Consider the following 57671-nt stretch of genomic DNA (forward strand, 5'->3'; position numbering starts at 1 on the left):
CTTCTCGCCATTGATCCGGATCATGCCGCAATGCATCCACGCGTTGGCGTAGGTCTTGCCGGTGGCCGCTTCGCTCTGGGCGATTTCGTTTTCGTGGTGCGGGAACTCGAGATCGCTGCCGCCGCCATGAATGTCGAAGGTCTCACCGAGGCAGCAGGTGGACATCACCGAGCACTCGATGTGCCAGCCCGGACGCCCTGCGCCCCACGGCGATTCCCAGCTCGGCTCGCCCGGTTTGACGCCTTTCCACAGCACGAAGTCCAGCGGATCTTCCTTCGCTTCGTCGACCTCGATCCGCGCACCGATGCGCAGGTCTTCGATCTTCTTGCGCGAGAGCTTGCCGTAGCCCATGAACTTGCCGACGCGGTAGTACACGTCGCCATTGCCCGGGGCGTAGGCGTAACCCTTGTCGATCAGGGTCTGGATCATCGCGTGCATGCCAGGGATGTGATCCGTGGCGCGCGGCTCCATGTCCGGCTTCTTGATGTTCAGGCGCGCTTCGTCTTCGTGCATCGCGGCGATCATGCGCTCGGTCAACGCTTCGAACGACTCGCCGTTCTCGTTGGCCCGGTTGATGATCTTGTCGTCGATGTCGGTGATGTTGCGCACGTAGGTCAGGTCATAACCGCTGAACCGCAACCAGCGGGTCACCAGGTCGAACGCGACCATGCTGCGGCCATGGCCCAGGTGGCAGTAGTCGTACACGGTCATCCCGCAGACATACATGCGCACCTTGTTGCCATCCAGCGGCTTGAAGACTTCTTTGCTCTTGGTGAGCGTGTTGTAGATCGTAAGCACGGTGTTTCCTTAAGACTTGATCACTGGCCCCACGAATCGCGCAGGGTCACGGTACGGTTGAATACCGGCTGACCTGGTTTCGAGTCCTTGATATCCGCGACGAAGTAGCCTTCGCGCTCGAACTGGAAACGGTCTTCCGGCTGTGCATTGCCCAGCGAAGGCTCGGCACGACAACCGGTCAGCACTTGCAGTGAGTCAGGGTTGATGTTGTCCAGGAAACTCGCGCTGTCTTCGGCCTTCTCCGGGTTCGGAGAACGGAACAGGCGATCGTACAGACGCACTTCGCACTCGATGCTGGCAGCGGCCGGCACCCAGTGGATCACGCCCTTGACCTTGCGGCCTTCAGGGTTCTTGCCCAGGGTGTCCGGATCGTACGAGCAACGCAGCTCGACGATGTTGCCGTCGGCGTCCTTGATCGCTTCGTCGGCACGGATCACGTAGCTGCCGCGCAGACGCACTTCGCCGTTCGGCTCCAGGCGCTTGTAGCCCTTTGGCGGCTCTTCCATGAAGTCATCGCGGTCGATGTAGATTTCACGGGCGAACGGCAGCTTGCGCACGCCGAGTTCTTCTTTCTGCGGATGACGCGGCAGTTCGAGGTTCTCGACCTGATCTTCCGGGTAGTTGGTGATCACGACTTTCAACGGACGCAGCACGCACATGGCGCGCGGGGCGTTCGCGTCCAGGTCCTGACGGATGCTGAACTCGAGCATGCCGAAGTCGACCACGCCGTCGGAACGGTTGGTGCCGATCATCTCGCAGAAATTGCGGATCGAGGCCGGGGTGTAGCCACGACGGCGGAAGCCCGACAGCGTGGACATGCGCGGATCGTCCCAGCCGTTGACGTGTTTCTCGTCAACCAGTTGCTTGAGCTTGCGCTTGCTGGTGATGGTGTAGTTGAGGTTCAGACGGCTGAACTCGTACTGACGCGGGTGCGCCGGCACTGGCAGTGCGTCGAGAAACCACTCGTACAGCGGACGATGGCTTTCGAACTCCAGGGTGCAGATCGAGTGGGTGATGCCTTCGATGGCGTCCGACTGACCGTGGGTGAAGTCGTAGTTCGGGTAGATGCACCACTTGTCACCGGTCTGGTGGTGATGGGCGTGGCGGATGCGGTACATGATCGGGTCGCGCAGGTTCATGTTTGGCGAGGCCATGTCGATCTTGGCACGCAGTACGCGGGCACCATCCGGGAACTCGCCGGCGCGCATGCGGGCGAACCAGTCCAGGTTCTCTTCCACCGAACGGTCGCGGAACGGGCTGTTCTTGCCAGGCTCGGTCAGGCTGCCGCGGTATTCCTTGGCTTGCTCGGGCGTCAGGTCGTCGACGTAGGCCTTGCCGGCCTTGATCAGCTCGACGGCCCAGTCGTGCAACTGGTCGAAGTATTGCGAGGCGTAGCGCACTTCGCCGGACCATTCGAAGCCCAGCCATTTGACGTCGCTTTCGATCGCGTCGATGTATTCCTGGTCTTCCTTGGCCGGGTTGGTGTCGTCGAAACGCAGGTGAGTGACGCCGCCGAACTCCTGGGCCAGGCCGAAGTTCACACAGATCGACTTGGCGTGGCCGATGTGCAGGTAGCCGTTGGGCTCAGGCGGGAAACGGGTGACGATCTGCGTGTGCTTGCCCGAGTCCAGGTCTGCCTGGATGATCGGCCGCAGGAAATTGACCGGCACGGCAGGGCCGGACTTGGCATTCGAGGTAGGGTCGACAGTGGGCTTGCTCATAGGATCCTTGACTTACATGTGCGCGGCCGCAGAGGGGGCCAGACAAAACAAAGCCGCTATCATAGCCGATGCTGTCAAGGGGCTGACAGAGCAGGCCCTATAAAGGAGTGCATTTAATCGCAGGGATTTGGAAAAACAGCCTCGAAATTCGCGCCTGTCACGCTAAACTGCGCACCTTGGCCCTCACGGGCTGAACCGGTAAAGGGCGCAAATGTCCCAATACCCACGAATTCCTTATAAAGAGTAGCGATCATGACTCAAGTAAAACTGACCACCAACTTCGGTGACATCCTCATCGAACTGAACGCTGAAAAAGCCCCGATCACCGTGGCCAACTTCATCGAGTACGTGAAAAAGGGTCACTACGAAAACGTCGTGTTCCACCGCGTCATCAAAGGTTTCATGATCCAGGGCGGCGGTTTCGAGCCAGGCATGAAAGAAAAGAAAGACAAGAGCCCGAGCATCCAGAACGAAGCCGACAACGGCCTGAAGAACGAGAAGTACACCCTGGCCATGGCTCGCACCATGGATCCGCATTCGGCCTCGGCACAGTTCTTCATCAACGCCACCGACAACAGCTTCCTCAACCACACCTCCAAGACCGCTCAGGGCTGGGGTTATGCCGTGTTCGGTAAAGTGGTTGCGGGCACCGACGTTGTCGACAAGATCGAAGGCGTTTCCACCACGTCCAAGGCAGGCCACCAGGACGTACCAGCAGACGACGTGATCATCGAGAAAGCCGAGATCATCGAAGCGTGATATTGCTGATTTCAGACTTGCATCTGGAAGAGGAGCGCCCGGACATTACCCGGGCGTTTCTGGATTTGCTCGCCGGACGCGCCCGCTCGGCGAGTGCGCTGTACATTCTGGGCGACTTCTTCGAAGCGTGGATTGGCGACGACGCCATGACCCCCTTCCAGCGTTCCATCTGCCAGGCCCTGCGCGAACTCAGCGACAGCGGCACGGCCATTTTTCTGATGCACGGCAATCGCGACTTCATGCTCGGCAAGGCCTTCTGCAAGCAGGCCGGCTGCACGCTGTTGAAGGACCCGAGTGTCGTGCAGTTTTACGGCGAACCGGTGCTGCTGATGCACGGCGACAGCCTGTGCACCCGCGACGAAGCCTATATGAAGCTGCGCCGCTACCTGCGCAACCCGCTGAGCCTGTTCATCCTGCGCCACCTGCCCTTGCGCACCCGACACAAGCTGGCGCGCAAGTTGCGCAGCGAAAGCCGGGCACAGACGCGGATGAAGGCCAATGACATCGTCGATGTCACGCCGGAGGAAATTCCGCGGATCATGCAGGAATACGGGGTGAAAACCCTGGTTCACGGGCACACCCATCGCCCGGCGATCCACAAGTTGCAGATCGGCGATCAGGCGGCGAAGCGGATTGTGCTGGGGGATTGGGATCGTCAGGGTTGGGCGTTACAGGTGGATGAGAACGGGTTTGCGTTGGCGCCGTTTGATTTTGCGCCACCGTTGGCATTGCCGCACGGCTGAAGATCGCTACCCCCTCACCCCAGCCCTCTCCCCCAAGGGGGCGAGGGGGAAAGGGAGCCGATATTCGTAGTTTTCAGAATCTGAGCTCGACTCTGTTTCGCAAGTCTGCACTTCAAGGCCTGAGTTCAACTCGGACTTTCAGGTCGGTGTAACCCGAATATCCACCTCGGTCAGTCCCCTCTCCCTCCGGGAGAGGGTTAGGGTGAGGGAAAGCTCTTGATCTTAGTGCCCGGAAGCCGCCGGCCCTGCCTTGGCTGCGAATGGCGGCTTGGCCAGCCACACAATCAGAATCAACCCCATGAACCCCCAGCCCAGCAGCGTGAAGTAATCCACTGTGGAGAGCATGTACGCCTGACTGGTGAGGATCTGATCCATCTGCGCATAGGCCGATTGGCTCGCACCACCCAGCGAATGCAAAGTCTCGCGAGTCGCCGGCTCATAAGTGCTGATGCTTTCGCTCATATACGCATGATGCTGATCCGCCCGGCGAATCCAGATCCAGGTGGTCAACGACGCCGCAAAGCTGCCGCCCAGTGTCCGCAGGAACGTCGCCAGACCAGCGCCATCGGCAATCTGGCTCGGCGGCAGGTCCGACATCAGAATGCTCAAGGTCGGCATGAAGAACAGCGCCACACCAATCCCCATGAACAACTGCACCAGGGCGATGTGCTGGAAGTCCACCTCGTTGGTGAATTCAGCACGCATGAAGCAGCTCAGGCCGATCGCCAGGAACGCCAGCCCGGCGAGCAGACGCAGGTCGAACTTGTGCGCGTACTTGCCGACAAACGGCGACAGCAGCACCGGCAGAATGCCGATCGGTGCCACCGCCAGCCCGGCCCAGGTCGCGGTGTAACCCATCTGGGTCTGTAACCACTGCGGCAGGATCAGGTTGATGCCGAAGAATCCGGCATAACCCAATACCAGCACCAGCGTACCGATGCGGAAGTTGCGATAGGCAAACAGCCGCAGGTTGACCACCGGATGCTGGTCGGTCATTTCCCAGATCACGAACACCGCCAGCGCGATCACCGAAATGGCCGCGCCGATGATGATGAAGTTCGACTCGAACCAGTCCAGGTCATTGCCCTTGTCTAGGATCACCTGCAGCGCGCCCACACCGATGATCAGCGTGATCAGCCCGACGTAATCCATCGGCTGATGGCTGGTGACCACCGGGCGTTTGGCCAGCTGCTGGCGCACCACCATCACCGCGAAGATCCCGATCGGCACGTTGATGAAGAAGATCCACGGCCAGCTATAACTGTCGGTGATCCAGCCGCCGAGGATCGGCCCGGCAATCGGCGCCACCACCGTGACCATCGCCAGCAACGCCAGGGCCATGCCTCGCCTCGCCGGCGGATACACCGCAATCAGCAGTGTCTGGGTCATCGGGTACAACGGCCCGGCCACCAGGCCTTGCAACACGCGAAAGCCGATCAGTTCCGGCATCGACGTGGAAATACCGCAGAGGAACGAAGCCAGCACAAACAGGATGGTCGCCCACAGAAACAGCTTCACCTCGCCGAAGCGACGGCTCAGCCAGCCGGTGAGCGGCAGCGCGATGGCGTTGCTCACGGCGAACGAGGTGATGACCCAGGTGCCCTGCTCCGAACTCACGCCGAGGTTGCCGGAAATGGTCGGCAACGCCACGTTGGCGATCGTGGTGTCGAGCACCTGCATGAAAGTCGCCAGCGACAGGCCGATGGTGCTGAGCAACAGGCTGGGCGGCGTGAAAGAGGCGTTATTGCTCATCGCGAATCCTTTGGAACCTGATTGACGCTGCGTCCGTTAATGACGCAGCCGCCCTTGTGGGAGCGAGCCTGCTCGCGAAGACGGCGGTTCAGCCAACAAAACTGTTGAATTGAAAATCGCCATCGCGAGCAAGCTCGCTCCCACAGAGGAAGGGAATCAGCGTTGCGCGGTCTTGCTGACCGCCGCGCTGTTGTCGTGGATCAACTGGGTGATCATCGCGTCGGCTTCGGCCAGTTGGCGGTCGTAGACGTTGGTGCTGAACGAGGCCTTTTGCGGCGGCTGCTGGGCCAGTACCGGACCGCTCTGGTCGTGCAGGTTGACCTCGACATTGGTCGACAGACCGACGCGCAACGGGTGTTTGGCCAGCTCTTCGGCGTTGACGTGAATCCGTACCGGCACACGCTGCACGATCTTGATCCAGTTACCGGTAGCGTTCTGCGCCGGCAACAGGGCGAACGCGCTGCCGGTGCCTGCGCCGAGGCTGTCGATGGTGCCGCTGAACTTCACGTCGCTGCCGTAGATGTCCGACTCGATCTCCACCGGTTGGCCGATGCGCATGTCACGCAGCTGGGTTTCCTTGAAGTTGGCGTCGATCCACAGCTGATCCAGCGGAATCACCGCCATCAGCGCGGTGCCCGGCTGCACACGCTGGCCGAGTTGCACGGTGCGCTTGGCGACGTAACCGGTAACCGGCGCGATCAAGGTGCTGCGAGCGTTGGTCAGATAGGCCTGACGCAGTTGCGCGGCGGCGGCCATCACGTCGGGATGCGACGACACCACGGTGTCATCGACCAGCGCGCTGGTGGTTTTCAGTTGCTGTTTGGCGTTGGCCAGGGCGTTCTGTGCCGAGGTCAGGTCATCGCGGGCGTGGGACAGTTCTTCCTGGGAAATCGCCCCGCCGGCCGCGAGGTTTTTCCGCCGGTTGAAGTTGTCCTGGGCTTTCTGCACTTCGGCCTGTTGCGCGTTGACCTGGGCCTTCATGCCGTCGACGTTGCTGTACAGGCCGCGGACCTGACGCACAGTGCGGGCCAGATTGGCCTTGGCACTTTGCAGGCCGACTTCGGCGTCGTTCGGGTCGAAGTTGATCAGCACCTGGCCTTCATGCACCAGATCGCCATCGTCGGCACCGATGCTGACCACGGTGCCGGTCACCAGCGGGGTGATTTCCACCACGTTGCCGTTGACGTAGGCGTCGTCGGTGCTTTCGCTCCAGCGCCCGATGAATTCGTGATACGCCCAGACACCGGCACCGGCGAGGGCAACCACTACGGCCAGCACCAGCAGCATCACTTTGCGTTTGCGCGGATTGCCAGTGTCCTGGGCGTTGTCTTGAGCTTGTGTGTTTTCGGCAGTGGCCATGACAAGTACCTTGAATTAGTTGTGCGGCGTGGCTGGGGTGGCGTTGGCTGCGGTCAGGGTTGCCCCTGGAAGCCGCCGCCCAGCGCTTGCATCAGTTGAATCGACAGGTCGATCTGCTCGGCATTCAGGTTGGCCAGCTGACGCTGGGCCTGCAGCAATTGCTGCTCGATGCTGAGCACGTCCAGGTAGTTGCCGATGCCGGAACCGTAACGCTGGACGACGGTGTTGTAAGAGTCCTGGGCAATCTCGGTCGCGTGCTGCTGGGCGCCGATCTGCCGGCCGATGTCGCGCAACTGGTTGATCGTGTCGCTGACATCGCCCAGGGCTTTCACCAGGCTTTTGTTGTACTGCGCCACGGCGAGGTCGTAATCGGCGTCGCGGGCATCTAGGTTGGCGCGCAGGCGTCCGCCATCGAAGATCGGCACCGAAATCGTCGGGGCAATGTTAAAGAAGCGACTGGCGGAACCGAACATCGCGTCCCCCAACAAGGATTCGGCACCGGCCGAAGCCGACAGGTTCAAGTTGGGATAGAAGCGGGTCTTGGCCGAATCGATGTCCTTGCTCGCCGCCTCGACACGCCAGCGCGCGGCGACCAGATCAGGGCGACGGCCCAGCAGTTCGGCCGGCAGCACCGAGGGCAGTGCGACAGCGCTGGCTTGCAGGACTTTCGGTCGAGCGATTTCGTTGCCGCGATCCGGGCCTTTGCCGAGCAATACGGCCAGGGCGATTTTTGCGCTGTTCAGGCGTTTTTCAGCGTCGATCAGGCTGGCTTCGGAGCTGGCTTCCAGACTTTGGGTCTGCTGGAACTGATACTGGCTGTCGATCCCGGAACTCAGGCGGCGCTGGCTCAGGTCGAGCATCTGTTTGGTGCGTTTGAGGTCTTCGTTGGCCAGGTCATAAACGATGTGCGCCTGACCGAGATCGCTGTAGGCCCGGGCCACGTCGGCGGCGAGGGTCAGTTGCGCGGCCTGACGGTCGACTTCGGCGGCGCGGGCCTGACCGAGTGCGGCTTCCCAGGCGTCACGCTGACCGCCCCACAGGTCGAAGTTGTAATTGAAGCCGGCGCTGATGTTGCGCACGGTGGAGTAAGCCCCACCCTGCCCCAACGGATCCTGATCCCGGGCCAGACGCGAACGGCTGATGCCGGCGCTGGCGTCGAGGGTCGGATAACGCTCGGCATCGGCGGCGTACGCGGCGGCGCTGGCCTGATGGGCGCGGGCGTCGGCGATCTGCATGTCCGGGCTGTCTTTCAGGGCTTCGCGGATCAGACCGTCGAGCTGCGGATCGCCGAGGCTGGTCCACCAGTCGCTCTTCGGCCAAGCGGCCTGGGACAGGGTGACGCCGTTGAGCGATTGCCCGGTCTGCAGGGTTTTCGCATCGAGGCTGGTACCCTGGGTATCGAGGCCACTGTAGTTGGCGCAACCGGCGAGGATCATCGCCGACAGCACCAGTGTCAGGCTGCTGCGCAAGGTTTTACCGCTCATTGTGTTCACCTAACCGCTGGATGGTGATCGGGTCACCGGCTGCCAGCAAAATTTTCTTGAGGATGTATTCCAGGGTTTTCAACTCGTCCGGGGTCACGGCGCCGGCCAGTTCATTCATGGCGTCGGCGCCGATGTGCGGCAGGCGATCGGCCAGTTGCTGGCCCTGCTCGGTGAGTTTGAGTTGCACCTGACGGCGATCGCCTTCGCTGCGTTGGCGAACCAGGAAACCTTTCTGCTCCAGACGGTCGAGCATGCGGGTCATCGAACCGCTGTCCAGCGACAGGTGCCGGCACAGCTCGGCCGGGGTGTCGACGCCGAACTGGGCCATGATGATCAACACCTTGAACTGCGCGGCGGTGATGCCGTGGGGTTCCATGTGGGTGTCGATGATCTTGTCCTTGAGCAAGGCGGCACGGCCGAGCAACAGGCCGAGATGGCAATGCTTGAATTCGTCTGGGGTGAAATGCTTCATGTGCTCACCTAATAACTGCCTAGGCAGTGAATGTATGTCGAGATGTTACTGCCTAGGCAGCGAATGTCAACGTAATAGTTAGGTTGCTTTGTAATTAGTTGACCAGTGGACTGGGTTTTTCTGTCGTCCGTGCAGACGCCATCGCGAGCGGGCTCGCTCCCACAGGGGATCTCACGCACACACGGATCAATGTGGGAGCGAGCTTGCTCGCGAAGGCAGCGACTCGGTGTAGAGCCGTTCAGGATTTGTCGGAGGGGTGATTCATCGGTGGTGGCTGAAGGGGATGGACTTCACGCCCACGCAACGCAGTTGCCACATAACCGCAGGCACGCCTGGCTCCCGCGTAAATGCCGTGCCAGCCCGGCGGTGCCGGCTCGATGGCGGCATGCAACGCCCGCGCATAATCAAGCACCAGGCCCGGCGTCCAGGCCATGGCCTCGGCGCGTTTGCGCACCTGAGCCGCGACCCAGAATTCGGGGCTGATGATGACCCGGGCGAAATCCAGCATGCTCGAATGCCCCCGGTTCATCGCACCTTCCAGTGCCGCTTCCAGGCTGTGCGCAACGGCACTCGAACAGTTGCGGCTGGTGAGGTTGTAGGTGGTGGTCTGTCGATAGGCCGCCCAGAACGCCTGAAGCCGCGCGGCGTCGTAGTGCGCGAAGCTGACCTGAACCGACGACGGGCACCAGTCGGCGACCTCGCTCGCATAGTCCGGCAGAAACCGACCCTCCACGTCGTTGTTCGGCGTAGCTCGCAGCAACCGCACGAAATCCCGCGCCGAGCGATCGATATCGTCCAGCGGGTAATGGCTGATGTAAATGTCCGGCCCACATTCCAGTGCCGCGTGGCCGGCAGAGATGACGCCGTTGATATCGACCGCCGCGATATAACGATTGAGGAAGCGGTTGCGCACCAGGGTGTCTTCAACCGTACCGCTGGGTGTCCAGACATGGATCACCATTGCGCTGTTGCATGCAGGGGCATGGACCGGGGAAGGCGTCACCGGCGACGGTCTGTTCTTGAACCGCCATGCCTGCTGCAACAAGGCACAGCCCGAAAGAAAGATGCTCATGCCGATGCAGAACGGCACCGTCCCCTTATAGAGGCTCGGATACGGTTCGAGGATGAACACGCCAAAGCCGATCTCGAACAGCGCCACCAGCAGTGACATTCGCCAACCGACAAAGCGCACCACCACCGCAGCCGCCAGTCGAAAACCGCCATCGAGCAGAAAAGCCGCACCGAACAGCACCGCGAGAATCACACCGGCAGCATGCTGTCGGTCGACGATCAGCATCCCCAGCAGCAGAAACGCCAGACCGCGAGCCTTGCGCAAAACCGCCGCTGTGCCGGTTTTCGGGGCCGGCACCAGCAGAATGATCAGGGCTTCGAGCAACAACAGATAGCCGAACACATGCAGCGGAAAATACAGAACGCCGTCCAGCGCATCGATGAAGATGGCCACTCCGGCCGCGCCCCAGACAACGCCGGTCAATGCCAGGGCTGACCAGCGCCGGCGTACAAAATCGTGACCGAGCAAGACCATACTCAAACGAACCATTGGCGCCCCCGGGGCGTTTCGGGCAGCCGCAAACGGCGCCCTTCAAGCTGCGGTCACTCTAATACATCCAGAAAAAAGCCGGATCGTGGTGACACGATCCGGCCAGGGGGAACGCGGGCTAGAAATCCCGCTTGTAGAAGATGTCCAGCGAACTGGCCACGCCGCTGGCGGCTTCGAGGTAGACCTTCTTGCTCAGCTTGTAGCGCAAGGCGATGGTGTTGGCCGGCTCGAACACGCCGACGCCGTAACGCAGGCTGAGTTTTTCCGAGATGTTGCCGCTGGCCACCACGCTGGTGGTGTTGCCGCTGCCCTGGGTGTCGAGCTGGAAATCCTGAATGCCCAAATCACTGGCCAGACTGCTGGTGACCCCGGAACTGCCCATCAGGCCCAGACCGAGCGCCGCCTGTGCGAGCATGTTGTTGTCCTCGCCGGTAGTGCTCAGCGGACGCCCCAGTACCAGATAGGACAGCGCCTGCTCCTGGCTCATGGCAGGTTCCGAGAAGATCTGCGTGGTCGGCTGCTCGGCGCTGCCGCTCAGTCGAATACCGGCGATTACGTCGTCGGTCTGGCGAATCGCTTCGATGTCCAGATACGGCTGGTCGATCGGCCCGGCAAACAGCAGACGCGCGCGACGCACCGTCAGGCGCTGACCATAAGCGCGGTAGCGTCCGTCGTTGAGCCACAGCTCGCCACGGGTGTCCATGTTGTCGCCGATGTGCACCTGGCCTTGCAGGTTGGCGGTCAGGCCGAACCCGGCGAAGCTCAACTTGTCCTGGCCGACCACCACGTCGATGTCCATTTTCATCGCCAGCGGCGGCTTGCCCTCTTCGGTCTGCGCGCCGACGATGATCGTGTCATCGGAGACTTTCACCGTTGATGGCGGCAGTTCGCGCACGGTGATTTCGCCTTTCGGTACCAGCACTTTGCCAGCAATCGCCAGCTCATCGCCGGCCATGGAAATCTTCAGGTCCGGCGCTACTTCCAGTTTCGCGTAGGGCTCGACCGTAACCGGCAATTGCGTGCCCTTGAGCGCCAGATCCACCACCAGCGCCTGACCCCAGGCGATGTTGCCGTTCAGACTGCCCTGCCCGCTCTTGCCGCTTTTCCAGCCGCCGTTCAATTGCACGGCTTCACCGGCGATCACCGCTTGCAGTTGCAACGCTTGCAGCTCGATCGGCAACTCCGGCCCGGACACTTCGCCGTCGCTAAGCTGCACGGTGCCGTTGACCAGCGGCGCGAGCAGCCCGCCGGAAATCGTGCCGCTGCCGTTCAGCCGCCCGGTGAGTTTCTCGACCATCGGCACAAACGGCCGCGCCACCGACAGATCCAGTCCGCTGAGGCGGAATGTACCGCTGAGCGGTTTGTTCTTCGGCAGCGGGTTGAGCTGCGCCTGCACCATCAGCTCACCGAGCTTGCCGCCGACGAAGTTGAGATCAGTGTCGATGCGTTTCGGCGTGAGTTTGCTGGTGAGCTTGAGGGTCTGGTACGGGAAGTCGACCCACTGATCCTTTTCCTTCATGCGCAAGGTGCCGCCGCTGGCGTCAACGCTGATCTGGCCGTTCGGGCCGCTGGCCGGCAGGTCCAGTTGCAGGTCGGCGTTGAGCTTGCCCTGCCAGGCGAAATCCTTCGGCAACCACTGCGCCAGGCTTTCGATCGGGAACTGCTTGAGGTGATAACGCAGCTTCGGCTCCGGCATAAGGCGTTGATCTTCACCGCACAGGCTGGCATTGCCGGACATCCAGCAATGGGCGCCAAAGTTGATCTTGCCGTCGGCCAGACGTTCGAGTTTGGCCGGGTTTTGCAGCTTCCAGTCTTGGCCGCCGGCCTGAATGTCGCCGCTGGCCAGACGCCCGCGCCAGTTGCCTTTGTCCAGATTGCCGTCCAGACCCAACGCCAGTTTCAGCTTCGGCCCGAACAGGTCGAGGTTGAGTTTCTGGTTTTTGATATCGCCCTGGGCGCTGGCGGTCAGGGTGCCCAGCGACGTGTCGCCGGCCTGGATGCCGCTGCCCTTGAGGTCGATTTTCGCCCGTTGCGCGCTGTCGAGGGTGGCGTCGAGGTTGAGGCTTTGCAGGCGATTGTCCTGGAACGCCAGTTGCGAACCCTGCAGGCCGAGCTTGCCCTGTGGCGCCTTGAGCGTGCCAGCGACATCGACCCGACCGTTGATCTGCCCGCGCAGTTGCGGCCAGAGCTGGGCCAGACGCGCCAGTTTGATGTCGATCTGCCCGGTGAGCTTTTGTTGCAGGCTGCCTTTGCCGTTGATGCTGTTGTCGCCGAGGCGGATTTGCAGAGCATTCAGATTCCACTGCTCGCCCGCGCCGTCGGCCTTGGCTTGCAGGATCGCCGGTTGCCCGCGTAGCTTGCCTTTCAGATCGAGATCGGCATTCAGGCTCAGGCGCTCGTTCTTCATTTCGCCTTTGCTTTTCAACGGGCCGGCCAGGGTGCCCGGCAACTCCGCAACCCAGTACGCCGGGTTGAGCGCCGACAACTCCAGCGCGGTATCCCAGGCAATGCCATCGGCGAACTGCACGTCCACATGGCCTTCGGCCTTGCCCTGCCCGGCTTCGAGTTTCAGTTGTGGCAGGAAAATCTGCTTGAGATTGCCGCTGAACGGACTGCTCAGGGTGAACGCTCCCGCCGGCCCATCTGCAGCGGCGGCAAAGTTACCGAGGTACTGACCGTCGGTGTAGGAGACTTCGCCGGTGAAGGTACGCAACGTGACCTGCGGCTCGTCGATCTCCGGATAGAGCCGGTGCCAGGGAAAATCCAGCCAGTTGATATTGGCTTGGGCGCTGAGGCCTTTGCTCCAGTCGACGTTGCCGGTGAGCTTCAGGCTTTGCTTATCGTTGGCTGTCAGGTCGAGGCCGGCAATCTGCGCGCCTTTGGCGTCGACCTTGCCTTTGAGCAGCAACGCCACCGGGCCTTTTTCAGCAGGCAGTGTCGCATTGCCGAGCAATTGGTAACCGTTCTTCAGGTCGCCTTCGCCGGTCAGTACCAGTTGATTGAATTGCAGGGTGTCCGGCAGATCGGCGCTCGGCTTGAACGCCTCCGAGGTGATCCGCACCTTGGCCGGCAGATTCTCCACCAGCGGTTGCAGTTCGCCGCTCAACTGGCCGTTGAGGTAGCCACGGCTGTCGGCGTGCAGGTTGAGAGTTTTCAGCAGGTCGCCGTCGACTTTCAGCGCCAGCGTCCACGGCTCGGGAGCCGGCGACGGCAAGGTCAGATCACCGGTGATGTTCAGCGGCCAGTTGCCGGTCGGTTGCAGCAGGCCGGACAGATTCAGGCTCAACTCGTCGCGTTGCAGTTTCACGCTGTCGATCTGCATTCCCTTGGCGGTCCAGTGCGCCGCCAGTAGCAGGCCTTTCAACTCTTCACTGCCGTTGAACAGCAGGCTGCCGACCTGCACGTCGCCCAGCTCGATGGCCACGGGCAATTGCAGATCAGGAAGCTTGATCGGGCCGCTTTCAGTGACTTCTTCGCTCGGCGGAAATTGCAGGCTGACGGTATCGGCCTTGAGCTGCTGGATGCACAACGTCATGCGCGTCAGGCACAGCGGCGACCATTCGAAGATCGGTTTGCTCAGTTCGACGCGGCTGGTGTCCTGCTGCCAGAGCAGATGATCGGCGCTCCACTGCCCGCCGAGGCGACCCTGGAAATTGTCGACGCTCAAACCCGGCACCAGACCCAGCACCCAACGGCTGCCGGCCTGCGTTCCGAGCACAGCGGTAATGCTCAATACAATCAGCAGCACCAGCGACAACAGCGCCAGCGCGGATATTTTCAAACCACGCTTCACAGCTCAGGCCCCATGGAAAAGTGCAGCCGGATGCCGCCATCGTCGTCCAGCGCATGGGCCAGGTCGAGGCGGATCGGCCCCACCGGCGAAACCCAGCGCACACCGATACCGACCCCGGTCTTGAGGTTCGGCAGTTCGAGTTTGTTGAAGGAGTTGCCCTGATCGACGAAAGTCGCCACGCGCCACTTCTCGGCGATCGAGTATTGATATTCGACGCTGCCGGCCACCATGTAGCGCCCGCCGATGCGGTCGCCCTCGGAGTTTTCCGGCGACAGGCTCTGATAGTCGTAACCACGCACGCTCTGATCGCCACCGGCGAAGAAGCGCAGTGAAGGCGGCACCGACTTGTAGCCGTTGGTGGCGCTGCCGCCGACCTGTATCCGGCCGAGCAAGCGGTGCTTGTCGAACACGGTGGTCAGGCCTTTGACCAGCGCCGTGCCGTAAACCAGGTTGTTGTCCGAGCCTAGGCCTTCTTTCGCAACCTTGCTTTCGAAGGTCAGGCGATAGCCATTGTGCGGATCGATGCGGTTGTCGCTCTTGAGGTAGGAATAGCTGACACCGGGCATCAGCAAGGTGCTCAGGCCGGAGTCGTCGCCGAGCTGGTATTCCTCGCGCTGCCATTTCAGCGAGATCACCCGCTGCCAACCGCTCGGCAATTTGCTGTGCCACTCCGGGCCGAAGGTCAGCAGCTTGCTCAAGGTGTCGGAGCCGTCGATGTCTTCATATTGATAACCGCCGGCCCAGCGCAGTTTGTCGGTCAACGGCGGGTCCAGCGGGATGTCGTAGAACAGGCCGACGTTTTGCCGTGGCGCCGACAGTTCGGCCTCCCAGCCATAACTGTCGCCCTGCGGGTTGACCCAATGGCGGGTCCAGTTGGCCTTGATTCGCGGGCCGACGTCAGTGGAATAACCAAGACCCAGGCCCATGGTGCGCGGCTTGCGGGTGTCGAGTTTGACGTCCACCGGGATCACGTCGTTTTTGGCGGCGGTCGGCGCGGCGTCGACCCGCACGCCTTCGAAATAGCCGCTCGATTGCAGGTCGCGGTTGAGTTCGGCGATCAGCTCGGAGTCATACGGCTCGCCGGCCTTGAACGGCACCATGCGTTGCAGCAGGTCTTCGTCGAACGGGGTGTCGCCTTCGAAGCTGACCTTGCCCAGCGCGTAACGCGGGCCGCTTTCGTAGATCAATTCCACGTCGGCGACTCCGGCGCGGGGATCGACCATCAATTTCTGGCTGGTGAAACGGCCACTGAAGAAGCCATAGCGCGACGCCTGGTTCTGGATCAAACGCTTGGCGTCTTCGTAACGCCCATGGTTGAGCACCGCGCCGGGCTTGAGCACGTCACTTTTCGGGACTCGAAAGGATTTGAGAGAGGCCGCCGGGCCGTCAACACGCACGGTCACGTTGCGCAGGCGAATCGGCTCGCCGGGATCGATGTTCAGCACCAGACGCGGTTTTTCACCGCCCTTGACGTCGCTTTCGATCTGCGGCTGGTAATAACCCAAGGCCTGGGCGGCCTTGCGCGCCTGCTCTTCGGCGCCGCGACTGAAGCGCTGCAAGGCTTCTTCGTCACGATCGCCGAGGCTGCCGATATAGCCTTCTATATTGGCTTTCAGTTCATCGTTGGACGGTTTGATCCGCACATCCAATTCACTTTGCGCCAGCGCCGCGCAGCTGGTTAACAGCATGAGCACGCCACTGGTAAATCTTCCTGGAAACTTCATAGGCGCGGATGCTATCACGGGCTTGGGAGCGTGATAGAACAGGAAATTCCCCCAAAAGTTCGACGGTCATCCCGTTGCTGTTTGTAACACCTGTGGGTTGGCGTGGAAAAACACGTGCTCGCGCACCGGGCCGACGGCCACTTCACCGATTTCCTCGTAACCCTGACGCTTGTAGAACTCCAGGTAACGCGGGTTGCCGGTGTCGAGGATCACGCCTTGGGAGCTTTCGTCCACCGCGCACCAGTTGTGCACCGCTTGTAGCAGCTGTTCGCCGAAGTGTTTGCCTTGAAATTGCGGATGCACGCCGAGCAGCGGCAGCATGTGCACCGAGTCGGTCGGCACGCAGGCCTCAACGGCGGCGTGATATTCCAGATAGCGACGTGTGCAACGAAAACCGGTGCTCAGCACCATGCGCAAACGCCAGGCCCAACTCTCGGTAACACCCAGGCGCCGTTGCGGCGGTGCAATCAGGGCGATACCGATCAGGCGATCGTTGACTAACAGGCCGATGGCGGGCAGATCCTGCAAAAAATGCTGTTTGACCAGCTCCCGTACCGTGGCGCGCACCCGTTGTTCGTAACCCGGACGCTCGGCTTCGAACAGGTAAGCGAAGGTCGGCTCGTGGCGGTAAGCCTGATAAAGAAGGGATCGCGCTTCCCGGGAATAGCCGCGGTCGAGCATGTGGATGTCGGCGATGGCGGTTTGGGTTTCAGGCATGACGGTGATTCTCCCTGGACGGGACTCAACAGGCCCCGTTCTTGTTATACGAGCCTTGGGCTGAAGGGATCGTTCCCACACCCGAAAGACATTAGCAGCGCATATGGACTACCGCCACGCTGGCCCAGATCCTACATGTCAGCTAGCATCGCCCTTTTGCCAGGACTGCCGACCATGAAGATCGTTTCCTTCAACATCAACGGACTGCGGGCCCGTCCGCATCAGCTGGCGGCGCTGATCGAAAAGCATCAGCCGGACGTCATCGGCCTGCAGGAAACCAAGGTCCACGACGACCAGTTCCCGCTGGAAGAAGTGCGGGCCCTGGGTTATCACGTGTATTTCCACGGCCAGAAAGGCCATTACGGTGTCGCCCTGCTCTCGCGCCAGGAACCGATTGCCGTACACAAAGGTTTTGCCACCGATGAAGAAGACGCGCAGCGGCGCTTTATCTGGGGCACATTCGCCGACGCCAACGGCGTGCCGGTGACGATCATGAACGGTTATTTCCCACAGGGCGAAAGTCGCGACCACCCGACCAAATTCCCGGCCAAGCAGCGTTTCTACAGCGACCTGCAAGCCCTGCTGGAAAGCCAGTTCCACAATGAACAACCGCTGGTGGTGATGGGCGACGTCAACATCTCCCCGGAAGACAGCGACATCGGCATCGGCCCGGACAACATGAAGCGCTGGCTGAAAACCGGTAAGTGCAGCTTCCTGCCGGAAGAGCGCGAGTGGATGGCCCGCCTGAAAAACTGGGGCCTGACCGACAGTTTCCGTCACCTGAACCCGGACGTGACCGACACGTTCAGCTGGTTCGACTACCGCAGCCGCGGGTTTGAAGACGAGCCGAAACGTGGCCTGCGCATCGATGTGATTCTGGCGTCCCACGGTTTGCTGCCACGGGTGAAAGCCGCCGGCGTCGACTATGAACTGCGCGGGATGGAAAAGCCTTCGGACCATGCGCCGATCTGGCTGGAATTGAGCTGACCCGCTTGAAGCAGAAGATCACAGCCAGAGGTTGTGATCTTCTGCCCTGTCATCTTTCAGCAACCTCACTGACTTAATCTCCCCGGCAATCCCCTTGGCTGCAATCGGTGCTGGCATGACCCTGCGTGTTCTGTTCGTCTTTCTCCTGAGCGCCTGGCTGCAGGTTGGGTTTGCGGCGTTGCCCATTCCCGAGAACGGCCCGGTATTGCGCATCCAGGGTTCCAACACCATCGGCGCGGCGCTCGGCCCAGCGCTGGTGGAAGGCCTGCTTCAAGATCAGGGACTGTTGAAAGTCCACAGCGAAACCCCGGACACCGCCAATGAACAGCGGGTCGTCGGCCTGACGGCCCAAGGCCAAAGAGTCGTGGTGGAGATCGCCGCCCACGGTTCGAGCACCGGTTTCACTGCACTCAAGAACGCCAGCGCCGATCTGGCCGCCTCCTCGCGCCCGATCAAGGACAGCGAACTGCTGAACCTGCAAGCCCGGGGCGATCTGAAAAGCCCCGACGCCGAGCAGGTCATCGCCATCGATGGCCTGGCGATCATCCTTCATCCCGACAATCCGCTGAATCAATTGAACACCGAACAACTGGCGCGGATCTTCAGTGGCGAGGCGAAAACGTGGGAAGACGTCGGCGGCAAGGGTGGGACGATTCATTTATATGCGCGGGATGATCAGTCCGGCACCTACGACACCTTCAAGGAACTTGTCCTCAGCCGTCGTGGGAAATCCCTGAGCAATGCCGCGAAACGGTTTGAATCCAGCGAGCAGTTGTCCGACGCCGTGAGTGGCGATCCGCAGGCCATCGGTTTCATCGGCCTGCCCTATGTGCGACAGGCCAAGGCCGTGGCGATTGTTGACGGGCAATCTCAGGCGATGCTGCCACTGGCCAGTTTGATCGCTACCGAAGACTATCCGCTGTCTCGGCGCTTGTTTTTCTATTTGCCGCCCGACAATCAGAATCCATGGGCGCAAGCTCTGGTGGACTTTGCGCAGAGTCGTCAGGGCCAGGCGATTGTCGCGGCCAACGGTTTTATCGCCCAGACCGTGCAGGCCATCGCCGTCACGCCGAATGCGCTGATGCCCGAGGGTTATCAATCCCTCAGCCGCCACGCCCAGCGTCTGACCGTGAACTTCCGTTTCGAAGAAGGCAGCGCCAGCCTCGACAACAAGGCCCGCCAGGATCTGGCCCGGGTTTTCGACTATATAAAGCACCACGACAAGACCGACCGCGCGGTAACACTGGTGGGATTCGGCGACGCCAAGGACGACCCGGCGCGAGCGGATTTGCTGTCGAAGCTGCGGGCGATGGCGGTACGCAGGGAGCTGGTGAAAAACGGCGTGGTATTGCGCGAGGTGCGCGGGTTTGGCGCGCTGATGCCGGTGGCGACCAACAGCGGGGATGAAGGCAGGATCAAGAATCGGCGGGTTGAGGTTTGGGTTTACTGAGCGTCGAACCACTGATCGTTCCCATAGCGAGGCGTCAGGCCGGTGATCGTTCCCACGCTCTGCGTGGGAATGCATGCCGTGACGCTCCGCGTCACAGTGGACGCAGAGCGTCCATGGCTGCGTTACCACGCAGAGCGTGGGAACGATCAGGGCTGACGCGGAATGTCTGTAATCAGCGCTCGCTACGCAGCATTTCCTTCGGCACATACTTGCCGATCTCGAACTTGCCGATCGCCGCGCGGTGCACTTCGTCCGGGCCGTCGGCCAGGCGCAGGGTACGTTGCATGGCGTACATGTAGGCCAGCGGGAAATCGTTCGACACCCCTGCCCCGCCATGAATCTGGATCGCCCGGTCAATCACCCGCAACGCGACGTTCGGCGCCACGACTTTGATCTGTGCGATTTCGCTCTTGGCGACTTTGTTACCCACGGTGTCCATCATGTACGCCGCTTTCAGGGTCAGCAGGCGTGCCATGTCGATTTCCATCCGCGAGTCGGCGATCTTGTCGACGTTACCGCCCAGACGCGCCAGCGGTTTGCCGAATGCAGTACGGCTCACCGAACGTTTGCACATCAGTTCCAGTGCACGCTCGGCCATGCCGATCGAACGCATGCAGTGGTGAATCCGGCCTGGGCCAAGGCGACCTTGAGCAATTTCGAAGCCGCGTCCTTCACCGAGCAGGACGTTTTCGTACGGCACCCGCACGTTGTCGAACAGCACTTCGGCGTGACCGTGGGGTGCATCGTCGTAACCGAACACCGGCAGCGGACGGACGATCTTCACGCCGGGGGTGTCGACCGGCACCAGGATCATCGAGTGCTGGGCATGGCGCGGGGCATCGGGATTGCTCAGGCCCATGAAGATCAGGATCTTGCAGCGCGGATCGCAAGCGCCGGAGGTCCACCATTTCTTGCCGTTGATGACCCACTCGTCGCCATCGCGCACGGCGCGGGCGGCCATGTTGGTGGCGTCGGAGGACGCAACGTCCGGTTCGGTCATGGCGAACGCCGAGCGGATCTCACCGCGCAGCAGCGGTTCGAGCCAGCGCTGTTTCTGTTCTTCGTTGGCGTAACGCACCAGCACTTCCATGTTGCCGGTGTCCGGCGCCGAGCAGTTGAACGGCTCGGGCCCGAGCAGCGAACGGCCCATGATTTCCGCCAACGGCGCGTATTCGAGGTTGGTCAGGCCAGCACCCAGCTCCGACTCAGGCAGAAACAAATTCCACAGCCCTTCAGCCTTTGCCTTGGCCTTGAGTTCTTCCATGATCGTCGTCGGCTGCCAGCGATCGCCTTCTGCGACCTGGCGTTCGAACACGGCTTCGGCCGGGTAAACGTAAGTGTCCATGAACGCGGTCACGCGCTCACGCAGTTCTTGCACCTTGGGCGAATAAGCGAAATCCATGAGCAATTACCTTTTTTCGGCAGGTTGTTTAAGTCATGCAATCGATGCTAGAACAGCGTTGATAATTTACCTAGCCTATTCTCGGCGTGTATAAACATTCATCACCGATATATGATTGATTGATTTTCCTGGCCGCCCTGACCCGCGCCATTCACCTATAACAAGAGAGCCGCGTAATGAATCTGAGCAAGGTCGACCTCAACCTTTTCATCGTCTTCGACGCGATCTACACCGAAGCCAACCTGACCCGCGCCGGGCAGATTGTCGGCATTACCCAGCCAGCGGTGTCCAACGCTTTGGCGCGGTTGCGCGAGACCTTCAACGACCCGCTCTTCGTACGCACCGCCCAGGGCATGGTGCCGACGCCCATGGCGCAGAACATCATCGGCCCGGTGCGCAACGCGCTGTCGCTGTTGCGGGTATCGGTTCAGGAAAGCCGCATTTTCAACCCCTCGCAAGCAGTCAAGACTTACCGTATCAGCATGACCGACCTGACTGAGGCTGTGATTCTGCCGCCGCTGTTCCAGCGCCTGCGTCGCCTGGCGCCGACTGTGATCATCGAAAGCTTTCTGTCCAAACGCCGGGAAACCACCAAGGAACTGGCCGCCGGCCGCCTCGACTTTGCCGTGGATGCGCCGCTCAACACTGACCCGCAGGTGCGCCACGTCAAGCTGATGGAAGACCGTTACGTCTGCGCCATGCGCAAGGGTCATCCGCTGGCGACCAAGGAAAAATTCACCCTCGACGATTACCTGTCGCTGACCCACATTCATATTTCCAGCCGGCGCAGTGGTCTGGGCCATGTCGATCTGGCGCTGGGCAAGATGGGCATCCAGCGCAAGATCGCCCTGCGCTCGCAGCACTATCTGATGGCGTCCCAGGTGTTGCAGCAGACCGACATGGTGATGACCGTGCCGGAGCGGTTCGCCCGGCGCCATGACCTGCATGCGTTCAATCTGCCGGTCAACGATGTACCGCCGGTGGAAACCCATTTGTACTGGCACGAAAGCACCGATCAGGACCCGGCCAACCGCTGGATGCGCGAGCAGATGATCGAGTTGTGCCAGCAAGTGACAGCGCACGAGAAGAAGCTCGACAAGCTGCAGGCGCCCGCTACTTGACGTAAACGTCAACCTGCCATTAGCTTAGCGCCAAGCCCCTTCTTCGAGCGCTTTCATGAGCAGCCAGACCTACAGCATTTCCGACCTCGCCCGCGAGCTGGACATCACCACCCGGGCGATCCGCTTCTATGAAGAACAAGGCCTGCTCAGCCCCGAGCGCCGAGGCCAGGAACGCATCTATTCGCCGCGCGACAAGGTCAGCCTGAAGCTGATCCTGCGGGGCAAGCGCATCGGTTTCTCCCTGGCCGAGTGCCGTGAACTGATCGAGCTCTACGACCCCTCCAGCGGTAACACCAAACAACTCAACAGCATGCTGGCGAAAATCAGCGAGCGCCGGGCACAGCTTGAACAGCAACTGCTGGACATCGAACAGATGAAGCTGGAACTCGACACCGCCGAAGAACGCTGCGTGCAGGCGCTGGAGCAGACGCTCAAGAGTCAGCAAGTCGCGCAGTAGCCTCCCGACAACTACAACAGGTCAACGCCATGTCCCTCCCCTCCCAAGTACGCCTGATCGAAGTCGGCCCGCGTGACGGCCTGCAGAACGAAGCCCAGCCAATCAGCGTCGCCGACAAGGTGCAACTGGTCGACGCCTTGAGCGCCGCCGGCCTCGGCTATATAGAAGTCGGCAGTTTCGTTTCGCCCAAGTGGGTGCCGCAGATGGCCGGTTCCGCTGATGTATTCGCGCAGATCCAGCGCAAGCCCGGCGTGACCTATGGCGCGCTGGCGCCGAACCTGCGCGGTTTTGAGGATGCGCTGGCCGCCGGGGTCAAGGAAGTCGCGGTGTTTGCCGCTGCGTCCGAAGCGTTCTCGCAGCGCAACATCAATTGCTCGATCAGCGAAAGCCTGGCGCGGTTCGCGCCGATCATGGAATCGGCGAAACAGCACGGCGTTACCGTGCGCGGTTACGTGTCCTGCGTGCTCGGCTGCCCTTATGAAGGCGAGGTCGCGCCGGAACAAGTCGCCATGGTCGCCCGCGAGCTGTACGCGATGGGCTGCTACGAAGTGTCGCTGGGTGACACCATCGGCACCGGCACTGCGGGCGCCACCCGCCGACTGTTCGAAGTGGTCTCTAAGCAAGTGCCGCGAGAGAAACTCGCCGGCCACTTCCACGACACCTACGGCCAGGCCATGGCCAACATCTACGCCAGCCTGCTGGAAGGCATCGCGGTATTTGACAGCTCCATCGCCGGCCTCGGCGGCTGCCCGTACGCCAAGGGCGCCAGCGGTAACGTCGCCACCGAAGACGTGGTGTACCTGCTCAACGGCCTGGGGATCGAGACCGGTATCGACCTCGACGCCTTGATTGCCGCCGGCCAGCAGATCAGTGCGGTGCTGGGTCGCCCGACCGGTTCGCGCGTGGCCAAGGCCCGTAGCGCACAGTGAGGGGATGGTGTTACCGCCGAGCGCGAAACGTGGGCACAAGCGAGTAACACGGAAACAAATTGTCTGGTTTTGCCTGAAGGATAAATCCTTCAAAAATCTCAAGCCATTGATTTACAAGGGTTTTGAAAAGTTGGCACGGCTTCTGCTATCTCTATGGCATAACAAGAATAAAAAGCAGCAAACCAATAAAAATAAGACGTACCGACTCTGACATAACAAAAACAACACGGCAGAGACGCAGCTAACAGATTTTTTTGGAGAAGGTGTGCTTTTCAGGGTATTCCTCGGAATGACCCGCAACCGGGCAGAGAACAATAAAACTACCTTCAGGTAGCTCCCGAATCGGTTGGATCGCTTGGCGAGAAAGCAGATCAGCGCTCAAAAAAATACGTTTGCTCTTGACCCCGGATGGGGGTCGCCAAAAACAGCATTAAAGGGCCACGGTTGCCAAAAACAACAACAGACCGACCCTCAATAATAAAAAAGAGCACGCGACGACAAAATTAAAGGGGAGCTTCGGCTCCCCTTTGTGCTGTCTGGCGTTCTGAAATTGGGACCTCCCCCGTCATGCAAAACGCAATGCCAGACCTGCGGCACTTCCTAGGCATGAAGCTATGGCCGACACTGCGACTTCTCCATCATCTGCTGTATGTTCGCAGATGTGCCGCTACCACTGAAGCGCGGCACGTTTGAAACCGAGACCACCGAGGACTACCACGCTAATCTTTGGAGCGCTTAAAAGGCAGGCTTTAGTGAACACCCCAACGCCAACCTGTACCCGGATATGACGCCAACCTCCGCGACAAATACGAAGAAATCTACCTTCCCCCCCAAAAAAGTTGTGATGAACGAATTCCAGGACCTAGGCATAGTTGGCTGATCGACCTGCCAGACAGATTGACGAACTGGAAGGGAAAATCACCTGGAAAAGCCTATTGTAGAGACCTTCCGAAAGTTGGTGTCGCCGCTCAAGAGCGTCCAACCGCAGTGCCGCTCCAGCGTGCAAGAGCTCAATAACGGCGGGCTGGTGAACGACATTCCCCTAGTGACGACCATGATCATCACCGTAAAGGAATACCAGTTGGGCACACATTATCTGCGCGATTCAACCAAGTACGAGACGCAGCTCTCGGCGACCCACGTGTGGCAAACGATCAATGGTGAAGAGGTGGTGTTGCTGGATTATTTGGCGAATATTCTACGGGTGGGTGGGGAGGATCAGCGAGCGAGATATCAAAAAAATATAGGGCAAATTTAAACCGCAAAGGGCCCAACGGGTGAGAGTGTGAAGCTCACGAAGCGGGACTGCGTGCCGACATCTCATACGAACTCATAAAGTCTGGTACTCATTGATGGCTGATTTGTCGTGGTCGCAAACTCTGTCCGTTTCACTTCTCACCGCCGCTATTACCCTCGCTGGTACGAGCTGCCAACAGGCACATCAAGATGAAAGAGCCGACAAGGTAAGGTTCCTGGACGGCGCCCAAGCTACGGCACAGGAAACCAGTGGGCTTGTGGATAACGGATATAACGCCCTCGCAAAATTAGTGAAGGGGATGGATCAGAAGGGCTGGGAGGAGTTTTCCAAAGGGCCGCTCGATGAATATGTGGAGTTTCGTCGAGGTTGGCGCCAGCAGCTAATTGCGGAGCATTTCAAACTTTCGAGATACTTCGGCAAAAATACGGCGAATGACCTTATTCACATAGATGAGATTGATATTCGCCCTACAGACAACCTTGCCTCGACCAATCCATGCTCCCCACCAGGTGAGTTGGATGATTTTGACATTGAAAAACTGGCATCTGAGATCGAGTGTTACGCGAGTTTCGTAACCAAGCGTCAAGATGCAATCAATGAAAGAACCAAAGAAAACAACACGGACGATTTTTTCGAAGCGTTGAGATTAAAGCTATCCTTGCAGAACCAAACCAAAGACCTACTTCAGCATTATGATAAGTCATCAGTCACCTACTTAAGAGGGTTAGATTCGAAGCTAACAGAACTGGGTGTTTCACAGGTGACAATCCTCAACTAATGACTCAGCGTATCGCATTTCATCTGCCGCATTACGGTTTTGAGTCGCAGCAGAGTTCAAGAAGTGGCATAAGGGAAACTCTTGTGCCAATTCGGTTTTTCTTGCATATAGCCTATGAAGTGGTCAATAACCGCTTTGGCCGCAAGATGAGGTGCCGGTGCCACAACGATAGCTTTCCACACAGTGTCGATTTCGGCCCCTGAGGAACGACGATCGTCAGTTTTCATATGAATTATTCGGTCCCGAGAATTTTTCAGCTGTCGGTATCCTTGCCAGCTACGCCCACCTTTTGGTGAAGGGCATTGCAAAATTTCAGGTAAAACTTTCGTCAGTTTTTCATCTAGGGGCGTGTGCCGCTCAATGGTTTCTTTACTCGCCGCTTCCATAACAATCTCGCTTCTTTGATAGCGCGCATAAAAAAAGTCCACAGGAATCGTTTCATTGACAAATGCCTCTAATGCCGTAAAGGCTAGAATAACTGACTTGATCATGCTTTCAAGGTAATCGAACGCCTCAGCATCTGACGGAAAACTTACTTCCGCGTGGAGGGTTTTATCAATACCACTACGTTCACGAATTTTTCGTGCTTCAACGAACGCTAAAGTGGACGAATTGAGTAATAACGCAGTCGCATTAGGTAATGGAATCGTGAGCTGTTTTTTCTTTGTCAGCTGGATAACTGAGGAAACGGTTATTCGCGTCCCTCGAGGTGACAAAACACCCGACCAAGGTGAAACCCAATCCTCTGCTAGGTGAGTGTAGGACTGTAGCCTCCAATCAGTGTCACCCCCTATCGGTGGCGTAGCATGCTTCATCGAATACCTCCATGAGTGGGTCGATCGGGGTCGTTACGACGGTCAGTAAAGCTCACTTGCGCTACTCGCGAGCTCAAAACTTGGTCTATCTAGCCAATTATTCATACCGGATAGTCAAGGGGATTACCCTTGTCATCACAGTGATGGCACTATGGTGCTGAAGACGCTGTTTTTTGAGTCAGGAGCCTCATATGAATTTAGAGAAAAAACTTCAGCCAAACCGGAATGCATTCGCTGCGGACCCATTTGGCTACAGCTCTTCGGCCTGGCTCAAATGGGGCATAGCCCAGACCGTAGCAGGCTTCCCCGTAGATATCTCGAAACCTCCAACAGCAGAGGATCTCAAATCTCCAATCCTGTGGCTGACCCAAGCTGAAGCGTTGACTCAAGCAGCAGTTGCACTCATGAAAAATCAGCCAAGCTTCGAAACAATGCCCACTGATATGAAGGGCATATGTGATAGCCAGTATTGTGCAGTAGCTTTGATGCTTGTTGGCTACAGTTTGGAGGTTTGCCTTAAGGCAATGACCATCCTACGCAGCGGCGTTGTAACCTACATGGCCAATGAAAAATCTTTCTATCACCATAGGCTGGTGAAGCTCGCCGATTTCATACCAGGACTCAGTGTCAAGGATAAAGCCATCTTACAAACGCTCACTCACTTCACACTATGGGCAGGCAGGTACCCAGACCCCGGGTCTGGCCGCGTGCAGGATATGGAAGAAGTATTCAGTGTTGCCGAGCAGCACGAAATATCTGCAAAGGATCTTTTTGAGCTAGCTGCACAAGTTATGGGACATACCCAAGGTGTTGTCGATGAGGCGACTCGCTAAGCACCACAAACAAAGAAGTCAACTAGGAAGACATGATCTTATGACCGGAAAAGCATTGAAAAACGCATTTCATAAAAAATCAGCGGGCAAAAAAGGCGAAATCCAACTTTTTCAAGCGTTTATAGACGCCTTTAACTCACTCGGGGCTAACGCATTAGCAAAGGAATATCACGGAAATAAATATCAAGTGATATTTGATGAAATGAGAGGGGCTGGACGTCCTACTCCTCGTTGCGAGTTGTGCGATGTCATGATTATTCAGTATCCGAATGGTCACGCCAATGCAGCTCGAGTAACGTTCAATCAGGCAAAGGTCACCAAGAACGATTTAGGATGCAGTCCATCAAAGGCCGCTGTAGTTCCCGACAGTTTTGGTGCAAACCTCGAGCAGTGGGATTTATTGTCAAATAGGCCTACCGTGAGAAACGCGACGACGACATTTTATCCGCCTAGCAATTTGTTATCTGATGCAATACTTCCATCTGTTGGAACTTTTGGTGTTTTCTATCCCTTAGGATCAAGTTTTGATTTTGCATATTATGTCGCGTGTGGACTTAGGCCACTCTCGAATAATCCAGGCCGAACAGGGACTCTGCAATGGCTAGCACCTATGAACTTTATCTCACGTAGAGCTGGTTACGATGAGATAACCGGGACTTGCTGCCTTGAGGCATTCGGAGATGCCTTGGAACATGGACTGGTCGGAACGCCTGTGTGGCCGCTCCTGTATGGCCCGCGCGGATCCCGCCCAATGCAACAATGGTTGAGGGACGTTCTTCTGTCACTTGCTCAAGAAAATCCGGACTCGTCACTACCGGACGAACTCCTAAATGGACTTGAGTTGATAAGCATTGAGGGCGAGCGTGATCACCTTCTTCGTGACAACGCTCCATCGACACCACGGGCAGTCATATTGGTCAAAACACCGCGTGAACCGCCACTGTTAAACAGGCGACCCGCATAATAGGGAGCAACTCAACTGCCCCCCCAGCGTAAAGTGCTGATAGCAATAAACTGCCTAATAGCTAGGGATCCGCGCTCATTTCGGGCCTTAGATCCCGGCCGCTCAAGTGCTGCAGCCACTGCAGCACGACTGGCTTCATACATCGCAAACGCGTTGAATTCCGAATCCAGCAAAACCAACAGCACAGCATCAAAGGGTTTATCCAAATCAATACTGCCCAAGCGACCATTCAGCTTGGCCGGATCAGTGACACACCGTCCTTTAATCTGAATATGCACCTCGTGCCCATTCCGCAAGGTGGTAGCGTCGTAACCAGCCTGTCTGGCGCAATGCAAATTCAAGCCTAGCTTCGTAGCAGCCTCATACTCAGCCACCTCGCCAGTGATCCCCAGCGGTTTGCCGGTAAGCCGGTAAAATCGCCGAGCGAGAATTTTGGCCTCATGCAAGACGTCCAAAATTTCCGCGTTGATATCGGCGGTTTGAGTTTGGCCGTCATCAGCATTTAGACTCGGATTCAAAACTGCGTCTCACACAATACAGGGGTCGGTAAGTGGCGGTGGAGTTAGCCCACCCAATCCGTCGCTGCCTTGGTGCCAAATACAACCGCCTTGCTCAAAAACTCGGAGGCAAGTTCTTTGACTTTCCCCGTCATTCCGTCCTTCGTCGCACTGACCAATTGATCACCCAGCGACGGATCCTTGCTCTCAAGGTTCGAAGGCATTGCCTGCAAGAGTTCTAAAGTCCTGGCAGTCATGACACAGCCCATCACCGTACCATTGCTAAGCTGTGAGCCACTGTCCAAGTAGCCGTGGTTACTCAACCAAATAACCGTCGAAACAAAAAATACTGCATCACGGCGATGGCGATAATCGTCAACCTCTTGCTCCGGCCGATTGACCGCCATCTGTTCCTGAAAGTCTTCCGGTTGCAGCTCTATGGCAACCGGGAATTCTTGATAAAGCTTGGCGAAGATCGCCCCCACTAGCACGTTAAACCGTTCGATATTGCCCGCTGCCATGCGTGAATCTCCTTAGTTTTTCTTCCTAGTCACATTAAGCACATGCGACTTCAGATGCACCATGGCGGCCGACTCAGCCCCCAACCCCCGCAACTCAGTGAACCACGCGTCACCGTTAGGCAAGTAGACCGTCAGCGTATCCCCAAACACGTTATAGATAGCGGTGTATTGAACGCCTTCATGCTCAAGCGTGATTTCTTCATCCATCTGCAATACCTCCTTCACGTTCATTGATTGTCGTTCGCCAACTGAACAAGTGAAATCATGAGAGCTGACCTCGACATGGCAGCCACACTAACTGCCGCGCTCACGAAGGCCAACCCAAAAAACTACGTTGACATACAGCCTCCAACAACAACCTTCCAGTGAGCACTCAATTGGCATGTATTTGAGATCAAACCGCAGCATCCAGCCATCCACATGCACCCGGCAAATGCATCAAAACAAGACGGAGGATTCACGGCTTTCGCTGTGTGTAAACACGACATGGGATGAGCGTTTAAATTACACCAACTGTTACGCCATAAAGGCTACAACACCTTGCGTCGTTGCCTACGCGTACGCCAGAATCCGCCGGCTTGTGCGCTTAGACCTCGGACTCTATCGTTTACCTGCCACTGCCCATCAGTGGTCGGGTTTAGTAGCCCGTATGGTCTTAGTAAGTGCATGAGCCCCATTCAGTCAGGTACGTCCAGTCCTGCACTTGATGGTGGCTGTGCGCAGGGCGCTCTCGAGCGCGCCGGTCTTGCTAATTCCTCCGGTCTACTAACCTGCGCGCAGCCGCCACCCTTCTTTTAGTAGAGAACGGTCGCGGCCCTATTTCAGGAATTAGATATATGTTCAAGATTACGCCTAACCCTCCGGATGCAGATCCGATCCCCTACGACGCCGCCCTCGAAGCCGAAAACATTAAAACGGCCACCGAGCGGGCGATCAATCATTACCTCGATCCCGGGGCGCAGAAGACGTCCAAGCCATCGCGCAAGCCCGGCAAGATTTATCTGGTCAATCCAACGATGGATGACGAAACGCTGCTGGTCGAAGCGTGCGAAACCCTGTCGTCAGCCAGTGACATGGCCCGAGACCTCGGCAACACCGTCGACCCGTCGCAGCGCAAGGCGATGCAGATACTGCAGCAGGTCATCATGCTGAGTGAGCTGCTGGTCAATCGTGTGCTGGATAACCATCACGTCTCGCGGTAGTTGCCGCCCCGGTGAGGGGCTTGTCCCCTCACTGCCTGGCAGCCGTCTATAAAAATCCTCAAGCGACTCTTTTCCGGAGTTCCAGCTGATGTCCAAGACCGTCATTCCACCGTTAGAAGATCCGGTGTCCCCCTACGAGTTTCCCGATTCAAGAAAACTCCACGACGCGGCCGAACGCGCCCTCGACTATTACCTGACACCGGCAGCCCGGATCATGGCCACGCCTTACACTCCAAACGACATGTTCATGGTCAACCCGCAAACCGACACGGAATCCTTGCTGGCCAATGCATGCGAATCCCTCGCGTCAGCCACGGTCATGCTCGGTGACTTTGCCGGCCTGCTGGAAGGGCCGAACCGCAAGACTCTGCTGGGCATTGCGCAAGTGGTGATGTTGGGGGAGTTGGCGGTGAATCAGGCGTTGGAAAATGTAGAAGTAAAGCAATAAGCGCTGCTTTCGAAGCCAGGGTCCGCGCCTTGGCTTCGAAAGCTCTAATCGTCAGCCCTCGTTACTACGCAACTCCTCGATACTGATCTCACGCATCCGGAATTTCTGGATCTTGCCGGTCACCGTCATCGGAAATTCCTCGACGAACTTGAAATGACGCGGCGTCTTGAAGTGGGCGATGCGCTCCTTGCACCACGCTTGCAGCTCTTGTTCGGTCGCGCTGTGGCCGGGGTGGAATTTGATCCAGGCGACGATTTCCTCGCCGTAACGCGAGCATGGAATGCCGATCACCTGCACGTCCGCCACCGCCGGGTGGGTGAAGAAGAATTCTTCCAGTTCACGCGGGTAAATGTTCTCGCCGCCACGGATGATCATGTCCTTGTTACGCCCGGCGATGCACACATAACCCTCGTCGTTCATGCTCGCCAGGTCGCCGGTGTGCATCCAGCCTGCCGCGTCGATGGCTTCGGCGGTGGCATTCGGGTTGTTCCAGTAGCCGAGCATCACGCTGTAGCCACGGGTGCACAGCTCGCCGATGGTGCCGCGTGGCACCGGATTGCCGGCCTCGTCGATGATTTTGCTTTCGAGTTGTGGCTGGGTGCGGCCGACGGTGGTGACGCGCAGCTCCAGTTCGTCGGATGGGCCGGTCTGCAGCGAGACCGGGCTGGTTTCGGTCATGCCGTAGGCGATCTGCACTTCGCTCATGTGCATCTCGTTGATGACCCGGCGCATCACTTCGATTGGGCAAGTCGCGCCGGCCATGATCCCGGTGCGCAGGGTCGACAGGTCGAATTCGGCACGTTGTGGCTGATCGAGCATGGCGATGAACATGGTCGGCACGCCGTACAGCGCGGTAGCTTTTTCTTCGGCGACGGTGCTCAGGGTCAGCAGCGGATCGAAGGCATCGTTGGGGTAAATCATGGTGCTGCCGTGGGTGATGCAGCCGAGGTTGCCCATGACCATGCCGAAGCAGTGATACAGAGGCACCGGGATCACCAGGCGATCAGCAGCGGTCAGGCCGAGACTTTCGCCGACCATGTAACCGTTGTTGAGGATGTTGTAGTGACTGAGGGTCGCGCCCTTGGGGAAACCGGTGGTGCCGGAGGTGTACTGAATGTTGACGGGCTGATCGAAGTGCAGGCTGTCGCTGCGTTCACGCAATTGTGCTGGCGAGACACTGGCGGCCAGATCGGCCAGTTGCGACCACGGGAGAAAACCCGAAGGCGGCTGCGGATCGAGGCTGATCAAGCCGCGCAACTCCGGCAGGCGCTCGCTGCGCAGTTCGCCGATGGATTGCTCGGCCAGTTCCGGCAGCAAGCCTTGCAACATGCCGTGATAGTTGGAGCTCTTGAACGCCCCGGCGCAGACCAACCATTGGCAGCCGGATTGCTTGAGCACGTATTCGAGTTCGGAGCTGCGGTAGGCCGGGTTGATGTTGACCAGGATTACGCCGAGCTTCGCGGTGGCGAACTGAGCGATGCACCACTGCGCGCAGTTCGGCGCCCAGATGCCAAGTCGGTCACCGGTCTGCAAACCCAACGCCAGCAGCGCTCTGGCATGCACGTCTACCGCGTCGGCCAGTTGCCGCCAGGTGTAACGCAGCTGCTGATGGCGCACCACCAGCGCCTCGCCGTCCGGGTACTGCGCGACGGTCTCGTCGAACTTCTGCCCGATGGTCATCGCCAGCAAGGCTTTGCTCTGGGAACCACGGGTATAGCTGCGCTGCGGGTTTGCACTGGGTTGATCCATGACGACCCCTATTGTCTTTATTAGTGGGTGTTGGAACGGAGCTGCGGCAGCTCCGACCATTCAGAACTGGCTCTACTCTCGCTCAAGTTGACGTTAACGTAAAGGGTGATTGACAGCCATTCGTCACAGGCTTACGTTAACGTAAAGGTGAGAACTGAAACGCCCTTCTCCCCACCCTACAAAAAAGCCAAAAGGTGACACATGAGCTACCCATCCCTGAACTTTGCCCTCGGCGAAACCATCGACATGCTGCGCGATCAGGTTCAGTCCTTTGTCGCCAAGGAGATCGCCCCGCGTGCCGCGCAGATCGACAGCGACAACCTGTTCCCTGCCGATCTGTGGCGCAAGTTCGGCGACATGGGCCTGCTCGGGATCACCGTGCCGGAAGAGTACGGCGGCGCTGGCCTGGGTTACCTGGCGCACGTCGTGGCGATGGAAGAAATCAGCCGCGGCTCGGCTTCCGTGGCGTTGTCCTACGGCGCCCACTCCAATCTCTGCATCAACCAGATCAACCGCAATGGCAACCACGAACAGAAAACCAAATACCTGCCGAAGCTGATCAGCGGCGAGCACGTCGGCGCTCTGGCGATGAGCGAACCGAACGCCGGTTCCGACGTGGTCTCGATGAAACTGCGCGCCGATAAACGCGGCGACCGTTTCGTGCTCAACGGCAGCAAGACCTGGATCACCAACGGTCCCGACGCCAACACTTACGTGATCTACGCCAAGACCGACCTGGAAAAAGGTCCGCACGGCATCACCGCGTTCATCGTCGAACGTGACTGGAAAGGCTTCAGCCGCAGCAACAAGTTCGACAAGCTCGGCATGCGCGGCTCCAACACTTGCGAGCTGTTCTTCGATGACGTCGAAGTACCGGAGGAAAACATCCTCGGCGTGCTCAACGGCGGCGTGAAAGTGCTGATGAGTGGCCTCGATTACGAGCGCGTCGTGCTGTCCGGTGGCCCGACCGGGATCATGCAGTCGTGCATGGACCTGATCGTGCCGTACATCCATGACCGCAAGCAGTTCGGCCAGAGCATCGGCGAATTCCAGCTGATCCAGGGCAAGGTCGCCGACATGTACACCCAGCTCAACGCCAGCCGCGCGTACCTTTACGCCGTGGCCCAGGCCTGCGAGCGCAACGAAACCACCCGCAAGGACGCTGCCGGCGTGATCCTCTACACCGCCGAACGCGCCACGCAAATGGCCCTGGATGCGATCCAGATTCTTGGCGGCAACGGCTACATCAACGAATTCCCGGCCGGCCGTCTGCTACGTGACGCCAAGCTGTACGAAATCGGTGCCGGTACCAGTGAGATCCGTCGCATGCTGATCGGTCGCGAACTGTTCAACGAAACCCGCTAAACGGAGCTGTCCATGGCTATCCTGCATACCCAGCTCAACCCCCGTTCAGCGGAGTTCGCCACCAACAGCGCGGCGATGCTCGAACAGGTCGACGCCCTGCACACCCTGCTCGCCCAAGTGGCTCAGGGCGGCGGCGCGAAAGCTCAGGAACGTCACACCTCGCGCGGCAAACTGCTGCCGCGTGAGCGGATCAACCGCTTGCTCGATCCGGGCTCGCCGTTTCTGGAAATCAGTCAGTTGGCCGCCCACGCTGTGTATGGCGAAGAAGTGCCGGCCGCTGGCGTGATTGCCGGGATCGGTCGCGTGGAAGGCGTCGAATGCATGATCGTCGCCAACGACGCGACGGTGAAAGGCGGCTCGTACTACCCGCTGACCGTGAAGAAACACCTGCGTGCCCAGACCATCGCCCAGCAAAACCGTCTGCCATGCATTTATCTGGTGGACTCGGGCGGCGCCAACCTGCCGCGTCAGGACGAAGTGTTTCCGGATCGCGAGCACTTCGGGCGAATCTTCTTCAACCAGGCCAACATGAGCGCCATGGGCATTCCGCAGATTGCCGTGGTCATGGGTTCCTGCACCGCCGGCGGCGCCTATGTGCCGGCGATGGCCGACGAAGCGATCATGGTGCGCAATCAGGCAACGATCTTCCTCGCCGGCCCGCCGCTGGTGAAAGCCGCGACCGGTGAAGTGGTCAGCGCCGAAGAACTCGGCGGGGCCGATGTGCATTGCAAGACGTCCGGGGTTGCCGACCACTACGCCGAAAGCGATGAGCATGCCCTCGCCCTCGCCCGCCGCAGCGTCGCCAACCTCAACTGGCGCAAGCTCGGCGAAGTGCAGCAGCGCGCGCCGATTGCGCCGCTGTACGCCAGCGAAGAGTTGTACGGCGTGGTGTCGGCGGACGCCAAACAGCCTTTCGATGTGCGTGAAGTGATTGCGCGACTGGTCGACGGTTCGGTGTTCGATGAATTCAAAGCTTTGTTCGGCACCACGCTGGTGTGCGGTTTCGCCCACCTGCACGGCTACCCGATCGCGATCCTTGCCAACAACGGCATCCTGTTCGCCGAAGCCGCGCAGAAAGGCGCGCACTTCATCGAACTGGCCTGCCAGCGCGGGATTCCGCTGCTGTTTCTGCAGAACATCACAGGCTTCATGGTCGGCCAGAAATATGAGGCCGGCGGCATCGCCAAACACGGCGCCAAACTGGTGACCGCCGTGGCGTGCGCCAAGGTGCCGAAATTCACCGTGATCATCGGCGGCAGCTTCGGCGCAGGCAACTACGGCATGTGCGGGCGGGCCTACGATCCGCGTTTCCTGTGGATGTGGCCGAACGCGCGGATCGGCGTGATGGGCGCCGAACAGGCGGCCGGCGTGCTGGTTCAGGTCAAGCGCGAGCAGGCCGAACGCAGCGGTCAGGCGTTCAGTGCGGAACAGGAAAGCGAGATCAAGCAACCGATTCTCGACCAGTACGAAGAACAGGGTCACCCCTACTACTCCAGCGCACGACTGTGGGACGACGGTGTCATCGACCCGGCGCAGACCCGCGATGTACTGGCCCTGGCCTTGTCCGCGTCGTTGAACGCGCCTATCGAACCGAGCCGCTTCGGCGTGTTCCGGATGTGATCGGGAGAACCTCATGAGCGACTTCAACACCCTCGAATTGCACAGCGATCCACGGGGTTTCGCAACCCTGTGGCTGAGCCGCGAAGAAAAGAACAACGCGTTCAACGCCGAAATGATCCGCGAACTGATCCTGGCGCTGGACAAGATCGCCAGTGATGCCAGCCTGCGCTTTTTACTGGTACGCGGACGCGGCAAACACTTCAGCGCTGGCGCGGATCTGGCCTGGATGCAGCAATCGGCCGAACTCGATTACCACACCAACCTCGACGACGCCCGGGAACTGGCGGAGCTGATGTACAACCTCGCCAAACTGAAAATCCCGACCGTGGCCGTGGTGCAAGGCGCGGCGTTCGGTGGCGCGCTGGGTCTGATCAGTTGCTGCGACATGGCGATTGGCGCCGATGACGCGCAGTTCTGTCTGTCGGAAGTGCGCATCGGCCTGGCGCCGGCGGTGATCAGTCCGTTCGTGGTGCAAGCCATTGGCGAGCGCGCGGCGCGGCGTTATGCGCTGACGGCCGAGCGTTTTGGCGGGCAGCGGGCGCGGGAAATCGGTTTGTTGTCGGAAAGCTATCCGGCGACCGAGCTTGAACAGAAAGTCGAACAATGGATCGACAACCTCCTGCTCAACAGCCCCGCCGCCATGCGCGCCAGCAAGGATCTGCTGCGTGAAGTCGGCAACGGCGCGCTGACGCCGGCCCTGCGCCGCTACACCGAAAACGCCATCGCCCGCATCCGCGTCAGTCCGGAAGGCCAGGAAGGTCTGCGGGCCTTTCTGCAGAAGCGTCCGCCGAGCTGGCAAGCCGCAACCACCACCAAGGAGCCGCGTTGATGAGCGCACCTGTTCTCACCACCCTGCTGGTGGCCAACCGTGGCGAAATCGCTTGCCGGGTCATGCGTACCGCCAAGGCTTTGGGCCTGACCACCGTCGCCGTGCACAGCGCCACCGACCGCGAAGCGCGGCACAGCCGCGAAGCGGATATCCGCGTCGATCTGGGCGGCAGCAAAGCGGCCGACAGCTATCTGCAAATCGATAAATTGATCGCAGCGGCCAAGGCCAGCGGTGCTCAGGCGATTCATCCGGGTTATGGCTTTCTGTCGGAGAACGCTGGTTTTGCTCGCGCCATTGAAGCCGCCGGCCTGATCTTCCTCGGCCCGCCCGCCTCGGCCATCGACGCGATGGGCAGCAAATCCGCCGCCAAGGCCCTGATGGAAACTGCTGGCGTGCCGCTGGTTCCGGGATATCACGGCGAAGCTCAGGATCTGGACACCTTCCGCGATGCTTGCGAGCGCATTGGTTATCCAGTGCTGCTCAAGGCCACCGCTGGCGGTGGCGGCAAGGGTATGAAGGTCGTTGAAGACGTCAGCCAACTGGCTGAAGCGCTGGCTTCGGCCCAGCGTGAAGCGCAATCGTCGTTCGGCGATTCTCGGATGCTGGTGGAGAAATACCTGCTGAAGCCACGTCACGTGGAAATCCAGGTGTTTGCCGATCAGCATGGCAATTGCCTGTATTTGAATGAACGCGACTGCTCGATTCAGCGTCGGCACCAGAAGGTCGTTGAAGAGGCGCCGGCACCGGGGCTGAGTCCGAAGCTGCGTCGTGCGATGGGCGAAGCGGCCGTGCGTTCGGCGCAGGCCATCGGTTACGTCGGCGCTGGCACGGTGGAGTTTTTGCTGGACGCTCGCGGCGAGTTCTTCTTTATGGAGATGAACACGCGGTTGCAGGTCGAGCACCCGGTGACCGAAGCCATCACCGGGCTCGATCTGGTGGCCTGGCAGATTCGCGTCGCCCGTGGCGAAGCGCTGCCGATCACTCAGGATCAGGTGCCGTTGAACGGGCATGCAATTGAGGTTCGGCTGTACGCGGAAGATCCTTCGAATGATTTCCTGCCGGCGACCGGGCGTCTGGATCTGTATCGAGAATCCGCCGCAGGACCGGGGCGCCGTGTGGACAGCGGTGTTGAGGAAGGCGATGAGATTTCGCCGTTCTATGACCCGATGCTCGGCAAGCTGATTGCCTGGGGCGAAGATCGTGAGCAGGCGCGTTTACGGCTGCTGAGCATGCTCGACGAGTTTGCGATTGGCGGGTTGAAGACCAACATCAACTTCCTGCGGCGGATCATCGGGCATCCGGCGTTTGCGGCGGCGGAACTGGATACCGGGTTCATTCCGCGTTATCAGGATCAGTTGCTGCCAACACCTGCTGCGCTGAGCGATGAATTTTGGAATGCGGCGGCGCAGGCTTTTGCGCAGAGCCTGCCGGGGACGGCTCGGGCGGATGATCCGGCTTCGCCTTGGGCGCTACACAGTGGTTTACGTACCGGGTTGCCACGGGAAATCACGCTGCATTTGAGTTGCGAGGGGCAGGATCGGGCGTTGACGCTCGGTGCTGGCGGCAGTGCAAAACTGATCGGCGAGCAACTGATACTCGAGCACGACGGGCTGCGTCGGCAGCTGCGGGCGATTCGTCGTGAAGAGGTGCTATTTCTGCAATGGGACGGCGAGTTGCGGCGCGTTGAAACGTACGACCCGATCAGCGCTGTCGAAGCCAGTCACAGCCATCAGGGTGGTCTGACGGCGCCGATGAACGGCAGCATCGTCCGAGTGTTGGTGGAGGCCGGGCAATCGGTTGAAGCCGGTGCGCAACTGGTGGTGCTGGAAGCGATGAAGATGGAGCACAGCATCCGCGCGCCCCACGCCGGGGTGATCAAGGCGCTGTATTGCCAGGAAGGCGAAATGGTCAGCGAAGGCAGCGCACTGGTCGAACTGGAAGAAGCTTGAAAGATGGATCGATCCTACGCCTGGCGAGGATCGATCTGACTAGTATTTGGCCGTTGCCTGAACCACGACGCCGATAATTCGGCACTCGTCGGTCAACAAGGCTTTCGGCCAGGTCGGATTGAGCGGCACCAGGTAACGCTGGCCGCCCTCTTCGATCAGTTTGCGGAAAATCGCCTCGTCGCTGTCCGGCCACTGGGCGATCACCAGTTTTCCGGGCTCGGCTTCCAGCGCCGGGTCCACCAGAATCATCATCCCTTCGCCGATGCTCTGCCCCGTGGGCGCAGTCATCGCATTCCCCATCACGGTAAGCCAGAACGCCGGGCCACGGGCGTGGTAATCCGTCAGTTCGAAACGCCGCTTGTCCTTGGCACTCGAATACGCTGGCTGGCTCTCACGGGCCTCGACCGGCGCATTCCACTCGCTGACCGGGTAGCGAAAGTAAGGGTTGTACTTCTGCGCCAGAGGCATTTCGTCATCCGCATCGATCTGCGGTTCGCGAATCACCACCGCGACCTCGAGATACTCCATGCCCAGCGCTTTCAGCACGCGGTTCATCTGCGTGATGCCGGGCTCGCGGCGCTTGTTCAGCCAATGGCCGATACCGCCCTGAGACATGCCGACGCGCTCGCCGAGCTCGACTTGAGTGACGTTGAGTTCACTCATTTTGGCCTTGACCAACTCAATCCATTTATCCATGTGCGGCACCATACGTGGACGCCTGCGGCCGGCAAAACACATATTGTAGTATTTAAATTCTGGTCACAAATACTGATAGTACTATGCTTGAGTCACGGATTTGAATCGACCAAGGAGTGACCTTTCACCATGAATATCACCAGCAAAGACTTGCCCGACCTGCAAATGGACACCACCTTCACGTCCCCGCAAGGGTGCGCCGCTGCGCAACGGGCGTTGGACTATTACTTGAAACCAGCTGTGTCAGAACCGGAAGTGGATGAGCGCTTTTTCGGCGTAAGCAGCAATCTGAGCGGCGAAGAATCCCTGGTCCACGCCTCCGATCTGCTGCGATGTGCAGCAGCGACGGCGTTCAAGGCGGCGGACGGCCTGCAGGGCGTCAATCGGGATCTGGCGTTTTCGGTCGTGCACATGGTGGACATGGCGCGGGCGATGGTTGATCACTCGCTCGATGGCGCAGTTCGCTGAAGACGGGAGTTCGGACGGACGGGAAAGAATTTTCCAATCGCGCAGATAAAAACATTTGACTTGCAAATGATAATGATTATTATTGCAAGCAACTGGTCGCGAGATCAGTCGATGGACCAGAGACCTTAGGTCGGTCTTCTGGACTATCTCCTCATCAGGCTAATCACGGTTTTTGACCCGGCTTTTTGCCGGGTCTTTTTTTTGCCAGTTTTCTGGCTTGTGGCTTCAGGCTAATGAAGTCTTTGGATGCCGCAAATTCGATGGCGCGGATAATATCAAAAGAATATTGCTTGGCAAGCGGACCCCGGCCACATTGGGGCAAAGTAATGCCAATTAGCACTTGAGAATCAATCGCACAGCCACTAAGCTGCATCCGCGTCACGGAAGACGCCCCCCGCCACAACCCGCAATTTCCCTCGGTTTCACCCCTGTCTTGCGTGTAAAGTAGCCGCCATAAAAATCATATTCAGGAACCGATTATGACCGTGGCCAAATCTTCGTTCGACATCAGCGCCAACTTCGACAGCGGCAACATCCAAGTCATCGACATCAGCAATCCGCTCAACCCGGTTCTGGCAATTCGGCCAGATACCCGCAGCGCTCATTTCCAGTGGTTCCACTTCAAGGCCAGCGGCCTGCACGTTCATCAGGAACACTGGTTTCGTCTGGTCAACGCCAGCCAGTCTTCCTACAACAAAGCCTGGACCGGCTATCAGGCGGTCGCTTCCTACGACCACGTCAACTGGTTCCGTATCCCGACTCAATTCGAAGGCGACAGCCTGCGCTTCTGCCTCGAAGCCGAGCAGACCCACGCCTGGTTCGCCTATTTCGAACCTTACAGCCGTGGCCGTCATGACTGGCTGATCGAGCAAGCACTGACCAAGGCCGGCACCGAACTGCTGGCCACCGGCAAAAGCGTCGAAGGCCGCGACATCCAGTTGCTGCGCAAAGGCACTGGCGCCGAAGGTCGCCGCAAGATCTGGATCATCGCCCAGCAGCATCCCGGCGAGCACATGGCCGAGTGGTTCATGGAAGGCGTGATCGAACGCCTGGAGCATCATGACGATCCGGTACTGAACAAACTGCTGGCCAGCGCCGATTTGTACCTGGTGCCGAACATGAACCCGGACGGCGCCTTCCACGGTCACCTGCGCACCAATGCCATGGGCCAGGACCTGAACCGCGCCTGGCAGAACGCCAGTCAGGAAGTCAGCCCCGAAGTACTTTTCGTACAACAGCAGATGGAAAAGTACGGCGTCGATCTGTTCCTCGACGTACACGGCGACGAAGAAATCCCCCACGTGTTCACTGCCGGTTGCGAAGGCAACCCGGGTTACACCCCGCGCCTGGAGAAGCTCGAAGAGCACTTCCGCAGCCACCTGAAGCACACCACCAAAGATTTCCAGACCAAGTACGGCTACACCCGCGACGAGCCGGGCCAGGCCAACATGACTCTGGCCTGCAACAGCGTCGGCCAGAAGTTCGACTGCCTGTCGCTGACCCTGGAAATGCCATTCAAGGATCACGATGACGCGCCGAACCCGCTCACCGGCTGGTCGGGCAAACGCTCGAAGCAACTGGGCAAAGACGTGCTGACCACCATCGCAGACATGGTCGACACCCTGCGCTAATCCCCTCGGATTTTCGCTTCACGAAAGATCGCAGCCTGTCTGCGATCTTTTTTTTGCGCCGACTTTTACCCAATCAGGTTGCAAATCAAAACCGGATTACTTACCGTCAATCAAGTTTCAATTTGAAACCTGAAAGGATCCGGGACATGAACACTGCAACACTCGATAAAGGTGTCGTACTGCTTTTCGCCATCGCTTGCGGCCTTGCGGTGGGCAACGTGTATTACGCCCAGCCGCTGCTGGATGCGATGGCCGACGCCTTCGGCCTGTCGCCGGGCAGCATCGGTATCGTCATGACGCTGACCCAGGTCGGTTACGGCCTCGGGCTGTTATTGCTCGTGCCCCTCGGCGACATGCTCAACCGCCGCCGGTTGATCGTCACGCAAACGCTGTTGTCCGCCGCTGCCTTGCTGATGATCGCTCTGGCCTCGAACAGCGCCTGGCTACTGATCGGCGTCACCCTGACCGGCCTGCTGGCCGTGGTCACCCAGGTGCTGGTCGCCTACGCCGCTACCCTGGCCGTCCCGGCACAACGCGGAAAGGTTGTGGGCGTGATCACCAGCGGTATCGTCGTCGGCATTTTGCTCGCGCGAACGGTGGCTGGGGGGATGGCTGATCTGGCCGGCTGGCGCTCGATCTATCTGCTGTCGGCGGGGTTGACGCTGGTGATGGCCGCGCTGCTGTTTCGGGTGTTACCCAAAGATGAAGACGCACGATCGACCACGCGTTACGTGGCACTGATCGCCTCAGTGTTCAGCCTGTTTCGTGAGGAACCGGTGCTGCGCCAACGAGCAATCCTCGCCCTGCTCACCTTCGCCAGCGCCATGGTTTTGTGGACGCCGATGGTGTTGCCGCTGGCCGCCCCGCCGCTGTCACTTTCCCACAGTGAAATCGGATTGTTCGGACTCGCCGGCGCGGCAGGCGCACTGGCCGCGGCCAGAGCCGGACATCTGGCGGATCGAGGATTGGGGCAATGGGTCAGCGGCCTGTCGCTGCTGCTGATGCTGGGCTCATGGCTGCCAATCGCACTCACCCAGTCTTCGTTATGGGCACTGCTGCTTGGCGTCATCACCCTGGATCTGGGCTTGCAGGCCGTACACGTCACCAGCCAGAGCATGATCTACAGCGTCCGCCCGGAGGCGCAGAGCCGACTGACCGCCGGCTACATGCTGTTTTACTCAATTGGCAGCGCCTTGGGCTCAATCGCCTCGACGGCCATGTACGCCTGGGCAGGATGGCCGGGCGTGTGCTGGCTGGGTGCCGCAATCAACACGGTCGCGCTGCTTTATTGGTGGAGCACCGTGGCCAAACAGAAACGTGGCGAGGCTGCTTGCGCCCTCGCCACGTCGGACTGACACACGATCAACCGCGATTGCGTCCCCGCAGCATGCTGTCGAGCACCTCGTCGCGGCGCACCCAGCCATGGAACAGCGCCGCCGCCAGGTGCAGCAGCACGGTCAGGAACAGCAGATACGCCAGATACCCGTGAGCCTTGCGCAGCAACGCGAACACCTGCGCATCCGCCGGCACGATCGGCGGCAATTGCAGCGACGTGCCGAGCATCACCGGATCCCCAGCCGCGCTGATCATCGCCCAGCCCAGCAGCGGCAACACCAACATCAGCGCGTACAACAACAGATGAGAGGCCTTGGCCGCCATCACCTGCCAGCCCGGCAGATCCGCCGGCAGCGGCGGCTGACGGGTGCCGAGCCGCACCAGAATGCGCACGATCACCAAAGCGAGTATCGCGATGCCCAATGGTTTGTGCAGATTGATCAACCATTCATGCCGCGCCGACACCGAGGTCACCATGCCGGCGCCGATGAACAACATCGCGATGATCATCAACGCCATCAGCCAGTGCAGCAACCGCGCCAGCGGATTGAAATGAGTCGGTTGCGTGCTCATGGGCGAGCCTCCTTTTTGCCGGCTGGCAGTTGGCTGACTTCGCTGGTGCGACGCAGGTAGGAATCGGCGTAACCGGCCGAGCGCGCGGCCAGCAACGGATCGTCGGAACCCTGAATGCCGGCCGGCAGCACCAGCGGATCGTAGTTGATGTCACGGCATTCGCCGCTGAGCTGCGGCTGGGTCTTTTCCAGCACCAGAGTGCCGGCGTTCAACACCTTGCGGCCGGCGGGCCAGGTCTTGCTCGCATCGTTCACCGGATCGTCGGCATTGGCCAAGGTGATGTTCAACTGATAACGCAGCGGCCCTTCGGCCAGGCGCTGCACCAAGTCTTTCTCAAGGAAATCGCTACCTTCAGGCGCAGTCGCACCGGCAGCGTCCTGGGCCAGAGGCGTCATGCTCCAGCGCACCGCTTGCTTCTTGCCGCTGGCATCCACCAGATAGAACGCGTTGACGCTGTTGTAGGTTTCCGTCGCGTAACTGGCCGACGGTTTGGCGGTTTTTATCCAGGTCAGAAACGGCACGGCTTCCGGGTGTGAGGCAAAAAATGCCGGCACTTTGGTCGGATCCGGTTTACCGGTGGCGGGATCCGGCGATTGCGCCTGCTGCAACTGATAGAACGCCTCGGGCGTGCCGACCGGGAACACCGGCATGCTGTTCATCCCGGTGCGCCACTGCTGGCCGTTTGCCTGAGTGAAACGCAGCGCCAGACTGCGGATCGGTACGGCGCTGTCCGGCGCATACGGACTGCCGGCCGGCAACGCAAAGCGCCCGACCACCGGCGTGCGCGGCTCATTGAACACTTGCGCGACAGAATACGCGCGAGCCTCGCCGCTGCTCTCGAAATGTCCGATCACGCAAACACCTTTGGCGTGATTGCGGCGAAAGCCGGGATGCACACCGTTGTTCTTTTCCAGCACATCGACCAACGCTTTTGGCGTCAGGCGTTGTGGGTCAAATGAACCATGGACGTAGGCAAACGCCCCGGCCAGGGCTGCGACCACTACGGCGATTCCGCCAAGACGCAGCACCAGGTTCGCGGCACTCAGTGGCGGGCGTTGAGGCCCGCCGGGCGGTGAGCTGCGATCAACCATGAAAGACTCCAGGGCCATCGGCCATAGGGAAAGGTGCTATGAGACGCACGCCTCGTAGGATTATTCCCTCTGAACTGTAGTTTCTTTCATGGAGTGGCGTCGGAGTCCAATCGCGGCCGGCTAAATCTGATCGAAACGCGGCGCGCGTTTTTCCAGAAACGCCTGCATGCCCTCCTTCTGTCCAGGTGTCGCGAACAGGCCGTGAAACGAGCGTCGTTCAAACAGTATGCCCTCGCGCAATCCCGACTCGGACGCCCGGTCCACCGCTTCCCGGGCAGCCCGTGTCGCCGTGCGGGGAAATCCGCCGATGCGCTGTGCAATGTCCATGGCCTGCTCCAACAGGTGATCGGCGTCTGTCACCCGCGACACCAACCCTGCCTGCTCGGCCTCACGGGCGGACAGTGTGCGACCGGTCAGTATCATGTCCATGGCTTTGGCGCGGCCAATCAACCGGGTCAGGCGTTGCGTACCGCCCATGCCCGGCATCACGCCCAGAGTGATTTCCGGCAATGCGAATTTCGCGGACTCGGCCGCCACGATCACATCGCACATCATTGCCAATTCACAGCCTCCTCCGAATGCGAAGCCCGCCACCGCGGCGACTTTTGGCGTGCGCAGAGCGGCAAACGCATCCCAGCCGGCGAAATGGTCTTCCTCGATCACTTCCAGGCAGGACTTTTCGTACATCTCCTTGATGTCGGCTCCGGCAGCAAAATAATCCCGGGTACCGGTAATGAGGAAACATCCGACACCCGGATCACTGTCCAGCGGTTGCAAGGCCTCCAGCAATTCGCGCATAAGTGATGTATCCAGCGCATTTCGTGCGTGCGGGCGGTTGAGGCGGATCAGTACCACGGGGCCGTGTCGTTCAATCAATAGGTTCATCGCAATCTCTTTGAATAGCGGAGTGAGTGGAAAAACACCGACGCGCCGTCAGGAATCCCAGATCGCGCCGTAGGCCGGAATACCCCGGGATTCCATTTCCTCGACCACTCGCTCGGTCAGCTTCTGATTGGAAATACAGATCACCGCTTCCGCGCCGTGGGTTCGAACGGCGGCATACGCCAGCGCCACCAGATCCGGCTTGCCCAACCGGTCGGTGTCCCAGATATGGGCATCGGGTTGTGCCTGCAGGATTTCCTCCACCAGCGCATCACCATAGGTCTCGCGCGGACTGCGGGTGGACCAGATCAGGTGGATCGGCACCTGCCGCGCCAGCAGATGCGGCAGCACCGGCCCAATGCCACTGCCGGTGGCGACGTACACCACTGACTTGAACAGGGTTTCGATATGGGCGACGCCTGCCGTGGTGATGCCCTTGACCCAGACATGGCTCGGCGGCTGCTCGATCAGTTCACCGGTCCAGTCGCCGGCACGGGAAATGATCAGGCGAAAACCCTGTTCGTCCGGTGCAGGAATGTTGGCAAACGAGTGCCATTCCCACAGCGGATGGCGACTGATTGCGGTAGAGGATCCGGCGAACGGTGTGTGGTGATTGAACCGGGCAATCACCGCATGCGACGACGGTTTGACCAGCGTCACTGGCACCTTGCGCAGGCGCAGCCAGGGCAAGGCAATGCTGAGTGTCAGGAGCGGCAGCATCCAGAATGAAACGGACGTCAACAGTACTTGCGCCAAGTCGGCGCCAGGATGACGATCCCGGGCAAACACCAGCGTCATGCCCCAGAACAGCAGCAGCGCCGCCCAACCGGCGAACCGATGGGTGCGTTCGAAAGCGTTGTGAAACCGTGAGCGAATCCCCGGCAACGCCATGATCGCCATCAGCAGCAACAACCCCAGAAGCGCGGCACTGATCGCCAGCAGCGTCAGCGAAACCCCACCTGCCCCGTCGGTCCTTTGCCAGATCATCGAGCCGAGCAGCACAACGAACCAGACAATCGCGGCCATCGCCCCGCCACTGTGCAAACCGCCGAAATGATAAACCTTGGCCAGCGAGCGACGAATCGCCAGCGGCCAACACGTGGGAGCCCGGGTCGCCAGCCAGAACAGCAGATTGATCAAGTATTGCTGACGAATCAGGATCGCCATCGACAGGTTCGCCAACACCAGCTGCGACAATGCCTCCAACGCAACCTCCGAGGCCGACCACCACTGTCCGACGGTGATCCCGTACACCAGCGCCCCGAGGTTCGCCAGCAACACCAGCGCAACCAGGCGGTTGTAATGTGAAAACAGCGGCAGCGTTCCCAGGCGCCGCCAGAGCGGACGTCGCGGTGGCAGGGCAAAAGCGTCGTCGACCTGACTCATTGCACCGCCTCCTGCAGTGTGGCAGCGAGCTGCGCCTGATGCGCCTGTGCCCGCTCAAGCAACAAGCGTTTGTCGACCTTGCCCCTTGAAGTCAGCGGGATGTCATCCACCGGCAGAATCATCGAAGGCACGCAGTAATAGGCCAGTCGTTCCTCGCAACGGCGTCGCGCCACATCGGTGTCCGTGGATGCAGGGAAGACGAAAGCCACCAGATGACGGTTATCGAACTTCAAGGTCACCGCGCGCTCGCAGCCCGGTGCGGACTCCAGCGCAGCCGACACCGAGTCCAGTTCAACGCGAAAGCCCCGGACTTTCACCTGATCGTCCACCCGGCCCAGGTGCTCCAGTTCGCCGTCAGCAGTCCAGCGCCCCAGATCACGGGTGCGAAACATCATGCGGCCCTGTCCCAGAAACGGATCGAGGCGGTAACGCTCGGCAGTCAGGGCAGGATTGCCCAGATACCCGGCCGTCACACAGTCGCCACCGGCCCACATTTCGCCCTGCTCACCCGGCGCGCACAGTTGGCCCGTTTCATCCAGTACATACACGGTGTTGTTCGGCGTTGGCTTGCCGATCGTCAACGGGCCCGTGCCTCGGTAATGCTGCATGGTGTTGACGATGGTGGTTTCTGTGGGGCCGCAAGCATTGTAGAAATCGCAAAAGGACGCCCAGCGATCAGCCAGGGGCTGCGGGCACGGTTCGCCGGCCAGGGCCACCACCTTCACCTGACTGCAGCGCTCCGGATCCAGCGTGGCGAGAATCGATGGGGTCGCGATGAGCACGTCACACTGCTCGGCGGTTTCGGCAATGTCCTTGCCCCGGATCAGCAGCGTCGCGCCATGGGCCAGGCACCCGAGGATTTCCCAGGCGGCCATGTCAAAGGCGATATTGAGAATCTGCCCGACGTTCATGCCCGGCCCCATGCCGAGATTGCCGGGGCCGGTCAGCAGAATGTTGCAGACATTGCGTTGGGTCACCCTGACACCGTTGGGCTGACCGGTCGTGCCGGACGTAAACAGCACAAAACACAGGGCATCCGGTGACGAAATGTCCGCCCCCACATTCACGTCATCGGCGGCCAAGCCCGGCGTGTCGATGAACGTATCCAGATGAATGCAATGCTGCCCGGTCGTCAGCGGAATCCCGTGGGCCAGTGTTGAAAGCGTCAACACCACCTGCGTCGAAGCAACCGACATGATGTGGCTCAACTGCGTGGCCGGAGTAATGCCGACATGCTGGGGAATATAGGCGGCCCCCACCTTCAAGGTCGCGAGCATGCCCACCAGCATCGGGATCGAACGTTCGACAAACAGCGCCACGTGATCGCCCGGGGCTACGCCATGGCTCGACAACAATCTGGCCAACCGGTTGGCCTGGCGGTTCAACTCGCCATAAGTAAGGCTCTGCCCCTGAAAACGCGCGGCCACATGCTGCGGATGAGTCGCCGCCCGCGCTTCGATCGCACGGTGGATCAACGAAAACTCGGGCTCGGCCACCGGGCCGCAGCCGAATGTCCGCCAGGCGTCATAACCTTCGCTCGGTGTGGCTGGGGTATTCATTACGATTGCATGCATCTCAAACATCCCTTTTGCTCAAATCATCGTTTCAGCCGCTTCGTCCATCGATTGCCTGTTGGCGACATCGATGGCTGCTTGCGCTTGTCGGACGGGTTGAGCCGGGAGATTTGAATCCATTACACGCACTACAGAACGCGGCGAACTTTCCTACGTCGCCAGTAATGAAATCTTTCAACTCCTGGAATGGAATAAGCTGTGTCGAGAGGCGTCTTTCCTACCACTACCGCGCTTCTGGCCCAGAGCATGTCCCTGTCATGAATACACTCGACGAGCAATTACGCGATCTGATCCCCAGATTGCGCCGCTTCGCGCTGTCGTTGACACGCAACAGCAGCAGCGCCGACGACCTGGTGCAAGCCAGCCTCGAGCGGGCGCTGTCGGGTTGGGGCGACAAACGCGCCGACGGCGATCTGCGGGCCTGGCTGTTTTCGATCCTGTACCGGCAATTCCTCGATGCGCATCGGCGTTCGCGGCGTTATGCGCGGATGCTCGAATTCTTCACCGGCCGCGACGACGCCGAGCCCTCGGTGGAACGTACCGTGATTGCCCAATCGACCCTGCAGGCCTTCGACCGACTGCCCACCGAACAGCGCGCGCTGCTGCTGATGGTGTCGGTGGAAGGCTTGACTTATAAGGAGGTCGCCGAGATTCTCGACGTCCCCACCGGCACCGTGATGTCGCGCCTGTCCCGTGCTCGCCAGGCCCTGCGCCAGCTCAGCGACGGGGAAATCAGCAGCCCTTCCTTGCGGATACTCAAATGATCAGTCTGCCCCCCAACGAACGTGACCTGCACGCCTACGTCGACCACCAGCTCAGCGAGGCCGACCGGCATGTGCTGGAAACCTGGCTCGCCAGCCATCCGGACGAAGCGGCGCAGGTTCGCGCCTGGCAACAGGACGCCCAGCACCTGCGCGCCGCCCTCGGCGGTGCCTTGCAACAACCGGCCAATCCTGACCTTGATCCGGCGCTGATCCGTCAGCGCCTCAAACGCCAGTCACGCCGCCAGTGGGCCAGCGCGGCGGTGCTGCTGATTGCCGTCAGCCTCGGCGGTGTCGGAGGCTGGAAGGCCCGGGACATGACTGTGTTTCATCCCCCGGCACCGATGACGGATGCCTTGCAGGCGTACCGTTTGATCGCCCAGCAAGGGCTTCTGCCGGCGGACTACAAGGTCGATGGTGACGGCGATATCCAGCGTTGGCTCGACCGTTATTTCACTCAGGCCAATCGCCTGCCGGACCTGACGTCGGCCGGTTTTGCACCGGTCAGCGGCCGTCTGCTGAGCACCGATGAAGGCCCGGCGGCGATGGTGATGTATGAAGACCAGAGCGGGCACAAGGTCAGTTTCTACGTGCGCCCACCGGGACCTAAAAATACCTTTCTGCCCCGGGGCAGCCGCCAGGACGGGGATCTGCAGGCCGAGTACTGGTCCGGCAAGGGCTACAACTACGCAATGGTCAGCCCGACCGATACCCCGGCGGCGAAAATGCTCAAGCAATCCGTGAGTTTCTAGCCGGTTCAGAACCCCACATCCAGCACCACATTGTCCAGATAGGTCCCAGCGGGTGGTGTGGTCTGGTCGGTGTAGATTTTCGCGTTGTAATTGAAGATCTGGCTGCCGGTGCCCAGCCCGTTGCCGGGGTTGACCTCGGCATCGCTGCTGGCCCGACGGGCCGCACCGACACTGCCCCAACGGGTGGTCCCGGCGCTCTTGAAAATGTCGTAGGCCAGATAGTTGCTGCCGGAAATCATCCGCCGCCGTCCGCCGACACTCAGCGCATTCTGCCCGTCGTTCAGCCCCACGGTGTAGGCACTGCCCTTGGTGCAGGCGAGGTTGATGGTCTGCCCGGTCACCGGGGTGAACGCGCTGACCACCGGCGCGCTGCCGAAAGCGATGTTCGGGGCAGTGATGGTGCAGTCGTTGGACACCGTCAGGTTGACCGTCAGTGTCGTGGTACCGCTGTTGATGTCGCGGCCCAGGCAAAGCCCGCCGACACCGATGCCCGAGCAATAATTCCAGTTCCAGAAAATGCTCAGGGTTTCGGTATATATCCCAGCCGCCACATTGCTGCCGATGGTGGTCCCGAAATAGAGCGGAACGGTTTTCGGCACCGTACCGCCCAATAATCCCAAGGCATCGATGATACCGTTGCGGGCAAAATCATAGGCGGTACCGCGCGTCAGCGGGTAACTGGTGCTGTTGTTGGCGTAGACCGTGTAACCGATCACGTCGCCGGTGGGGCCGAGCAAACCGCTCTGGGTCGAGGTAACGGTGGCCCAGAAATGGTCATTGTTGGTCAACAGAGACAGCAGCGAACCGGTGCAACTCAAGCCTCCGTTCAGGGTAGAACTGGGTTGCGAGGTGGTGCGCACGGCGATCGAACTGATGTTCCCGAACCCGGCCGGTGTGGTGGTGACCACCGAACACAGCGCCTGCGCCAGTCCCGGCAACAGCAACAGCAGCCACAAAACAAACCGCGCCCGGATCATTGGCACACCAGCGGGCCGATCAGCGGCACTTCATCCTGCTGCAGGTCGACGCTGAATTGCGCCTTGCAGGTCTTGCCGTCCGCGAGAGTCACCCGCAGCGAATTCTGCGCCTGAAGATTTTCCAGATAGACCAGCCCATCCCAGCCGACCACCGTCCGCGTACCGCTCTGCTCGTGCAGCACGCCGCTGCCCAGCGGCAATTCCTTTTGTTGCGCGTCCACCAGCACGATACTCGCGGCGATCACCCGGCTCAGCGGAAACTCCAGCAGATAGCCACTGCCCCGGCGCACCGCTACACGCTGTTCGACATTCGGGCTGCGTACGTTGGCCGGAAGGTTCAGCGGATCGATTTCGTACTTGCCGCGGTAATAGGCGCTGCTCCACGGCACCAGCAAGTGGCCGTTACGGTCGGTCTGGCCGACCTGCTGGTTCTCGTAACGCACCGGAATGTCCGCGTAGCCGTCGGTGCTGACCACCACGAACGCATCAACGATGCGATTGGCAGCGAACACTTGATCGTCCATCCATACCAGCGAACCGCTGGCATCGGCCCAACGGGTTTCGGCGTCGGACGTGCCGTAGACGCCCGCCTGCAACTGCACCGATTGCAGGCGCCAGGTCACGTCAGCCTGACGGTAATCGGCGCCGTCGCCCTTGGCATAGCCGAGATTGAAGCCCACCCCGCCCTCGGACGGCACGGCGCGACTGTAGTTGACCCGTTGCTGCGTCTGCCCGGTCTTGCTGCGTTCGCTGCTGATGGCCAGGCTGCCGCGCAGGTCGAACGGAATCACCAGTTGCGCCTGCACCGCCCAGTTGCTGTCGCCGATTTCGCGGTTGGCCGACAGGTAGAAACTGCTGTTGCGCCACAGCGGTTTGCTCCAGCTCAGGTTGAGCAACCGTGTGCGGGTTTCGTCTGCCGCACGAATGTCGAAATACCCGACGCCGAGACTGCCCCAGCGTTCGAGGTTGAGGCTCAGGGTCGCCTGCTCACTGCGCTTGCTGAGTGTGGTGTAAGGGCTGTCGACCACGGTCAGGTCGGCGTAACGGTCGCGGCGTTGCAAACGCTGATAGGAAAAGCTGTAGCGTTGGCCGCTGTATTGATAACCGAGGCTCAATTGCTGACCGCCATCGCCGTCGAAACGGCTCTGGCTGATCGCGCTGTTGAGCACCCCGAAATTGCCCAGCCGCAAGTTACCGCCCAGCCCGCCGAGCGTCAGGGTATCCGCCGCCTCGGCGTGACTCTCCAGAGTAAAGGTGTCGCTGACGCCATAACGCAAACTGCCCGAGGTGACGCCCGGCCCATAGCTGAAATCCTTCAGGCCGTAATCCCGGCGTAGCGTACCGGCGGCCACCGAAAAATCGCTCAGGCCCTTTTGCAGCAGGCTGCTGGTGACATAGAACGGCACCGTGGTCGACACCTGCCGGCCCAGCGCATCGGTGGTCACCACCACCGCCTCACCCGCGCCGTTGATAAACGGAATGTTGGTCAGGGTGTACGGCCCCGGTTGCAGGTCGGTGCTGCTGGATTTGTAGCCGTTGATGAACAGATCCACCGAGGACGGCACCGCCGCTTCCCCGGCAAATTGCGGTAGCGGATAGGTCACCAGATCCGGACGCACTGCAAAATCCCTTGAGAACTGCACACCGCCCAGCCGCACCGAACTGCTCCAGGGCAAGGCGCCGCTGACCACGTCCCCGGCCTCGTAGGTCAGCATCCGTTCGTCATCGGAGTAACGCCAGGTGGTGTCGTAACGCAGATAACCATTGTCCAGCGTGCTGACCGCATCCCCCGACAACGTACGGCGATATTGCCCGGTGTTCGACAACGTGCCCCAACTGTCGAACACCCGCACTTCGTTCCACGCCGCCAGATAGGTGCCGGCGTCGTCGGTGTCATTGAGGTACAGGTCATAGTTGAACAACGCGCCGAAACTGCTCAGCGCCGGGGTGCGCGGATAGACTTCACGGTTGCCGATGAACTGCTCCGGCAGCCAGTCCGGTGGCACGTCGAGCAGCAGTCGCTGGCTGACGCTGTCGTAATCGCTGTGCAGGCCCGGCAGGCCGTCTAGATCGACTTCGGCACCGGCCTCTTCCGGCAGCTTCATGCCGGTGTCGCGCAATACGCTGGCCGGCAGGAACAGGCGCCCGCCGCGCTGCTCCACCGCCACCACCCGGCCGGTATTCATCTGGTTGACCACCAGTTCCAGAAACAACTGTGCATCGCTGACGGCCTCCATGCCGCTGGGAGGCGGCGGCAATTCGCCGGCCCCGGATGGATGAATGAACATCAGGCACCACGCGCCGGTCATGAGCCACAACGGACGCTGAATACGTCGAGCCCATCCTGGACTCATTAGCGTGTTACGTCCGTCAATGGACTGATTCCTCCTGAAACCGCTGGTGCCGAAACCCGAAAGTTTCGACATGACTCGCTACGGCTATCGCGCCGGCGGAATGCTCTGCACCTTCGCCGCGCCATTGATCCGCCCGGCCAGCTCTCCCGCCACCGGTCCCGGTGCCGGCCAGCGCATTACCGCGCCGGGCAATACGTAGCCGAGCAATCCCTCGGCCAGCGGCTTGCTTTGGCTGCCCTGCTTTATGGCCACATCGGTCAGTCGCGCATGAACCGCGCCCTGATTGCGCACTTCCACATAAGGACGCCCCTCCACCGCCACCGTGCGCCAGCTCAGTTGCGGCAGGCCGATGCCCTTGGGGTCACGTTGACGGGCGCTGTCTTCCTTGCTCCACAGGCCCGCGCCATAGGCGAACAGCGGCACCGAGTAGCGCATCTGGAAGCGAATCGCCGCAGCGGTCTTGCCGTCTTCGGCAACGGGGGGCTGAGCCGAGGGGATTTCATCGATGATGATCCGGTACGCCAGTTCCTGGCCTGGCGGCACGTCCTTGGTGCGGGTCAGGCGCACCAGTTGCTTCTGGCCCGGCTCGATCTTCGCCACCGGCGGGCTGCCGATCACCTCGCGCTGATTGCGGTATTGCTCTTCGAAACCGCTCTGGCTCCAGCCGAACACGCGGATCTGCAGGTTGGCGGTTTCCGTGCCGCGATTTTCCAGCCACAGCGCACTGGCCTGCTGATCGGCCTCCAGCACCGGATCGATCGGCCAGATCAGCACCGAACTGGCGGCCTGGGCCTTGAGCGTCCCGAACATGACCAGCGCCAGCACGGCGCAACAAACGGACGAATAGCGTGACGTGAAAAACCCCATAAACCTGCTCCTTGTCATTTCACATCACCACGACAGCTGCACCTGCAACACATCGCTGTATGTCCCCACGGGCTGATTGCCCGGCAATTGCACCTGACCGTAGATCGGCAGACTGATGTTGTTCGCGTCGCTGTAGGCCACCGCCACACTCTGGCCAATGCCCAGGCTCTGGCTGTACGCCGCATCGCGAAACAGCGCATACGCCACCTTCGCGCTGCCTCCACTGATCTGCATGCGTCGCCCGCCGCTGTTGTACTGGCCGCCATCGACCGTCATGTTCAGCGCCACCCCCGGCGTGCATTGCAGCGTGACGCCACCGGTCAACGCGACCTGCACCGTGCCGGTGGCCAGCGCCGAACGCGAACCGAAATTCAGCCCGCCATAGTTCGATACGCCCCCCACCACCAGACAACCCGGTGTCACCGTGGCACTGACCTGAAAACTCTGGCTGGTCACCGCCGCCAACGGCAGCGGCAAGCTGCCCGCACACAGCAGAAGCAGCGCCGCACAGCGATGTCGGCCCATGACACTAGAACGTCAGTTCAACGGAAATCGTGTCGGTGTAGGTGCCCGCCGGCAGCCCGGCCTTGCCCACCGCCTGACCGTAGATGTTCACGGTCTGCGCCACACCGGTACTGGCGGCGAGGTTGATCACCCCGTCGATGGCCAGCAATTGCGAGTGCCCGGCGTCGGTGTACAGATCGTACGGCACATAGTTGGCAACCCCGTCGTACAACGCGCGGGTACCACCCGGCGAGAGCCCGTCATGGGCGCCGGCGCGGACCTTGACCGTCGGCGTGGTGCCGGCCGAGCACAGGATCGACAGCGCCCCGCCCCCGCCACCCAGCACCTGCCCGGTGGCTGTGGTGAACAGGCTGTTGGCGGTGCCGAAGTTCAACGCACCGAAGTTCAGCCCGGTAGAACCGCCGGAACCGTTGACCTGGCAACTGCTGATGAGGATCAGGCTGGAGGTGATCTGGCCGGTGACCGTGGTGGCGGCATTGACGCTGGAAGCGAGCGTCAGGCCGAGCAACGACAAACCTATCCTTGATGCAATCGTACGCATGGTGTCCGTCCTCTACGGGGTTACCAGTCGAGCGTCACCGTCAGGGTGTCGGTATAGACACCGGCCGGTACCGCACGGGTGTTCGCCACCACCGAGCCAAATACCGGGATGGGTATCTGTGCGCCGCTGGTGACAGCGAAATTGTGTTGTTGACCGATGCTGTAGCTCTGGCTGCCCGAGGCATCGAGGAATAGCTGATAGGGGAGCGTCTGGCGCCCGTTGCTCAGGCGGCGTGTGGAGCCGTCGCCATGGCTACCGCCGTCGATGGTCACGGTGAACCCGGTGACCGAAGGATTGCAGGCGACATTCAGCTGGCCGCTGCCCGCTTCGCTGAGACTGGCTTTGATCGGTGCGTTCCAGGTCGGGCCCTGCTGGCCGAAATCGAGAGAGCCCAGCCCATCCACCGGGCTGGCGGGGCTGGTTGCGTTGGTCACTTCGCAGCCGGCAATCAGCGTCAGCCGCGCAAGGATCTGCCCACTGACTGCCGCTGCCGCGGTCTCGGTGAACAACAGCAATGTGGCTGCGGCGATTACCCGCCCGTGTCTGCCCATCATTGAGCCCCTACTCCTTCAGGATCACTCGACCACTGCGCTCGTCATTGAACGCCCTTCCCTGCGCCACCCGGCTCCACCGAATGGCTGAAAAACTCCGCGATCACCAGGTGACCGTCACCTTCACCAGATCCGAATACCGGCTGACCCGTGGCACCTCCGCCATCCGCTCGATCCGCCCGTATAACGGCAAGTCCACCGTGCCGCTATCCGGCACCCGGCCGCTGACCGGCATATCCACCACCAGCGGCACCCGCCGCGCAGGGTCCTGATACAGGCGATAAGGAATCGGCTTGCTGCCGGCCTCTCCCGCCATATAACGCACCTCGCCAATGCCACCGTGCAGGCCGCCATCGACGCGCAACTGGTACGGGGTGTCCGGGTTGCATTCCAGGCGTGGCAGACGCGAATTGGTCAGCGCCGCACCGAGTGGCCCGTCCCGGTCGCCGAGCCGCGCCGTGGTGCCGAAATCGAGCACGCCCAGTTGCTCGATACCGGCCTCGCGTTGCTGGCCGATCAACTGGCAACCGCGCTGCACATCGACCCGCACCTCGACCTGAAGGTCGGCGGCGTGGACCGGTGTCGCGAGCCCGCCCAGCAATGCCCAGACCATCCCTGCATTCACCGCCCGTTCCTTGATGGCGACAGCGTCTCTGTCGTTACAGTGTTTCAGGTTAGCAACGCACGCCGATTGCGCCAGTCGATTGGATCCAGTCAGTCGCCGGGATTTGTTTCGAAAGGTTGGCAACACGTCGATTTAAAGCGTTGAAAAATCCTGTACACGCCGCAGATTGCTCTGCGGAAAAACGATAAGGCGCAGTGGAAGCAAAACTACCCGTCTGGTTAAACTACCCCGCCGCGCTCGCGGGAGCCGGCCCGATGATGACGGAGTGATTGCTGTGCCCGCCCGACCGCCCGACCGTTCGCGTCTGACTCAGCGCTGGTCAGCCTTGCGCCATTTCTTCGGCAAACGCTCCGTCACAAACGCGGGCCAGTGCGCCGCCAGCGCGCAATCGGTGCGTGACTATTTCCGGCAAAAGGCCCACGGCCAGGGCTACACCCTCAGCCACAGCCAGCAGCGGGTCATCGACTGCATGGCTCATCAGGCCGGTCTGTTGTTCGGCACCCCTGCGCAAACCCCGCCCAGCCTGTATCTGCACGGAGCGGTCGGGCGCGGCAAGAGCTGGTTGCTGGACGGATTTTTCCAGGCGTTGCCGATCGAGCAAAAACGCCGCCTGCACTTCCACGGGTTCTTTGCCCAGTTGCATCAGGGCATGTTCGAGCACCGCGACCGCGATGACGCCCTCGCCGTCACTCTCGATACGTTGCTGACGGACTGTCGGGTGCTGTGTTTCGACGAATTTCATGTACATGACATCGGCGATGCGATGCTCATCACCCGTCTGTTCAAGGCGCTGTTCAAGCGCGGAATCCTGTTACTGGTGACCTCCAACTACCCGCCCGAAGGCTTGCTGCCCAACCCGCTGTACCACGCGCGGTTCAAACCGGTAATAGACCTGATCAATGCGCGCATGCAGGTCATGGAAGTCGGTGGCCCGCACGATTACCGCACCCAGGCGCGCCGGCATGCGCATCAAATGTTCACCCAGGGCCATTACGTCTGGCCGGCCACCCCGGCGCAGCGCCTCGCCTTGAACCTGCCGCCACTCGACGCCACGCCGTTGCCTCTGGCGGTCGGCAGCCGGCATTTGCAGGCGCGGCTGTGCGAAGACCGGCGCATCGGTTTCACCTTCAACGACCTCTGCGAACAGCCCACGGCGGTGATGGATTATCTGGAACTGTGTCGACGCTTCGACCACTGGATCATCGACGAACTGCCGGAGCTGGGCGAATGTTCGATCGCCGCCCAGCAGCGCTTTATCAACCTGATCGACGTGCTCTACGACCAGGACAAACACCTGACCCTGCTCGGCCAACTCCCCTTACACGAAAGCCTCGGCGGCCAGGCCATCGATCTGGCCCGCACCCGCAGCCGGCTCGGGCAATTGCGCGAAGTGCACGAACAGGGCTGATTTGCCGTTATCATGCGGCCCATTTCCGGCGCCCCGCGCCTTCTCGAAAGCGATCCTTTTCATGCACACCCTTGCACAACTGCGCGCTGGCGAGCTGTCGGGCATCACCCGGCTGGATCTGGCCGAAGGCCTGAGTGAATTTCCGCCGGAGATTTTCAACCTGGCTGACACGCTGGAAGTGCTCAATCTGAGCGGCAACGCCCTGAGCAGCCTGCCGGACGACTTGCATCGTCTGACGCGCCTGCGTGTGCTGTTCTGCTCCGACAATCAGTTCACCCAATTGCCGGCGTGCCTGGGTCAGTGCCAGGCGCTGACGATGATCGGGTTCAAGGCCAACCGCATCACTCAGATACCCGGCGCGGCGCTGCCGCCGCAGTTGCGCTGGCTGATCTTGACCGACAACGCCATCGAAACCCTGCCCACGGAACTGGGCGAGCGCCCGTTGCTGCAAAAACTCATGCTTGCCGGCAATCGCCTGCGCACCCTGCCGCCGTCACTGAGTCAGTGCCATCGGCTGGAGCTGATCCGCATCGCCGCCAATCAGTTGACCGAGTTGCCGCAATGGCTGTTGACCCTGCCGAGCCTGACCTGGCTGGCCTACGCCGGCAATCCGCTGG

53 protein-coding genes and 1 pseudogene (2 of these 54 cut by a window edge) are annotated in these 57671 nt (G+C 60.2%); 24 read left to right on the top strand and 30 right to left on the bottom strand.

What is annotated here, in order from left to right:
- Positions 1-798, bottom strand: the 5' portion of a protein-coding gene (gene cysS, locus GQX66_RS16935; RefSeq protein ID WP_085690018.1) for a cysteine--tRNA ligase. The gene continues 585 nt to the left of window position 1, outside the view; 798 of the gene's 1383 nt are visible here — the first part of the coding sequence; the start codon lies at positions 796-798; the stop codon falls past the left edge of the window.
- A 20-nt stretch (positions 799-818) separates the two neighbouring features.
- Complete coding sequence (locus GQX66_RS16940; protein ID WP_134023561.1) at positions 819-2519, bottom strand: glutamine--tRNA ligase/YqeY domain fusion protein; 1701 nt, start codon at positions 2517-2519, stop codon at positions 819-821.
- A 252-nt stretch (positions 2520-2771) separates the two neighbouring features.
- On the opposite strand from GQX66_RS16940, the gene GQX66_RS16945 reads away from it, so the two are divergent.
- Both GQX66_RS16945 and lpxH read left to right on the top strand, forming a co-directional pair.
- Positions 2772-3278, top strand: a complete 507-nt coding sequence (locus tag GQX66_RS16945) for a peptidylprolyl isomerase (protein WP_129972701.1) — start codon at positions 2772-2774, stop codon at positions 3276-3278.
- The gene (lpxH, locus tag GQX66_RS16950; RefSeq protein ID WP_085745960.1) at positions 3275-4021 is read left to right on the top strand and encodes a UDP-2,3-diacylglucosamine diphosphatase; all 747 of its coding nucleotides are present in this window, start codon (positions 3275-3277) and stop codon (positions 4019-4021) included. The genes GQX66_RS16945 and lpxH overlap by 4 nt, the downstream gene beginning before the upstream one ends.
- A gap of 222 nt (positions 4022-4243) precedes the next feature.
- Here lpxH and GQX66_RS16955 read toward each other — a convergent pair whose 3' ends face one another.
- The 8 genes and pseudogenes from GQX66_RS16955 to GQX66_RS16990 form a co-directional block, all read right to left on the bottom strand.
- Entirely contained in the window at positions 4244-5773 is a 1530-nt protein-coding gene (locus tag GQX66_RS16955) for a DHA2 family efflux MFS transporter permease subunit (protein ID WP_102717016.1), read from the bottom strand.
- Positions 5774-5929: 156 nt separating this feature from the next.
- Positions 5930-7132 carry an efflux RND transporter periplasmic adaptor subunit gene (locus tag GQX66_RS16960; protein WP_007951497.1) on the bottom strand — a complete coding sequence of 401 codons (1203 nt, stop codon included), beginning with the start codon at positions 7130-7132 and terminating at the stop codon, positions 5930-5932.
- A gap of 15 nt (positions 7133-7147) precedes the next feature.
- A pseudogene (locus GQX66_RS16965) lies at positions 7148-8616 on the bottom strand (efflux transporter outer membrane subunit).
- Entirely contained in the window at positions 8606-9088 is a 483-nt protein-coding gene (locus GQX66_RS16970; RefSeq protein ID WP_085608360.1) for a MarR family transcriptional regulator, read from the bottom strand. Before GQX66_RS16970 ends, GQX66_RS16965 begins: the two are co-directional and overlap by 11 nt.
- 238 nt (positions 9089-9326) lie before the next feature.
- A complete protein-coding gene (locus GQX66_RS16975; RefSeq protein ID WP_240870111.1) occupies positions 9327-10649 on the bottom strand; it encodes a hypothetical protein in 1323 nt (440 codons plus the stop codon).
- Between the two features lie 118 nt (positions 10650-10767).
- Entirely contained in the window at positions 10768-14442 is a 3675-nt protein-coding gene (locus GQX66_RS16980; RefSeq protein ID WP_240870113.1) for a translocation/assembly module TamB domain-containing protein, read from the bottom strand.
- A complete protein-coding gene (locus tag GQX66_RS16985; protein WP_085745954.1) occupies positions 14439-16166 on the bottom strand; it encodes an autotransporter assembly complex family protein in 1728 nt (575 codons plus the stop codon). The genes GQX66_RS16980 and GQX66_RS16985 overlap by 4 nt, the downstream gene beginning before the upstream one ends.
- A gap of 66 nt (positions 16167-16232) precedes the next feature.
- Complete coding sequence (locus GQX66_RS16990; RefSeq protein ID WP_007951503.1) at positions 16233-16883, bottom strand: GNAT family N-acetyltransferase; 651 nt, start codon at positions 16881-16883, stop codon at positions 16233-16235.
- 174 nt (positions 16884-17057) lie between these two features.
- Here GQX66_RS16990 and xthA point away from each other — a divergent pair, with 174 nt between their 5' ends.
- Positions 17058-17870 carry an exodeoxyribonuclease III gene (gene xthA / locus GQX66_RS16995; RefSeq protein ID WP_085667520.1) on the top strand — a complete coding sequence of 271 codons (813 nt, stop codon included), beginning with the start codon at positions 17058-17060 and terminating at the stop codon, positions 17868-17870.
- Between the two features lie 115 nt (positions 17871-17985).
- Positions 17986-19320 (top strand): phosphate ABC transporter substrate-binding/OmpA family protein, encoded by a 1335-nt coding sequence (locus GQX66_RS17000; protein ID WP_240870115.1) that lies wholly within the window; start codon positions 17986-17988, stop codon positions 19318-19320.
- A 172-nt stretch (positions 19321-19492) separates the two neighbouring features.
- Here the strand turns inward: GQX66_RS17000 and GQX66_RS17005 are convergent, their stop codons facing one another.
- On the bottom strand, positions 19493-20722 hold the full coding sequence (locus GQX66_RS17005) for an acyl-CoA dehydrogenase (protein ID WP_129972696.1): 1230 nt from the start codon (positions 20720-20722) through the stop codon (positions 19493-19495).
- A 176-nt stretch (positions 20723-20898) separates the two neighbouring features.
- Here GQX66_RS17005 and GQX66_RS17010 point away from each other — a divergent pair, with 176 nt between their 5' ends.
- The 5 genes from GQX66_RS17010 (at position 20899) to GQX66_RS17030 (ending at position 25265) form a co-directional block, all read left to right on the top strand.
- Positions 20899-21843 (top strand): LysR family transcriptional regulator, encoded by a 945-nt coding sequence (locus GQX66_RS17010; protein ID WP_011334997.1) that lies wholly within the window; start codon positions 20899-20901, stop codon positions 21841-21843.
- Between the two features lie 55 nt (positions 21844-21898).
- Positions 21899-22300 (top strand): MerR family DNA-binding transcriptional regulator, encoded by a 402-nt coding sequence (locus GQX66_RS17015; RefSeq protein ID WP_039767497.1) that lies wholly within the window; start codon positions 21899-21901, stop codon positions 22298-22300.
- 29 nt (positions 22301-22329) lie between these two features.
- Positions 22330-23229: a hydroxymethylglutaryl-CoA lyase gene (locus tag GQX66_RS17020; RefSeq protein ID WP_007951509.1), complete on the top strand. Its 900-nt coding sequence runs from the start codon at positions 22330-22332 to the stop codon at positions 23227-23229.
- Positions 23230-24184: 955 nt separating this feature from the next.
- The gene (locus GQX66_RS17025) at positions 24185-24487 is read left to right on the top strand and encodes a phage major tail tube protein (protein ID WP_276613574.1); all 303 of its coding nucleotides are present in this window, start codon (positions 24185-24187) and stop codon (positions 24485-24487) included.
- Between the two features lie 94 nt (positions 24488-24581).
- Positions 24582-25265, top strand: a complete 684-nt coding sequence (locus tag GQX66_RS17030) for a hypothetical protein (RefSeq protein ID WP_240870120.1) — start codon at positions 24582-24584, stop codon at positions 25263-25265.
- A gap of 56 nt (positions 25266-25321) precedes the next feature.
- Here the strand turns inward: GQX66_RS17030 and GQX66_RS17035 are convergent, their stop codons facing one another.
- Positions 25322-26080 (bottom strand): hypothetical protein, encoded by a 759-nt coding sequence (locus tag GQX66_RS17035; protein ID WP_240870121.1) that lies wholly within the window; start codon positions 26078-26080, stop codon positions 25322-25324.
- A 191-nt stretch (positions 26081-26271) separates the two neighbouring features.
- On the opposite strand from GQX66_RS17035, the gene GQX66_RS17040 reads away from it, so the two are divergent.
- Together GQX66_RS17040 and GQX66_RS17045 are read left to right on the top strand one after the other, a co-directional pair.
- Positions 26272-26913: a hypothetical protein gene (locus GQX66_RS17040; protein ID WP_240870129.1), complete on the top strand. Its 642-nt coding sequence runs from the start codon at positions 26272-26274 to the stop codon at positions 26911-26913.
- Positions 26914-26953: 40 nt separating this feature from the next.
- Positions 26954-27877 (top strand): hypothetical protein, encoded by a 924-nt coding sequence (locus GQX66_RS17045; protein WP_240870130.1) that lies wholly within the window; start codon positions 26954-26956, stop codon positions 27875-27877.
- Between the two features lie 11 nt (positions 27878-27888).
- On the opposite strand, the gene GQX66_RS17050 is transcribed toward GQX66_RS17045, so the two are convergent.
- The 3 genes from GQX66_RS17050 to GQX66_RS17060 are packed head-to-tail and all read right to left on the bottom strand — an operon-like array spanning position 27889 to position 29102.
- Positions 27889-28395: a hypothetical protein gene (locus tag GQX66_RS17050; RefSeq protein WP_240870132.1), complete on the bottom strand. Its 507-nt coding sequence runs from the start codon at positions 28393-28395 to the stop codon at positions 27889-27891.
- 44 nt (positions 28396-28439) lie between these two features.
- Positions 28440-28895, bottom strand: coding sequence for a hypothetical protein (locus GQX66_RS17055; RefSeq protein WP_210709764.1), 456 nt, complete (start codon positions 28893-28895; stop codon positions 28440-28442).
- A gap of 12 nt (positions 28896-28907) precedes the next feature.
- Positions 28908-29102 carry a hypothetical protein gene (locus GQX66_RS17060; RefSeq protein WP_240870135.1) on the bottom strand — a complete coding sequence of 65 codons (195 nt, stop codon included), beginning with the start codon at positions 29100-29102 and terminating at the stop codon, positions 28908-28910.
- Positions 29103-29731: 629 nt separating this feature from the next.
- Here GQX66_RS17060 and GQX66_RS17065 point away from each other — a divergent pair.
- A complete protein-coding gene (locus GQX66_RS17065) occupies positions 29732-30097 on the top strand; it encodes a DUF6124 family protein (RefSeq protein ID WP_240870137.1) in 366 nt (121 codons plus the stop codon).
- 88 nt (positions 30098-30185) lie between these two features.
- On the top strand, positions 30186-30545 hold the full coding sequence (locus GQX66_RS17070; protein WP_039767504.1) for a DUF6124 family protein: 360 nt from the start codon (positions 30186-30188) through the stop codon (positions 30543-30545).
- A gap of 51 nt (positions 30546-30596) precedes the next feature.
- Here GQX66_RS17070 and GQX66_RS17075 read toward each other — a convergent pair whose 3' ends face one another.
- Positions 30597-32294: an AMP-binding protein gene (locus GQX66_RS17075; protein ID WP_240870139.1), complete on the bottom strand. Its 1698-nt coding sequence runs from the start codon at positions 32292-32294 to the stop codon at positions 30597-30599.
- Positions 32295-32495: 201 nt separating this feature from the next.
- Between GQX66_RS17075 and GQX66_RS17080 the strand changes: the two genes are divergently transcribed.
- From GQX66_RS17080 to GQX66_RS17095, 4 genes are read left to right on the top strand one after another with little or no spacing between them, the layout of a single operon-like run.
- The gene (locus GQX66_RS17080; RefSeq protein ID WP_240870141.1) at positions 32496-33659 is read left to right on the top strand and encodes an isovaleryl-CoA dehydrogenase; all 1164 of its coding nucleotides are present in this window, start codon (positions 32496-32498) and stop codon (positions 33657-33659) included.
- Positions 33660-33671: 12 nt separating this feature from the next.
- Entirely contained in the window at positions 33672-35279 is a 1608-nt protein-coding gene (locus GQX66_RS17085; RefSeq protein WP_240870143.1) for a carboxyl transferase domain-containing protein, read from the top strand.
- Positions 35280-35292: 13 nt separating this feature from the next.
- Positions 35293-36108 (top strand): gamma-carboxygeranoyl-CoA hydratase, encoded by an 816-nt coding sequence (locus tag GQX66_RS17090; protein WP_102687159.1) that lies wholly within the window; start codon positions 35293-35295, stop codon positions 36106-36108.
- On the top strand, positions 36108-38057 hold the full coding sequence (locus GQX66_RS17095; protein ID WP_240870144.1) for an acetyl/propionyl/methylcrotonyl-CoA carboxylase subunit alpha: 1950 nt from the start codon (positions 36108-36110) through the stop codon (positions 38055-38057). The genes GQX66_RS17090 and GQX66_RS17095 overlap by 1 nt, the downstream gene beginning before the upstream one ends.
- A gap of 39 nt (positions 38058-38096) precedes the next feature.
- Here the strand turns inward: GQX66_RS17095 and GQX66_RS17100 are convergent, their stop codons facing one another.
- Complete coding sequence (locus GQX66_RS17100; protein ID WP_085746264.1) at positions 38097-38753, bottom strand: LexA family transcriptional regulator; 657 nt, start codon at positions 38751-38753, stop codon at positions 38097-38099.
- 129 nt (positions 38754-38882) lie between these two features.
- Here GQX66_RS17100 and GQX66_RS17105 point away from each other — a divergent pair, with 129 nt between their 5' ends.
- Complete coding sequence (locus GQX66_RS17105; protein ID WP_240870146.1) at positions 38883-39221, top strand: DUF3077 domain-containing protein; 339 nt, start codon at positions 38883-38885, stop codon at positions 39219-39221.
- 163 nt (positions 39222-39384) lie between these two features.
- Here GQX66_RS17105 and GQX66_RS17110 read toward each other — a convergent pair whose 3' ends face one another.
- Complete coding sequence (locus GQX66_RS17110; RefSeq protein WP_240870147.1) at positions 39385-39603, bottom strand: hypothetical protein; 219 nt, start codon at positions 39601-39603, stop codon at positions 39385-39387.
- A gap of 97 nt (positions 39604-39700) precedes the next feature.
- Here GQX66_RS17110 and GQX66_RS17115 point away from each other — a divergent pair, with 97 nt between their 5' ends.
- Positions 39701-40852, top strand: a complete 1152-nt coding sequence (locus tag GQX66_RS17115) for a M14-type cytosolic carboxypeptidase (protein WP_102687156.1) — start codon at positions 39701-39703, stop codon at positions 40850-40852.
- A 146-nt stretch (positions 40853-40998) separates the two neighbouring features.
- On the top strand, positions 40999-42207 hold the full coding sequence (locus GQX66_RS17120; protein ID WP_134022341.1) for an MFS transporter: 1209 nt from the start codon (positions 40999-41001) through the stop codon (positions 42205-42207).
- A gap of 7 nt (positions 42208-42214) precedes the next feature.
- Here the strand turns inward: GQX66_RS17120 and GQX66_RS17125 are convergent, their stop codons facing one another.
- The 5 genes from GQX66_RS17125 to GQX66_RS17145 all read right to left on the bottom strand — a co-directional run bounded on the left by GQX66_RS17125 (position 42215) and on the right by GQX66_RS17145 (position 47678).
- Positions 42215-42760 carry a cytochrome b gene (locus tag GQX66_RS17125; protein WP_085745942.1) on the bottom strand — a complete coding sequence of 182 codons (546 nt, stop codon included), beginning with the start codon at positions 42758-42760 and terminating at the stop codon, positions 42215-42217.
- Positions 42757-43851: a catalase family peroxidase gene (locus GQX66_RS17130; protein WP_240870148.1), complete on the bottom strand. Its 1095-nt coding sequence runs from the start codon at positions 43849-43851 to the stop codon at positions 42757-42759. The genes GQX66_RS17125 and GQX66_RS17130 overlap by 4 nt, the downstream gene beginning before the upstream one ends.
- 120 nt (positions 43852-43971) lie before the next feature.
- Entirely contained in the window at positions 43972-44736 is a 765-nt protein-coding gene (locus GQX66_RS17135; RefSeq protein ID WP_240870149.1) for an enoyl-CoA hydratase-related protein, read from the bottom strand.
- A 48-nt stretch (positions 44737-44784) separates the two neighbouring features.
- Entirely contained in the window at positions 44785-46119 is a 1335-nt protein-coding gene (locus GQX66_RS17140; RefSeq protein WP_134022339.1) for a hypothetical protein, read from the bottom strand.
- A complete protein-coding gene (locus GQX66_RS17145; protein WP_240870150.1) occupies positions 46116-47678 on the bottom strand; it encodes an amino acid adenylation domain-containing protein in 1563 nt (520 codons plus the stop codon). The genes GQX66_RS17140 and GQX66_RS17145 overlap by 4 nt, the downstream gene beginning before the upstream one ends.
- A gap of 272 nt (positions 47679-47950) precedes the next feature.
- Between GQX66_RS17145 and GQX66_RS17150 the strand changes: the two genes are divergently transcribed.
- The gene (locus GQX66_RS17150) at positions 47951-48457 is read left to right on the top strand and encodes a sigma-70 family RNA polymerase sigma factor (RefSeq protein ID WP_129972682.1); all 507 of its coding nucleotides are present in this window, start codon (positions 47951-47953) and stop codon (positions 48455-48457) included.
- Entirely contained in the window at positions 48454-49206 is a 753-nt protein-coding gene (locus tag GQX66_RS17155) for an anti-sigma factor (protein ID WP_129972681.1), read from the top strand. Before GQX66_RS17150 ends, GQX66_RS17155 begins: the two co-directional genes overlap by 4 nt.
- Before the next feature lie 5 nt (positions 49207-49211).
- Here GQX66_RS17155 and GQX66_RS17160 read toward each other — a convergent pair whose 3' ends face one another.
- The 7 genes from GQX66_RS17160 to GQX66_RS17190 form a co-directional block, all read right to left on the bottom strand.
- Entirely contained in the window at positions 49212-50183 is a 972-nt protein-coding gene (locus tag GQX66_RS17160) for a spore coat U domain-containing protein (protein WP_129972680.1), read from the bottom strand.
- Complete coding sequence (locus GQX66_RS17165; RefSeq protein WP_240870156.1) at positions 50180-52537, bottom strand: fimbria/pilus outer membrane usher protein; 2358 nt, start codon at positions 52535-52537, stop codon at positions 50180-50182. Before GQX66_RS17165 ends, GQX66_RS17160 begins: the two co-directional genes overlap by 4 nt.
- Before the next feature lie 84 nt (positions 52538-52621).
- Positions 52622-53404, bottom strand: a complete 783-nt coding sequence (locus tag GQX66_RS17170; RefSeq protein ID WP_240870157.1) for a molecular chaperone — start codon at positions 53402-53404, stop codon at positions 52622-52624.
- Positions 53405-53428: 24 nt separating this feature from the next.
- Complete coding sequence (locus GQX66_RS17175) at positions 53429-53929, bottom strand: spore coat U domain-containing protein (RefSeq protein ID WP_240870160.1); 501 nt, start codon at positions 53927-53929, stop codon at positions 53429-53431.
- Between the two features lie 4 nt (positions 53930-53933).
- Complete coding sequence (locus GQX66_RS17180; RefSeq protein ID WP_007951533.1) at positions 53934-54470, bottom strand: spore coat protein U domain-containing protein; 537 nt, start codon at positions 54468-54470, stop codon at positions 53934-53936.
- 20 nt (positions 54471-54490) lie between these two features.
- Entirely contained in the window at positions 54491-55024 is a 534-nt protein-coding gene (locus tag GQX66_RS17185) for a spore coat U domain-containing protein (protein WP_240870161.1), read from the bottom strand.
- 100 nt (positions 55025-55124) lie between these two features.
- Positions 55125-55634, bottom strand: coding sequence for a spore coat U domain-containing protein (locus GQX66_RS17190; protein WP_240870231.1), 510 nt, complete (start codon positions 55632-55634; stop codon positions 55125-55127).
- A gap of 286 nt (positions 55635-55920) precedes the next feature.
- Here GQX66_RS17190 and zapE point away from each other — a divergent pair, with 286 nt between their 5' ends.
- Together zapE and GQX66_RS17200 are read left to right on the top strand one after the other, a co-directional pair.
- Positions 55921-57054, top strand: a complete 1134-nt coding sequence (gene zapE / locus GQX66_RS17195; RefSeq protein WP_240870164.1) for a cell division protein ZapE — start codon at positions 55921-55923, stop codon at positions 57052-57054.
- 61 nt (positions 57055-57115) lie between these two features.
- Positions 57116-57671, top strand: the beginning of a protein-coding gene (locus GQX66_RS17200) for a leucine-rich repeat-containing protein kinase family protein (RefSeq protein WP_085745928.1). 755 nt of this gene lie beyond the right edge of the window; 556 of the gene's 1311 nt are visible here — the first part of the coding sequence; its start codon is at positions 57116-57118; its stop codon lies beyond the right edge, outside the window.

Source organism: Pseudomonas sp. B707, from assembly GCF_022496685.1.
GTDB lineage: Bacteria > Pseudomonadota > Gammaproteobacteria > Pseudomonadales > Pseudomonadaceae > Aquipseudomonas > Aquipseudomonas paraglycinae.

Coding starts and splice junctions, on each gene's coding strand:
- GQX66_RS17190 (WP_240870231.1), bottom strand. CDS start 55,634: ATGGTCTGGGCATTGCTGGGCGGGCTCGCGACACCGGTCCACGCCGCC.
- GQX66_RS17150 (WP_129972682.1), top strand. CDS start 47,951: ATGAATACACTCGACGAGCAATTACGCGATCTGATCCCCAGATTGCGC.
- GQX66_RS17080 (WP_240870141.1), top strand. CDS start 32,496: ATGAGCTACCCATCCCTGAACTTTGCCCTCGGCGAAACCATCGACATG.
- GQX66_RS16985 (WP_085745954.1), bottom strand. CDS start 16,166: ATGAAGTTTCCAGGAAGATTTACCAGTGGCGTGCTCATGCTGTTAACC.
- GQX66_RS16975 (WP_240870111.1), bottom strand. CDS start 10,649: ATGGTTCGTTTGAGTATGGTCTTGCTCGGTCACGATTTTGTACGCCGG.
- GQX66_RS17045 (WP_240870130.1), top strand. CDS start 26,954: ATGACCGGAAAAGCATTGAAAAACGCATTTCATAAAAAATCAGCGGGC.
- GQX66_RS17105 (WP_240870146.1), top strand. CDS start 38,883: ATGAATATCACCAGCAAAGACTTGCCCGACCTGCAAATGGACACCACC.
- GQX66_RS17180 (WP_007951533.1), bottom strand. CDS start 54,470: ATGCGTACGATTGCATCAAGGATAGGTTTGTCGTTGCTCGGCCTGACG.
- GQX66_RS17010 (WP_011334997.1), top strand. CDS start 20,899: ATGAATCTGAGCAAGGTCGACCTCAACCTTTTCATCGTCTTCGACGCG.
- GQX66_RS17055 (WP_210709764.1), bottom strand. CDS start 28,895: ATGGCAGCGGGCAATATCGAACGGTTTAACGTGCTAGTGGGGGCGATC.
- GQX66_RS17165 (WP_240870156.1), bottom strand. CDS start 52,537: ATGAGTCCAGGATGGGCTCGACGTATTCAGCGTCCGTTGTGGCTCATG.
- GQX66_RS17060 (WP_240870135.1), bottom strand. CDS start 29,102: ATGGATGAAGAAATCACGCTTGAGCATGAAGGCGTTCAATACACCGCT.
- GQX66_RS16940 (WP_134023561.1), bottom strand. CDS start 2,519: ATGAGCAAGCCCACTGTCGACCCTACCTCGAATGCCAAGTCCGGCCCT.
- GQX66_RS17005 (WP_129972696.1), bottom strand. CDS start 20,722: ATGGATTTCGCTTATTCGCCCAAGGTGCAAGAACTGCGTGAGCGCGTG.
- GQX66_RS17160 (WP_129972680.1), bottom strand. CDS start 50,183: ATGATCCGGGCGCGGTTTGTTTTGTGGCTGCTGTTGCTGTTGCCGGGA.
- GQX66_RS17030 (WP_240870120.1), top strand. CDS start 24,582: ATGGCTGATTTGTCGTGGTCGCAAACTCTGTCCGTTTCACTTCTCACC.
- GQX66_RS17115 (WP_102687156.1), top strand. CDS start 39,701: ATGACCGTGGCCAAATCTTCGTTCGACATCAGCGCCAACTTCGACAGC.
- GQX66_RS17090 (WP_102687159.1), top strand. CDS start 35,293: ATGAGCGACTTCAACACCCTCGAATTGCACAGCGATCCACGGGGTTTC.
- GQX66_RS17155 (WP_129972681.1), top strand. CDS start 48,454: ATGATCAGTCTGCCCCCCAACGAACGTGACCTGCACGCCTACGTCGAC.
- GQX66_RS17185 (WP_240870161.1), bottom strand. CDS start 55,024: ATGATGGGCAGACACGGGCGGGTAATCGCCGCAGCCACATTGCTGTTG.
- GQX66_RS17130 (WP_240870148.1), bottom strand. CDS start 43,851: ATGGTTGATCGCAGCTCACCGCCCGGCGGGCCTCAACGCCCGCCACTG.
- GQX66_RS17125 (WP_085745942.1), bottom strand. CDS start 42,760: ATGAGCACGCAACCGACTCATTTCAATCCGCTGGCGCGGTTGCTGCAC.
- GQX66_RS17085 (WP_240870143.1), top strand. CDS start 33,672: ATGGCTATCCTGCATACCCAGCTCAACCCCCGTTCAGCGGAGTTCGCC.
- GQX66_RS17135 (WP_240870149.1), bottom strand. CDS start 44,736: ATGAACCTATTGATTGAACGACACGGCCCCGTGGTACTGATCCGCCTC.
- GQX66_RS16970 (WP_085608360.1), bottom strand. CDS start 9,088: ATGAAGCATTTCACCCCAGACGAATTCAAGCATTGCCATCTCGGCCTG.
- GQX66_RS16960 (WP_007951497.1), bottom strand. CDS start 7,132: ATGGCCACTGCCGAAAACACACAAGCTCAAGACAACGCCCAGGACACT.
- GQX66_RS16955 (WP_102717016.1), bottom strand. CDS start 5,773: ATGAGCAATAACGCCTCTTTCACGCCGCCCAGCCTGTTGCTCAGCACC.
- GQX66_RS17140 (WP_134022339.1), bottom strand. CDS start 46,119: ATGAGTCAGGTCGACGACGCTTTTGCCCTGCCACCGCGACGTCCGCTC.
- GQX66_RS17120 (WP_134022341.1), top strand. CDS start 40,999: ATGAACACTGCAACACTCGATAAAGGTGTCGTACTGCTTTTCGCCATC.
- xthA (WP_085667520.1), top strand. CDS start 17,058: ATGAAGATCGTTTCCTTCAACATCAACGGACTGCGGGCCCGTCCGCAT.
- GQX66_RS17035 (WP_240870121.1), bottom strand. CDS start 26,080: ATGAAGCATGCTACGCCACCGATAGGGGGTGACACTGATTGGAGGCTA.
- GQX66_RS16990 (WP_007951503.1), bottom strand. CDS start 16,883: ATGCCTGAAACCCAAACCGCCATCGCCGACATCCACATGCTCGACCGC.
- GQX66_RS17065 (WP_240870137.1), top strand. CDS start 29,732: ATGTTCAAGATTACGCCTAACCCTCCGGATGCAGATCCGATCCCCTAC.
- GQX66_RS16945 (WP_129972701.1), top strand. CDS start 2,772: ATGACTCAAGTAAAACTGACCACCAACTTCGGTGACATCCTCATCGAA.
- GQX66_RS17170 (WP_240870157.1), bottom strand. CDS start 53,404: ATGGGGTTTTTCACGTCACGCTATTCGTCCGTTTGTTGCGCCGTGCTG.
- GQX66_RS17015 (WP_039767497.1), top strand. CDS start 21,899: ATGAGCAGCCAGACCTACAGCATTTCCGACCTCGCCCGCGAGCTGGAC.
- GQX66_RS17100 (WP_085746264.1), bottom strand. CDS start 38,753: ATGGATAAATGGATTGAGTTGGTCAAGGCCAAAATGAGTGAACTCAAC.
- GQX66_RS17000 (WP_240870115.1), top strand. CDS start 17,986: ATGACCCTGCGTGTTCTGTTCGTCTTTCTCCTGAGCGCCTGGCTGCAG.
- GQX66_RS17145 (WP_240870150.1), bottom strand. CDS start 47,678: ATGAATACCCCAGCCACACCGAGCGAAGGTTATGACGCCTGGCGGACA.
- GQX66_RS17070 (WP_039767504.1), top strand. CDS start 30,186: ATGTCCAAGACCGTCATTCCACCGTTAGAAGATCCGGTGTCCCCCTAC.
- GQX66_RS17175 (WP_240870160.1), bottom strand. CDS start 53,929: ATGGGCCGACATCGCTGTGCGGCGCTGCTTCTGCTGTGTGCGGGCAGC.
- GQX66_RS17040 (WP_240870129.1), top strand. CDS start 26,272: ATGAATTTAGAGAAAAAACTTCAGCCAAACCGGAATGCATTCGCTGCG.
- GQX66_RS17020 (WP_007951509.1), top strand. CDS start 22,330: ATGTCCCTCCCCTCCCAAGTACGCCTGATCGAAGTCGGCCCGCGTGAC.
- GQX66_RS17095 (WP_240870144.1), top strand. CDS start 36,108: ATGAGCGCACCTGTTCTCACCACCCTGCTGGTGGCCAACCGTGGCGAA.
- GQX66_RS17075 (WP_240870139.1), bottom strand. CDS start 32,294: ATGGATCAACCCAGTGCAAACCCGCAGCGCAGCTATACCCGTGGTTCC.